38 protein-coding genes, 1 tRNA gene and 1 pseudogene (1 of these 40 only partly in view) are annotated in these 41,006 nt (G+C 42.6%); 4 read left to right on the top strand and 36 right to left on the bottom strand.

Annotation, left to right across the window (positions count from 1 at the left end; all coding sequences use genetic code 11):
* Nucleotides 1–51: 51 nt before the first annotated feature.
* From B808_RS04165 to cdaA, 12 genes are all read right to left on the bottom strand, one after another.
* On the bottom strand, nt 52–1,401 hold the full coding sequence (locus B808_RS04165; protein ID WP_035422110.1) for an FAD-dependent oxidoreductase: 1,350 nt from the start codon (nt 1,399–1,401) through the stop codon (nt 52–54).
* Nucleotides 1,402–1,526: 125 nt separating this feature from the next.
* Complete coding sequence (locus B808_RS04160) at nt 1,527–2,624, bottom strand: M24 family metallopeptidase (protein ID WP_035422109.1); 1,098 nt, start codon at nt 2,622–2,624, stop codon at nt 1,527–1,529.
* 61 nt (nt 2,625–2,685) lie between these two features.
* Nucleotides 2,686–3,342: a class A sortase gene (locus B808_RS04155; protein WP_081716739.1), complete on the bottom strand. Its 657-nt coding sequence runs from the start codon at nt 3,340–3,342 to the stop codon at nt 2,686–2,688.
* A gap of 76 nt (nt 3,343–3,418) precedes the next feature.
* Nucleotides 3,419–4,822 carry an MFS transporter gene (locus tag B808_RS04150; protein WP_035422108.1) on the bottom strand — a complete coding sequence of 468 codons (1,404 nt, stop codon included), beginning with the start codon at nt 4,820–4,822 and terminating at the stop codon, nt 3,419–3,421.
* Between the two features lie 201 nt (nt 4,823–5,023).
* Nucleotides 5,024–6,418, bottom strand: a complete 1,395-nt coding sequence (gene asnS, locus B808_RS04145; RefSeq protein ID WP_035422106.1) for an asparagine--tRNA ligase — start codon at nt 6,416–6,418, stop codon at nt 5,024–5,026.
* 277 nt (nt 6,419–6,695) lie between these two features.
* Complete coding sequence (locus tag B808_RS04140; RefSeq protein WP_035422104.1) at nt 6,696–7,742, bottom strand: lactonase family protein; 1,047 nt, start codon at nt 7,740–7,742, stop codon at nt 6,696–6,698.
* A gap of 68 nt (nt 7,743–7,810) precedes the next feature.
* Nucleotides 7,811–8,125: a hypothetical protein gene (locus B808_RS04135; protein ID WP_009166913.1), complete on the bottom strand. Its 315-nt coding sequence runs from the start codon at nt 8,123–8,125 to the stop codon at nt 7,811–7,813.
* Complete coding sequence (locus B808_RS06615; RefSeq protein WP_191975715.1) at nt 8,106–8,267, bottom strand: hypothetical protein; 162 nt, start codon at nt 8,265–8,267, stop codon at nt 8,106–8,108. The genes B808_RS04135 and B808_RS06615 overlap by 20 nt, the downstream gene beginning before the upstream one ends.
* 52 nt (nt 8,268–8,319) lie before the next feature.
* Nucleotides 8,320–10,137, bottom strand: coding sequence for a glutamine--fructose-6-phosphate transaminase (isomerizing) (gene glmS / locus B808_RS04130; RefSeq protein ID WP_009166914.1), 1,818 nt, complete (start codon nt 10,135–10,137; stop codon nt 8,320–8,322).
* Nucleotides 10,138–10,294: 157 nt separating this feature from the next.
* Nucleotides 10,295–11,638, bottom strand: a complete 1,344-nt coding sequence (gene glmM, locus B808_RS04125) for a phosphoglucosamine mutase (protein WP_035422102.1) — start codon at nt 11,636–11,638, stop codon at nt 10,295–10,297.
* A gap of 18 nt (nt 11,639–11,656) precedes the next feature.
* Entirely contained in the window at nt 11,657–12,403 is a 747-nt protein-coding gene (locus B808_RS04120) for a CdaR family protein (protein ID WP_051393809.1), read from the bottom strand.
* On the bottom strand, nt 12,400–13,248 hold the full coding sequence (gene cdaA / locus B808_RS04115) for a diadenylate cyclase CdaA (protein ID WP_009166917.1): 849 nt from the start codon (nt 13,246–13,248) through the stop codon (nt 12,400–12,402). Before cdaA ends, B808_RS04120 begins: the two co-directional genes overlap by 4 nt.
* 162 nt (nt 13,249–13,410) lie before the next feature.
* On the opposite strand from cdaA, the gene B808_RS04110 reads away from it, so the two are divergent.
* On the top strand, nt 13,411–14,067 hold the full coding sequence (locus B808_RS04110) for a DUF1361 domain-containing protein (RefSeq protein ID WP_009166918.1): 657 nt from the start codon (nt 13,411–13,413) through the stop codon (nt 14,065–14,067).
* Nucleotides 14,068–14,166: 99 nt separating this feature from the next.
* Here B808_RS04110 and murB read toward each other — a convergent pair whose 3' ends face one another.
* Nucleotides 14,167–15,069, bottom strand: a complete 903-nt coding sequence (gene murB / locus B808_RS04105; protein ID WP_009166919.1) for a UDP-N-acetylmuramate dehydrogenase — start codon at nt 15,067–15,069, stop codon at nt 14,167–14,169.
* 136 nt (nt 15,070–15,205) lie between these two features.
* On the opposite strand from murB, the gene B808_RS04100 reads away from it, so the two are divergent.
* A complete protein-coding gene (locus tag B808_RS04100; protein ID WP_009166920.1) occupies nt 15,206–15,739 on the top strand; it encodes a 3'-5' exonuclease in 534 nt (177 codons plus the stop codon).
* Nucleotides 15,740–15,773: 34 nt separating this feature from the next.
* Here B808_RS04100 and B808_RS04095 read toward each other — a convergent pair whose 3' ends face one another.
* From B808_RS04095 to gap, 11 genes and pseudogenes are all read right to left on the bottom strand, one after another.
* Nucleotides 15,774–16,268 carry a GNAT family N-acetyltransferase gene (locus B808_RS04095; protein ID WP_054689887.1) on the bottom strand — a complete coding sequence of 165 codons (495 nt, stop codon included), beginning with the start codon at nt 16,266–16,268 and terminating at the stop codon, nt 15,774–15,776.
* On the bottom strand, nt 16,261–16,743 hold the full coding sequence (gene tsaE / locus B808_RS04090) for a tRNA (adenosine(37)-N6)-threonylcarbamoyltransferase complex ATPase subunit type 1 TsaE (protein ID WP_035422098.1): 483 nt from the start codon (nt 16,741–16,743) through the stop codon (nt 16,261–16,263). Before tsaE ends, B808_RS04095 begins: the two co-directional genes overlap by 8 nt.
* A 4-nt stretch (nt 16,744–16,747) precedes the next feature.
* Nucleotides 16,748–17,722, bottom strand: coding sequence for a phosphate acetyltransferase (gene pta / locus B808_RS04085; RefSeq protein ID WP_009166923.1), 975 nt, complete (start codon nt 17,720–17,722; stop codon nt 16,748–16,750).
* 10 nt (nt 17,723–17,732) lie between these two features.
* The gene (locus B808_RS04080; RefSeq protein ID WP_009166924.1) at nt 17,733–18,425 is read right to left on the bottom strand and encodes a uracil-DNA glycosylase; all 693 of its coding nucleotides are present in this window, start codon (nt 18,423–18,425) and stop codon (nt 17,733–17,735) included.
* 63 nt (nt 18,426–18,488) lie between these two features.
* Nucleotides 18,489–18,962, bottom strand: coding sequence for an SsrA-binding protein SmpB (smpB, locus tag B808_RS04075; RefSeq protein ID WP_009166925.1), 474 nt, complete (start codon nt 18,960–18,962; stop codon nt 18,489–18,491).
* Nucleotides 18,963–18,976: 14 nt separating this feature from the next.
* Nucleotides 18,977–21,280, bottom strand: a pseudogene (gene rnr / locus B808_RS04070) (ribonuclease R).
* A gap of 88 nt (nt 21,281–21,368) precedes the next feature.
* Nucleotides 21,369–21,605 carry a preprotein translocase subunit SecG gene (gene secG, locus B808_RS04065; protein ID WP_009166927.1) on the bottom strand — a complete coding sequence of 79 codons (237 nt, stop codon included), beginning with the start codon at nt 21,603–21,605 and terminating at the stop codon, nt 21,369–21,371.
* Nucleotides 21,606–21,757: 152 nt separating this feature from the next.
* The gene (gene eno / locus B808_RS04060) at nt 21,758–23,077 is read right to left on the bottom strand and encodes a phosphopyruvate hydratase (RefSeq protein ID WP_035422094.1); all 1,320 of its coding nucleotides are present in this window, start codon (nt 23,075–23,077) and stop codon (nt 21,758–21,760) included.
* A gap of 89 nt (nt 23,078–23,166) precedes the next feature.
* Nucleotides 23,167–23,931 (bottom strand): triose-phosphate isomerase, encoded by a 765-nt coding sequence (gene tpiA, locus B808_RS04055; protein WP_009166929.1) that lies wholly within the window; start codon nt 23,929–23,931, stop codon nt 23,167–23,169.
* A gap of 109 nt (nt 23,932–24,040) precedes the next feature.
* Nucleotides 24,041–25,255 (bottom strand): phosphoglycerate kinase, encoded by a 1,215-nt coding sequence (locus B808_RS04050; RefSeq protein ID WP_009166930.1) that lies wholly within the window; start codon nt 25,253–25,255, stop codon nt 24,041–24,043.
* Between the two features lie 84 nt (nt 25,256–25,339).
* Nucleotides 25,340–26,344: a type I glyceraldehyde-3-phosphate dehydrogenase gene (gene gap, locus B808_RS04045; protein ID WP_009166931.1), complete on the bottom strand. Its 1,005-nt coding sequence runs from the start codon at nt 26,342–26,344 to the stop codon at nt 25,340–25,342.
* A 188-nt stretch (nt 26,345–26,532) separates the two neighbouring features.
* On the opposite strand from gap, the gene B808_RS04040 reads away from it, so the two are divergent.
* Nucleotides 26,533–26,604: transfer RNA gene (locus tag B808_RS04040), tRNA-Arg, on the top strand.
* A gap of 77 nt (nt 26,605–26,681) precedes the next feature.
* Here the strand turns inward: B808_RS04040 and B808_RS04035 are convergent.
* Nucleotides 26,682–27,446: a hypothetical protein gene (locus B808_RS04035; RefSeq protein WP_035422092.1), complete on the bottom strand. Its 765-nt coding sequence runs from the start codon at nt 27,444–27,446 to the stop codon at nt 26,682–26,684.
* Between the two features lie 277 nt (nt 27,447–27,723).
* Here B808_RS04035 and clpP point away from each other — a divergent pair, with 277 nt between their 5' ends.
* Nucleotides 27,724–28,317 (top strand): ATP-dependent Clp endopeptidase proteolytic subunit ClpP, encoded by a 594-nt coding sequence (clpP, locus tag B808_RS04030; protein WP_035422089.1) that lies wholly within the window; start codon nt 27,724–27,726, stop codon nt 28,315–28,317.
* A gap of 68 nt (nt 28,318–28,385) precedes the next feature.
* On the opposite strand, the gene whiA is transcribed toward clpP, so the two are convergent.
* The 11 genes from whiA to hprK form a co-directional block, all read right to left on the bottom strand.
* The gene (gene whiA, locus B808_RS04025) at nt 28,386–29,336 is read right to left on the bottom strand and encodes a DNA-binding protein WhiA (protein WP_009166934.1); all 951 of its coding nucleotides are present in this window, start codon (nt 29,334–29,336) and stop codon (nt 28,386–28,388) included.
* Between the two features lie 8 nt (nt 29,337–29,344).
* Nucleotides 29,345–30,358, bottom strand: a complete 1,014-nt coding sequence (locus B808_RS04020) for a gluconeogenesis factor YvcK family protein (RefSeq protein WP_035422087.1) — start codon at nt 30,356–30,358, stop codon at nt 29,345–29,347.
* Nucleotides 30,355–31,236 carry an RNase adapter RapZ gene (rapZ, locus tag B808_RS04015; protein WP_009166936.1) on the bottom strand — a complete coding sequence of 294 codons (882 nt, stop codon included), beginning with the start codon at nt 31,234–31,236 and terminating at the stop codon, nt 30,355–30,357. The genes B808_RS04020 and rapZ overlap by 4 nt, the downstream gene beginning before the upstream one ends.
* Nucleotides 31,237–31,326: 90 nt before the next feature.
* Nucleotides 31,327–34,191, bottom strand: coding sequence for an excinuclease ABC subunit UvrA (gene uvrA / locus B808_RS04010; RefSeq protein ID WP_035422085.1), 2,865 nt, complete (start codon nt 34,189–34,191; stop codon nt 31,327–31,329).
* Between the two features lie 10 nt (nt 34,192–34,201).
* The gene (gene uvrB / locus B808_RS04005) at nt 34,202–36,211 is read right to left on the bottom strand and encodes an excinuclease ABC subunit UvrB (protein WP_081716738.1); all 2,010 of its coding nucleotides are present in this window, start codon (nt 36,209–36,211) and stop codon (nt 34,202–34,204) included.
* A 206-nt stretch (nt 36,212–36,417) separates the two neighbouring features.
* Nucleotides 36,418–37,350 (bottom strand): thioredoxin-disulfide reductase, encoded by a 933-nt coding sequence (gene trxB, locus B808_RS04000; RefSeq protein WP_035422081.1) that lies wholly within the window; start codon nt 37,348–37,350, stop codon nt 36,418–36,420.
* 13 nt (nt 37,351–37,363) lie between these two features.
* Entirely contained in the window at nt 37,364–37,876 is a 513-nt protein-coding gene (locus B808_RS03995; protein WP_009166940.1) for a thiol peroxidase, read from the bottom strand.
* 190 nt (nt 37,877–38,066) lie between these two features.
* Nucleotides 38,067–38,951: a UTP--glucose-1-phosphate uridylyltransferase GalU gene (galU, locus tag B808_RS03990; protein WP_035422078.1), complete on the bottom strand. Its 885-nt coding sequence runs from the start codon at nt 38,949–38,951 to the stop codon at nt 38,067–38,069.
* Nucleotides 38,952–38,974: 23 nt separating this feature from the next.
* Complete coding sequence (locus B808_RS03985; protein ID WP_035422076.1) at nt 38,975–39,991, bottom strand: NAD(P)H-dependent glycerol-3-phosphate dehydrogenase; 1,017 nt, start codon at nt 39,989–39,991, stop codon at nt 38,975–38,977.
* A gap of 3 nt (nt 39,992–39,994) precedes the next feature.
* The gene (lgt, locus tag B808_RS03980; protein ID WP_009166943.1) at nt 39,995–40,819 is read right to left on the bottom strand and encodes a prolipoprotein diacylglyceryl transferase; all 825 of its coding nucleotides are present in this window, start codon (nt 40,817–40,819) and stop codon (nt 39,995–39,997) included.
* Between the two features lie 7 nt (nt 40,820–40,826).
* Nucleotides 40,827–41,006, bottom strand: partial view of an HPr(Ser) kinase/phosphatase gene (hprK, locus tag B808_RS03975; RefSeq protein WP_009166944.1) — the 3' portion only. It continues 786 nt past the right edge of the window; the window shows 180 of its 966 coding nt (coding positions 787–966); its start codon lies off the right edge, out of view — the gene reads right to left on this strand; it ends in the stop codon at nt 40,827–40,829.

The following is a 41,006-nucleotide window of genomic DNA, read 5'->3' as shown; positions in this document are numbered from 1 at the left end:
AAAGACACTCAATTAATTGAGTGTCTTTTTTGCTAAGCGCTTAAATTATGGTTACTTAGCTTCTTTCGCCTGAGCTGCTTGGGCTAAGATGTTCAAATAGTTCAATGGTCGGTCAAACTGTGGCTGGAACAACATATCAACCATTGCTAAATCATCGATAGTATTGTGATTTTGAATGCAGACCGATAGTACATTACCAGATTGCGAAACATCGTATTTACTAGTCAGAGCGCCCCCCAAAATGCGACGGGTATCTGGATCGTAAACCAAGGACATCAAAACTGGTTCCGTGGTCAACATGAACTCGGGACGATAGTTGTCCTCAACGATTACCTGGTGTGCCTTGATTCCTTGCGCTTTTGCAGCAGCCATGTTCAAACCAGTTGAAACGTATGTCCGTCCGTACAACATCAAGCCTGATGAAGATTGCGTACCGAGGTATTTTACCTTATCTTCTGTCAAGTTTTCTCCGATTAGCATTCCCTGTCGTACAGCATTCGTAGCTAACGGAATGTAAGCATTCTTTCCAGTTGGATTGTAGTGTACGGCAGCGCTATCACCAGCGGCAAAGATATCAGGGTTGGAAGAATGCATGTAGTCATCGGTGATAATGGCTCCGTTAGGCATCATTTCCACTTTACCCTTGAGTAACTCGGTGTTGGGTTTAAAACCAATACACAAGATGGCAATATCCGACTTAACGGAACGCTGGTCTTCGGTTTTAACAATGATCCCATCATCAACTTCTTCAAAAGCAGAAACTTTAGTTCCAAGTTCTAATTTAACGCCATTTTGCTGATAATCATCAGCCAAAATGTCAGTAAATTTCTCGTCAAAGTATTTGTAAAGCACCCGATTAGCTCCGTCAATCAAATTAACTTCGTAATCTTGCTTTGAATAAGCCTCTGCTAATTCAGCACCAATGTAACCAGAACCGATCACAGTAATTGATTTTGCTTTAGGTGCCTCTTGGAATAATTTTTGTGCATCATGCCAGTTTTTACACAAGTAAACCCGTTTGCTCTCGATTCCGGGAATCGGTGGAACAATTGGTAAAGAACCAGAAGTCATAATCAATTTATCATACGTATCTTCTGTTTCAGTTCCCGTTTCTAAATTCTTAACCGTCACCTTTTTCTGGTCCGGATCAATCTTTGTAACTAAGTGCTCCATTTGCACATTTGCACCCAAGGATTTTAGTTCTTCGGGGCTAGAATAAAAAAGACCCTTAGGATCGTTATTTTTAATTTCTTTTCCGAGATATAAAGCAATCCCACAAGATAAAAATGAAATATTATCATTTTTTTCATAAATCGTTACTTCGGCATCTGGATGGTTAGCTAACGTTTGTTTCACGGCAAAGGTTCCGGCGTGCGTACAACCCACAGCAATAACTTTCATGATTTCTACCCCTCTCAAATTGAGTGTAATCGTTTACATTTATATCATAGCACGTTGTGAAAAAGCGTACAATAGAATTGCTAGAAATTTAATTATTTTTTTAATCAATATGACCTTATTATTACTTAGCCAAATGTTTGTAGCTGTTTGGCTGTATGCGTAAATGGTTCACAGCCGGCGCTCGTCACCCGCACACAATCTTCGATACGCACTCCTGCCACGCCTGGAATATAAATCCCCGGTTCCAGCGAAAAACACATGTTTTCTTGTAATACTAAATCATTGCCTTCCATGATAGATGGAAATTCATGTTCACTCATCCCAACACCATGCCCTAACCGGTGAATGAAGTATTCACCGTAGCCAGCTTTGATAATTACATCACGAGCAATTTGATCTAATTGAGCTGCCGTAATTCCTGGTCGCACTGCTGCCTGAGCTGCCAATTGGGCTTCTAAACAAACTTCATGAATCGCTTGCTGTTGTTTCGTTGGTTTTCCCACAGCCACAGTTCGACTAGCATCACTAATATATCCTTCATGTACTGTCCCTAAATCAAACAGCACTAGTTCGTTTTCCTGAATCTTGCGAGCACTCGTATCACCATGTGGCTGGGAAGCATGGGATCCAGCCTGGATTAACGTTGGAAAACTCATTTCCATCACGCCCCGTTTTTTCAAACGATATTCAATTTCAGCAGCAACGTCTGCTTCAGAAATCCCTGGCCGCACGGTTTCAAAACCGACTTGAAATGCAAAGTCGGCTTCCTGTCCCGCAGCTCGCAACTTTTCAAGTTCATCAGAGGTTTTAACCAAGCGTAGTTGTTCTACTAACGGGGTCAAATCAAATTCAAAAGTTGCTGCCGGAAATTCTGCTTGCAGCGCTTGCAGCCGCCCCACTGTTAGATTATCCTTCTCAATTGCAAAGTGGTGCAATGCTCGGTGCCGACTACGCAAGTGATCAGCAATCTTTTGAAATGGATGCTCATGATCGAGATAACCTTCCACGGCATAAGGCCACCCTGACTTCTGAATGTCCTCGACCTCAAGCGCTGGCGCAAAAAGGAAGGGATCATCATCGGGAAACACAAATAATGCTAGAACCCGTTCAATCGGATCGCTACCAAATCCAGTAAAATACTGAATGTCCTCAAAGTTACTGATATAAGCTGCATCAACTTCGTGTTGCTGTAGTGATTGCTGTAACTCTTGTAACTTATTCATCTAATCATCCTCCTTTTAAATCTGGTCAAAAGCATAGCACACTACCAAAATTGCTGCTAGGTTACTCAATCAACTTTGCAGTTACAATTAACCGCCGAGTTTCTCCCGGATTACCTGATGCACATGTCACTAAAGTTAAGAGTTTTTGATTTGGATGGTCATCTAAGACCGAAACATCAGTTTCAGGAACAACTTTAATTTGACTAATTTGATAACGGTAATCATGCTTAAGATTCGTAATTGTGACCATCTGCCCTTTTTTAGCTCGAGAAAGCGGTGAAAACAACACGTTTGGATCCTTCATGTGATGGCCTGCCAAGGTATAGTTTCCCTGGCCCATTTTCTGTGACGCTTTCATGGTGCCCGCTCCGATAGTGAGGTTTTGCGTATTTAAGCCTTTAAAGATGGGCAGTTCGATGTTAAGCTCCGGGATTGAAATTTTGCCAATCGCCGCAGTTTGTTTTGCTTTTTGACTTTCTAAAAATGAATCATCAGAGACGGCCTTAACATTCTCATATTTATATTCAGCGCGTTGTTGCTGCCCCCGTTTCACCTCTGCATGAGAGATTTTTTCGACCTTCTGTTGTGATTGATGACTAATCCACCAGCTTTGTAGCTGGGAATTAAACACTAAGCCCAGACCAATCAGCAATAATATCGTGATCAAGAGATCTTTTAATATTCTTCGTACCCAATGATGTTGCTGTTTTCGTTTCATAAGCGCCCTCCAAGCAAAAAAGCCATTGATATTCAATGACTTTGCATTTACTCGTTATCTTAGCATATAACTAGGTTTATTTACTATGATCTTGCGTATTCCGAAGTAATCCGGCAATCAGTAATCCAACCAGCGCAACTCCAAAGAACGTCCAGTACACCGCATGGAAACCAGCCTGATTAGCCGCTGTCAGTGACTTACCAGCTGCCGTTCCCATTTTTGTAAAGTTAACTAGGATCAGGGTCGCAACCGCAACTCCAGTGGAACCAAGTACTTGTCGCACGGTAGTGATGACCGCCGTTCCGTGTGAAATTAACTGAGTTGGGAGCGAATTAGCACCTAACGTAACCGCTGGCATCATGACAAAGGCATTCCCACCCTCAATTAACATAGCAAGCGCAATCATGATCCAAATCTGGTGAATCGTTAATAGGGCTAATAAGCCCCAACCAATTACAATCATCAACATTCCAATCAACATCGTTGGTTTGAAACCGATTTTATCGGCTAGTGTCCCAGTAATTGGATTTAAAATACTCAATAGCGCCGCACCAGGAACTAACGCCATACCAGAAATGAAGGGAGTAACGCCCAGTACATCTTGATAGTAAAGTGGGAAAATGATGGTCACTACAATCAGCGAAATATATGAAAATCCAGTTAGTAAGACTGCTAAATCATAATTAAAAACCTTCATCACCCGTAAATCTAGTAATGGATTACTAATCGATAACTGGCGACGCACAAAGAGCGTTAGCAAAATTAGCGAACCAAGCATAATTATTAGTAGTACCGCCCCGTTAGCTTCTAATTTGCCAATCTCCGTAATGCAATACAGTACTCCAATCAAACCAAGCGAGTAGCAAATCGATAACCAATCTAACTTAGTGGCAATTCGAGGCATCACGTCGCGCATGACCAAGAATGAAACACCTAAAATCAAGGTGATCACCACCATAAAAAAGACAAATAATCCCCGCCACGTCGTGTAATTCAACACAATCCCAGAAATAATTGGGCCACATGCTAGGGCCGATCCCATCACTAAACCAGCAATCCCCATGATGGTCCCACGCTTTTCTTCTGGCGTAATCTCTAATAAAACGGTCTGATAGGAAGGAAATAAGACACCAACGGCCATTGCTTCCATCACTCTTCCCACCAGCATTACCCAAAAAGTGGGAGCTGCCAAAATAATCAAAGTTCCGACATCAAAGAGTACTAAAACACTAATAAACAAGGTTTTAAAGCTCAAGTTGTTCAAGAGCCAGGGACTAATCGGCATCGTAATACACATTACAATCATAAAACCAGTGGTTAACCACTGAACCGTATCTGCAGAAATCCCAAAATAATTAATAAGCGTCGGATAAGCCGTTGATAATGACGACTGACTAATCGACATCGTAAACGTTCCAATCAGCATTGTAACGATAAACCAAAATCGCCAACCGGAACTCATTGCCTGTTTCGTTTCCATTTACAAGTTCCTTCCTTTTTTGAATTTTTCCAAAGTTAATTATACTCCATGTTGATCTTTAAAAAAAGGAGACTTTATCAATCGCACAATCATTTAGCTTGCAACTAATCATTAAATAATCGTAATCCTGGTAGCCAATTAACCATCAAAAAAGCCCCCTAAAAATGATTTTGGGGGGCTTGTGGTCATCAGTTAACACCTTTAAAATTGAATATTTCCCTGGATTCGTGGAAAGGGAATCACGTCACGAATATTATCCATTCCCGTTACGTACATCAATAACCGCTCAAAGCCAATCCCAAAACCACCATGTTTGGCTGCTCCATAGCGACGAAGGTCAAGATACCACTCATATTCAGATTGAGGTAACCCAAACTCTTTCATTTTGGCTGCTAAAACATCCGTCCGTTCTTCGCGTTCACTACCACCGATCAACTCTCCAATCCGCGGAACTAACAAATCGGCGGCGGCCACCGTCCGTTGATCATCGTTATCGCGCATATAAAATGCCTTGATTCCACGTGGATAATCAGTCACAAAGACGGGACGCTTAAAGATTTCTTCAGCTAAATATTGTTCATGTTCTGCTTTTAAATCAATTCCCCATGCCACTGGGAACTTAAAGTCAACGGGAGCCGCTTGTAACCGTTCAATTGCTTCTGTATAAGTAATCCTAGCAAATGAGTTTTGAAGGGTTGCTTGTAGTCGGGCTAACAATTGGTCATCCACATTATCATTCAAAAATTGGAGATCTGCACTGGCATGTTGTAATAAATATTCAATGACGTATTTCAATAAGGATTCTGATACATCGAGAATATCAACTAGATTAACAAAAGACATCTCTGGTTCAATCATCCAAAACTCAGCAGCATGTCGCTTAGTATGAGAATCTTCAGCCCGAAAAGTTGGACCAAAGGTATACACATTACGAAAGGCCATCGCAAATGCTTCTACCGGTAACTGTCCACTAACCGTTAAATTAGTTTCCTGACCGAAGAAATCCTGGTTAAAATCAAGTTTTTTATCGGCCGTCTTGGGGGGATCATTCGGATCAAGGGTCGTTACCCGAAACATCTCCCCGGCTCCCTCTGTATCACTACTAGTAATGATCGGGGTATTGACATACACAAAATCATGATGTTGTAAATATTCATGAATTGCAAACGCCGCCTGCGAGCGAATCTTAAAAACCGCATAGAAAGTATTCGTGCGAGGGCGCAGATGCGCAATTGTGCGTAAATATTCCCATGAATGTTGTTTTTTTTGTAGCGGATAATCATTGGCAGCAACCCCGGCAGTCGTGATCGTTTGAGCCTGTAGCTCAAACGGTTGCGGAGCTTCTGGGGTTGGCACCAGCTCCCCTGAAATCGTCACTGCCGAAGCAATCGAAAGTTTCGTAATTTCTGTAAAATTTTCAAGCTGACTGGCTTTGGCAATCACTTGTATATTGCGAATGTAAGAACCATCGTTAACTTCTAAAAAAGCAATTTTTTTAGAGGAACGAATAGTTCGAATCCAACCAGAAATTTGAATTTGATGCTGTTTTTGCCCCTCGTTCGTTGTATATAAATCTTTAACTAAAACATTAGCCATTTGCTACTCTCCTTTTTGGATACAAAAAGACCTCATCACTAGGGACGAGGTCTTCGCGGTACCACCCAAAATTGCCTATCAACTGATAAGCCAGCTCAGTTTTTGATAACGGTCAAAAGCCGGCGGTCTAGTTAACCACAACTTCAGGGTGTTTTTCACTCGAAAACTCAGTTCCGCTCGCACTATCCGAAACTCGCTATCATTTGTTAATCGAACTACTATTCCTGATTAGTCATTTTCAAAAGCAAGTGTACTTGATTTATTTATAAAAAGCAACTTAATTTTTCCGTAAAGCGACACAAGTACCCTCTGGGACCTTGAAATTATCCTGTAACATTGTTAACTTACCTGTGTCGCGATTTCTGGCAAATAACGATAAATTATCACTCTCTTGATTGGCCACTACCACGTAACGCTGATCGCAATTAAAGTTAAAATCACGCGGAAATTCACCACCAGTCGAAATTAGTTGCACCTGCTTAACACTACCATCAGGCTGAATCGCAAACACTGCCAACGTATCATTTCCTCGATTGCTAACGTAAACAAAGCGATGGTCTGCAGAGATGTGAATGGCTGCAGCACCATTATGCGTCGTCCAGTCGGTAGGAATCGTCGAAACAACTTGTTGAACCGTTAGCTGCGCCGTTTCCTCATCATAATCCAACACGGCTAATTCGCTACTCAATTCCCCAACTAGGTAAACTTTTCCGAGTTCTTCCACGTAATCGGCATGACGAGGACCAAAACCGGGACTAGTCTGCATTTGGTTAACCAAGTGTAACTTGCCAGTATTATCTAGATCATAGCAATATAAGCGATCGAGTCCTAAATCACAGACTAGCACCCGTTGGTCAAACAATCTATCCGCATAGTGAGGGTGCGGACCATCTGCCTGTTCTGGTTGTGGTCCGACCATTCCCTGATCCTGAACTCGATCAGTCTCTGTCAGGGTCTGATCTGAATTAATTCGATACACCGTAACCACTCCAGAATGATAGTTTGCACTCAGTACTAACTGACGCGTCTCATCCACCGTTACGTATGCCGGACTGCTACCAGGTTCCATCACCTGTTGCAAGCTAGATGCTGGTAGCGTATTACCATCTAACCCCACCAGACCACCATACGGTTCCGCTTGTGAATCATCCCGATTGATAGCATAAATGACATGCTGGTTAGATTCTGCCAGATAAGTCGGTGAACCCGCTTTTCCGACCAGGGTCAGATTTTGCAGTCGTTCTGTTTGCGTATCTAATTCTACTTGATAAATTCCTTCGCTACTTTTTCTCGTATAAGTCCCAATTAAAAATTTTTCCGTCATCAGTTGCCTCCCGCGATCTTTTTTTGATTATTACATAAAGCCAGCGTGTGGTAAAGTTAGCAATTTTACTAACCAATGTGGTTTTCTTTTAAAATCTGGGCAACCTCAGTCTCCATCTCAGGAGTCCGTTTCCATTCCTCAAACTGGGGAGTTTGCTCCGTTGGCATTGTAAAGTTAGCGTTCAGATAGTGCTCATATTTTTGGACGTGAATTGAGTGCGGGATGTTTAACTGTAGAATTCGAACCTGTTGCAACTGTTTGCGCTCCACCGCTAACTCAGCTCGCCCATTTTGAACCATATTACTGATTTCTAAATACTTAGACCCATCCAACCGGGTGATTTCTTCAATCAAGGTCAAGGTTTCATGACTTTTTAGTGACATACTGATTTCTCCCGTTGCTGTTTTTTCCTACAGATGCTCCCCGACGTTTAGCACTCAGGCGATTCTGCTGATCTTTGAATTTTTCCCACGTGCTCTCCTTGCGATCATGCTTCATAAACTTCGTTTTTTTGGTGTATTTCATGGTTACTACTTCCTAAACGAAAAAAGAATTGCACTAACAATTCTTTTCATAATTATTCTACCGTCACACTTTTTGCAAGATTTCTTGGCAAATCAACATTAAGTCCCTTATTAAGACTGGTATAGTATGCCAATAATTGAGCGGGCAAAACACTTAAAAGTGGTGTTAATAATTCGTCAACATCAGGGATCACAAATGTATCCCCTGCTTCTGAGAGACCTGCTCGCGCAATTACAAACGTCTTCGCTCCCCGCGCCTCCGTCTCAGCCAGATTACTTCGAGTTAAGCTGGCAGTCCGACTAGCAGTAATAATCCCAATCACTGGCGTGCCGGCTTCAATCAAAGCAATCGTTCCGTGCTTCAGTTCTCCGGATGCAAAACCTTCTGCGTGTACATACGAAATTTCCTTTAATTTGAGCGCCGCTTCGATAGAGACCGTATAATCAATGCCTCGTCCGATATAGAAGGCCTGCTGAGCGTTAACAAAAGCGTCTTGGGCTACTTTTTCAATCTGAGCCTTTTCATCAACAATCATTTGCATCCCCTGTGCTACCAATGCAAGTTGTTGTTTCAGATTAAATTGACGTGCAACTGCACGATTAAGGTGTTCTCCGACTGCCTTAGCTAAAATGGCTTCTAAGGCAATTTGGGCAGTGTAAGCCTTGGTTGAGGCAACTGAAATTTCAGGCCCAGCATCTAATAGTAGCGTGAAAGTTGCCTCCCTGGAAAGCGTTGAATTGGCAACGTTTGTAATCGTTAAGCTTGGATAGTGCTGTTGGTTAACATTTACCAATACTTGGCGACTATCTGCAGTTTCTCCACTTTGGGATAGGAAGATAAAGAAGGGATGCTCAGAAAGTAAGGGTTCATCATACGCAAACTCAGAAGCCACCCGAACCTCCGTTGGAATCCCGGTCAACCGTTCTAACTGCATTTTCCCGACTAAACCAGCATGGTAGCTTGTCCCTGCTCCCACTAAGTAGATTCGATCGGCATTTGCCATTGCTTTCAGTAGGTTTGGGTCAAGGACTGTTTGTCCATCTTGACTAAGGTATTTAGCGGAAAGACGTCGCATCACGTTGGGCTGCTCATCGATCTCTTTCAACATGTAATAAGGATATGTTCCTTTATCAGAAGCACTTGGATCAACATTGACCGTAAATTCCCGGCGAGTAACCAGTTGCCGCTTTGAATCATAGATTTGCAGCTGGTCAGCTTTAACCACACAAACATCTCCGTCTTCAATTTCCACAAATTGATGCGTTACATCCAGCATCGCAATCGAATCAGAACAAATCACATTACAATCGGTTCCCCGTCCAATTAACAGTGGGCTCTTGTTTTTCGCCACATAAAGAGCCGTTGGGTCTTTTCGATCCATCATTACCATTGCATACGATGAATCTTTCAACAAACTAATTACCTTAAAAAAAGCATCTGTAGTTGATAGGTGATCGATCGTCACAAACTTGTCAACCAACTGTACAACCACTTCGGTATCAGTCTGACTTTTAAAACTCACTCCTTGTAGGTACTGATCTTTGAGCTCCTGAAAATTTTCAATCACTCCATTATGTACCAGATAAAATCGTTCATCGTCAGAATACTGCGGATGCGCATTTTCAACCGTAACGCCACCATGCGTTGCCCAGCGCGTATGACCAATCCCAGTAGAACCTTGATCAGCAGCAGTGAGTTTTTTTTGTAAATCATTAATACTACCAGTAGTTTTAACTAGATGAGTCTGTTGATCAGCCGTTTCAACAAAGATTCCCGCAGAATCATAGCCCCGGTACTGTAATTTTTCCAGTCCCTGCACTAAAATATCAGTCGCCTTTGGATTGCCGACAACGCCTACTACTCCACACATAATTGTATCCTCATTTCAAATTGGTATAGATGTATATTCTAATTTTTAAGTTTAACAACCACTATAATGGTAGTATTTTGTGAGATTGTTGTCAAACATTTTGCCAAATTGGTCTACTGGTTAAAAAAGAACAGTTAAAAAACTGTTCTCCAAAAAGCTAATTTAATTGTTTAACCACCTGTGCGATTTTTTCAGCGTACTGTTGACTTTCCTCTTGAGTTGGCGCCTCAACCATAACCCGCAGTAATGGTTCCGTCCCACTCGGGCGAACCAAAACCCGACCATTACCATTCATTTCAGTTTCAACCTGATCAATTGCTTGTTGGACCTCTGGATGGTGCAGGGCTTGTTCTTTATCAGTAACCGTCACGTTTACTAAACTTTGAGGATATTTTTGTACTTCGGCTGCCAGTTCAGATAGGGATTTACCCGTTTCTTTCATGATGGACATTAATTGCAAGCTGGTCAGCATTCCGTCGCCTGTAGTATTAAAGTCAAGGAAAACAATGTGTCCTGACTGCTCCCCACCTAAGTTATATCCATCAGCTTTCATCGCCTCGACTACGTAACGATCACCAACTTTAGTTTTGACACTTTGCAAACCATGGGCTTCCATGGCTTTATACATACCGAGATTGCTCATTACCGTAGTCACAATGGTATCTTGTTTTAGTCGACCATGATCATCAAAATATTTCCCGCAAATGTACATAATCTGGTCGCCATCAACAATGTTTCCCTGCTCATCAACGGCAATGCATCGATCACCATCACCATCAAAAGCAATGCCCAGCTGTGCTCCTTCGGCAACTACCTGCTTTTGTAATTGTTCTGGATGCGTGGATCCAACCTGCTGGTTAATGTTGATCCCATCGGGAGTCGTGGCATTGGTCGTAAAATCAAGATCAACATCAGCGTACAAACGAGGAACAAGCGCACTGGCAGCCCCGTTAGCTGCATCAACACACACTTTGAGACCCTTAAGATTATCTGGAATTGTCTGGGCTAGAAAATGTAAATATTTTTGTCCAGCTTCCGTATAATTATCGGCAACTCCCAATCCGGTCGCAGCCGGACGCGGTAAATCATCCGTGGGACTCTCTAACATCGCTTCAATGTCTGCTTCAATCTCATCTGATAGCTTATAACCATCTCCACCAAAAAACTTAATACCGTTGTATTTTGCCGGATTATGTGATGCGGTAATCATTACTCCTGCATCAGCATTTTGATCCCGAACGAGATAAGCAACTCCTGGAGTCGTGATGATTCCTAACCGAATAACCTCGATTCCAACCGATAGTAATCCAGCGACTAAAGCATCTTCAAGCATCTGTCCGGAAATTCGGGTATCTCGAGAGACCAACACTCGGGGCTGGTGGTCAGTGGCACTCCGCTTAGTCAGTGCATATCCTCCCGTTCGTCCGGCTCGAAAAGCCAGTTCGGGCGTTAAATCCTGATTGGCAATTCCACGAATTCCATCTGTTCCAAAATACTTCATAGTTGCTCTCCATTCGAATTATTGTTCATTTTTTTCAGCTTGTTTGGGGACTTCTGTGGTTTGATCATCCTTAGCGATTTCAAGTTTCACCTTGGTCGTCGAGGGCGAGATCACAACGTTCACCGTTTTTCCATGAAGATCTTGGGCATCAATTACCGCCGTCGTCCGCGTTGTTTTATTAATTGGTTTTTGAAGGTTAACCTGTGCTACCACTTGCTTAATCCGTTCGATTTCATCGATCGGTCCCGTGATATGAACTTGCTGGACCTGCTGGCTGGTTTTTACAACGTGATGTCCCGTGGCAATTTGATTTTTATCATAGGCAGGTTTAACCGCATAGGTTTTGGTTGCTCGTTTTTGCAAGTTAATTTTAATTTTATCTGGATTAATTTTAGCATTAATCTCTGAATTAAGCCCAGCTGGTTGCAGTTTAACAACATGCTTTCCTGGTGTCAAACCAACTAAATTGGCATTAACTTTAAAGTTTTGGGTGTTGGCAGTCGTTGTCACCAAAGCTGCTGGCCCTTGAAGAGTTACCTTGACTTTGTCTGGATAGCCAATCACAAAGTAGTGGTCGGAATTTACGTTTAATTGCAATGGTACCTCCACCGTTTTCCGAGTCACTGCAGAAATCTTTCTGCTCGTTTGGCTCGGGGTATGATAGGTATTTCCTAACTTATCATCATGTACCATAAAAAACAGACCCATTACAATTAAGAAAGATACAATCAATGCAAAGGTCTTGCTATCATAAAAATGCTTCATTGCTTATCACCCCGAAAATGAGTGTGGACAAAATCAACGGCCTCTGCCAGCAGCGAACGATGGGGTTTTTGCGCTTTTCGAATCAGTTGACTACGCAAATATTTTAGATAATCAGCTTGCGTCATGCCACGCAATAATTCGTTGTTTCGCGTAATTGAAACCTCTCCCGTCTCTTCTGAAATTACAATGGTAATCGCATCCGTCACCTCAGAAATACCAACTGCTGCTCGATGTCGCGTTCCAAGTTCCTTTGGAATTAAATTGCTTTGAGAAAGTGGCAAATAGGCTGCGGCCGCCGCCACCCGACCGTCTTGAATAATCACTGCGCCATCGTGTAGTGGGGTATTCGGGATAAAAACGTTGATCAAAAGCTGACTTGAAATATCAGCATCCAATGGAATCCCGGTTTCGATATACTCTTCTAACCCGGTTTTCATCTGGATCGCTATCAAGGCCCCAATCCGTCGTTTTGACATATATTGAATCGCACTATCCAAAGCTTGAATCATTTTTTCCGTCTGAACCTGTTCTTGTTGCAACTGATTAAACACGGAGCGTTGTCCTAATTTCTCTAAGCCTCGTCTGATTTCAGGCTGAAAAATCACGATACAGCCAATAACTCCCCAATTAATCACTTGATCCAAGATCCATGAGGTCATAGTGAGTCCTAGATACCAGCTTGCTACCCGCGCCAGAATTAAAATAATAATTCCGCGCAACAGCTGAATTGAACGGGTTCCGCGCAGCAACATAATTAGTTCATAAATTAAAATCCAGACTACTAAAATATCAATCAAATTGCTTAAGTTATGTAGTGTCAGGAGTCGATCCCATGCAATTCCCATTCCAAAGTTTCCTTTCAACTAGTTTCTCAGTTCATTATAGCACGCCCGACCCATCGATTTATAGGTGAGTGAGCGAGCTCAATCAGAATAAATTAGATAAAATGATAGTTTTTTATTAACTTTTGCGGTTTAATTTAAGTAAAACATCATGAGGTGCTGAAAATGACAATTAGCAAAAAGTGGCAGATCCGAATTTTCTTTCTTATCTGGCTCATTTTTATCAAACTGTTTATTAGAGAGTCATTGTTTGGATTTCTGTTGCTAAATACGTTTCTAGGTTACATTCCAATCGAACTGAGTTTTCACATTAAAACCAATTCCAAACAACAATCAGCGCTGGTCTTTTGGCCCCTAACCATTGTTTGGCTGTTATTCTATCCTAATGCTCCATACATCCTAACTGATCTCCTACACCTATCCTGGTTGAATCCAAATGATTTAAACGGGATGTTAAAACTTGATGGTCACATCTGGTTCTTATATACTTGCTTGCTAATTAGTGCTCTCACCTGTGCCTTTATCGGTTTCTGGGGATTACTCCATGTTGCTCGCTCACTGGACAATCGCTTGCACTTAAGCTCAGAGCTATTTGGCTTTCTTACCACCTGTGGTTTGATCTTTCTAACTTCAATTGGACTTTATATTGGTCGTTTTCTGAGAGTTCATACGGTTTATTTAATTATCAAGCCAAAATTTTACGTCGACCTCTTTCTTAACATGTGGAACCGGCAAATGATTATTTTCGTCATCATGATGACCATTATTCAACTAGTAATTTACTGGATCTATACTCTCATTACCGCTGCCCAACAAGATTAATTTGCTTAAAGAAGAGCCGTCTGACTGGAGATTAATCCCAGTGAGACGGCTCTATTAGTTTTTTAAATTTAACTATCGGAGCAGCTCAAATCACGAGTGCTACTCTGGTTCTACACCAATCACGCGGACTTCTGTTTCTAACTTCACCCCAGTCTGGTTATAGACGGTCTGTTGGACATGCGCAATCACGTTCAGATAATCTGTGGCAGTTGCTTGGTTAACATTCACAATAAAACCTGCGTGCTTTCGTGATACCGCAGCTCCTCCCGACTGATATCCTTGTAATCCAGCTTCGTGAATAAGTTTTCCCGCAAAATACCCCTTCGGACGCTTAAAAACACTGCCACATGAAGGATACTCGAGTGGTTGTTTTGATTTTCGCAAATAATTTAGGTGATCCATTTCTTGCTGAATCAAGTTCCGAATTCCTGACCACAAGCGAAAGGTTGCTTGCAAAACCACCATTTGCGAGGCTTGCACTGCACTGTGGCGATATGAAAAATCTAATTCGGCATTGTCTAATCGCTTAAGTTCGCCCTGTTCAGTCAACACCAGAGCACTTTCTAACACTTGTGCGGTTTCACCACCATAAGCTCCCGCATTCATGTAGACCCCTCCACCAACACTTCCGGGAATCCCTGCGGCAAATTCTAATCCAGTCAATCCTGCTCGTTGCGCCGCCTTAGTAGCTGCAATGTAAGCAGCCCCTGCATCAGCTATCACCCGTTCATCAGTAGTTTTAATCTGATCCATCTTGGTTAAGATCATGGTTAACCCCCGAATGCCACCATCTCTAACAATCAAATTGCTGGCGTTTCCCAGGACGGTCACTGGCAGTTCCAAGTTTCGTGCAGTTTCTATGAGTTGCTGAGTTTCCGCAACCGAACGCGGAAACGCTAAAAAATCAGCTGGACCACCAGTTTTGGTCCACGAGTAATGTGATAACGGCTCATCTTTTAAAATCTTAATTGTGGGTAGTAAGGTCGCGATATCTGTTGTCATTGTCATTAGTTCCTTTCACGCATTACCCCTATTTTAGCACGCGGACCCCATGAAAACCACGAAATCATGATATACTAAAAGCAACTTGACCAACTTAATTGTCTATTAAACTATCTGCCTAAGGGGGCCTTTAATCGTGAACTTCGTTGCTATTGACTTTGAAACAGCAGCTGGGCAACGGGCCAGTGCTTGTTCGATCGCCCTAACCGTTGTCCGTCAAGATCAGATTGTCGATGAATTTTATTCATTGATTAATCCAGAGCAAGAGTTTTTCTGGCGCAACGTTCAGATTCATGGCATTCACGCAACTGACGTAGCTACAGCACCAACATTCCCCGCCGTCTGGGAGATTATTCGCCCGCTTTTTCGACCGGATCGGCTAATCGTTGCCCATAACAATCGCTTTGATAACAGTGTCTTGACTAGCAGTCTAAAACGCTATCACTTGCCAGCCGTTCACTATCAAACCATTGACACCGTGCAGACCTCTCAGAAATTTTATCCTGAACTTCCAAATCATAAACTAGACACCGTCAGCAAGCACTTAGGAATCGAGTTACACCACCATCATAACGCCCTTGATGATAGTCGAGCTTGTGCCAAAATCTTATTAGAAGAAGAACACCAGTTTAGCAGCCCGACGCTGGCCACTTTCATCACCAATATCTAAATCACGATCCTGGTTTCCAATTGCAAAGTCCTAATTAGCGAACTTTCTTTGCTTGGTTCCCACTGGATCGTTTTTTTATTTGCATCACGACCGTGGTAGGCGTGCTTTGCGTAATTTGAAATCCAAATTTTTCGTAAAGATGCCGAGCAGTCTGATTACTTCGATAAACCTCTAGCCAAACAGAAGTAAGCATGCTTTGGGAAAAAAACCAATCGAGCGCGGTCGCCATCAACGCCGTTCCAATGCCAAGTTGCTGATCAACCGCCCGGACTGCAATGCCCAGCTCACCGCTGGTAGGAGTAGTCGCCACAATTGAAACTAGCCCAACAAACTGATCTGAGCACTTGGCCACGATCAATACCGCCCTGCTAGAATATTTAATGGTTTGTAAATCAGCCGCTAGTTGCGCTACTGACTGGTTCAGATTAGCCACTCGAAATTGGGAAGTTTCTGCTGTAAGTTGTTTAAGTAAACTCAATACTGCTACTGCATCGTTGGCATCGGCGGCGCGCAACGTAACTTCACTCATCAGCTGGTCGTTTTAAAGTCGCAACTAGCTGGACAAACAAGGTTCCATGCGCAGTCAAGGTTACAGTACGGGTCGCTTCGTCTTCCTGATCAGCTCGTTTTAAACTTACCCGCAAGTAATCAGCTGGTAACAAGTCAGCAATCCATTGCGACCACTCGATGACTAATACTCCGTCGCTGTCAAAGTATTCTTCAAGACCCAAATCAGCCCCGCCTCCGTTTTCCAACCGATAAGCATCCATATGATAAAGTGGCAGGCGTCCATCATGGTATTCTCGCATGATTGTAAAGGTCGGGCTCCGAACCAGTTGCTTAATTCCTAAGCCCGTTGCTAATCCTTTCGTAAACGTGGTCTTCCCGGCACCTAAATCCCCATCAAGTAAAATAACGGTTCCCTTGGGGAGTCGCTGAGCTAACTGTTCCCCCACTTGTTGAGTTTCCGCAGCACTATGCGTGATAATTTCTTTACTTTCCATCGGATCAGAGTGCCTGAGCGGCCGTAATCAAAGCCACTTTATAGACATCTTCACTATTACAGCCCCGTGATAAGTCAGAAACTGGTTTATTTAGACCCTGCAAAATTGGACCAATTGCTTCAAATCCGCCTAAACGTTGCGCAATTTTATACCCAATGTTCCCTGATTGTAGTTCCGGAAACACAAACACATTAGCCTGCCCCGCAACGGGTGAATCAGGTGCTTTTTGTGCTGCAACCGTTGGTACAAAGGCTGCATCAAATTGTAATTCACCATCAACTGGAAAATCTGGGTGTGCTGCTTGAGCTGCCCGCGTTGCTTGTTGCACTTTTTCAACGGCTGCTCCTGCTGCCGAACCAGCGGTAGAAAAACTCAAAAGGGCTACCTTGGGATCAATGCCAAAGAGTCGAGCTGTTTCTCCACTTTGTAAAGCAATTTCTGCTAACTGTTCTGCAGTTGGATCAATATTAATTGCTGCATCTGCAAATAAGTAGCGTTGGTTATTGCGTTGCATGACAAATGAACCACTAATCAATTGCACCCCTGGCTTCGTTTTAATAATCTGAAGCGCTGGTCGCACCGTCTCACCAGTTGCATGGACTGCCCCAGAAACCATCCCATCGACATCGCCTCGATAAACCATCGTCGTTCCATAATAATTAGCATCTTTTAACCACTCTAAGGCTTGCATGGCATCCGTCTTTCCGGAACGCCGATCAACAATTGACTGTACCATTGCTTGTAATTGCTCTGCGTCAGTAGTTTCTGGATCGATTAACTTGATTCCGGTTAAGTCAAAATTGCCATTTGCAGCAGCTTGCTGAATCTCAGCTGTTTTTCCCAATAATACTGGCAGCGCTAGCTGTTCCTGCTGTAGGCGACTGGCTGCTTCAATGATGCGAGGATCGTTCCCCTCTGGAAACACCAACTTAATTTCACGACCATGTAATTTGTTTTGTAGTCCTGCAAATAAATCCATACTATTTCTCCTATGATTGCTTAGTAATCGTTGCTGGCAGTTGCCAATTAATCGGGGTTTCCCCCATTGCAGTCAGCGCGGCGTTTGTTTTTGAAAAGGGGCGGGAGCCAAAGAAACCACGATTAGCTGATAGCGGACTAGGGTGCGCCGATTGAATGACGACATTGGTTTTTGTATCAATTAGTTTGATCTTAGCACGTGCCGCTCGTCCCCATAAAATGAAGACTACCGGTTCAGCTCGTTGTGACAATTTGGCAATCGCATAGTCAGTCAGTGCTTCCCAGCCATGATTGCGATGAGAATAGGCTTGTCCCTGACGAACGGTGAGTACCGAATTTAAGAGGAGCACTCCTTGTTCCGCCCAACTTTTTAGATAACCATGCTGAACGGGCTTAATCCCCAAATCATGTTCAAGTTCGAGATAAATATTGCGCAACGATGGCGGGATTGAAACTCCCGGTGCCACAGCAAAGCTAAGCCCAATTGCTTGTTGTGGTTCATGATAGGGGTCCTGCCCCAAGATAACTACCTTTGTTTTACTAAAGGGTGTCCACTCAAACGCTTGAAAGATATGTTGCATAGCTGGATAAACCTGGTGCTGATTATACTCAGTAACCAAAAAACGCCGGAGTTCTTGATAATATGGCTTTTCAAATTCCGGCTCGAGCACCGGCCACCAGTCGTTAGCAATAAATTGTTTCATGATTTCACCTCGTGCATATTTTATCATATCAAAAGAAAAAGCAGTGCGAGTTTCCGCATCTGCTCAATAATGTTTCATAACACGCTCAATTTGTCTTTCTTGATCACGCTTTTTAAGCGTTTCTCGTTTGTCATAGACATGTTTTCCTTTGGCAACTCCAATTAAAACCTTTGCAAAATTGTGCTTGAGGTATACTTTTAACGGAACCACTGTTACACCCTTAGTTTGAACCGCTGTTGCCAACCGCTTCAACTCCTGCTTGTGTAAGAGTAGCTTTCTTCGCCGGAGCGGGTCATGGTTAAACTGATTTCCTTCGGTGTACTCATTAATGTGAACATTCATTAAATAAGCTTCCCCAGCCCGCACTGCGACAAACCCATCTTTAAGATTTAAACGTCGATTACGAACTGATTTGATCTCAGTTCCAGTCAGCGCAATTCCGGCTTCATAGGTCTGTTCGATAAAATAATCATGTCGCGCTTTGCGATTGGTTGCCATCACATTGGTGTCTGCCTGATTGTGACGTTTTTTCGCCATTCCAATTCACCCTTTTATTTTCTTTTTTGAACAGTAAAACGGTGTCTAGTTCCAAGTTGTTTGCCATGTTTCTGCTTAACTGGCGATTGATGGCGCCGTTCGCCTTGACTTCCATGATGAGAAGCATGCGAGCGCGTTGGTAATAAATCTGTTTTCGGGGTGTTTTCGGGGTGTAAGATTTCAAAATCAACTGTACTTTGATCAACATCCACCGCCACACACTTCACTTGGATATCCTGACCAATTTTATAAGTTCGTTTAGTATTACTACCAACCAGTGCCATATATTTATCAACATACTGATAGTAATCATCTTTCATTCGGCTGATATGCACCAGACCTTCAACCGTATTTGGCAATTCAATAAAAGCTCCAAACTTCATCACAGAACTAACTACTCCGTCGAATTCTTCTCCAATCCGATCGCTCATGTACTGGGCTTTCATCATGGCATCAACGTCGCGCTCTGTGGTAACCGCACGCCGTTCATTATCAGAACAGCTGGCGGCAATCTCATTTACCACCTCTGCATAGGTCTGCTTCGTAGTATCGTTGATTCCATGATCCAAATAATAGTGAATCAGACGATGAATAAACATATCCGGATACCGCCGAATTGGTGAGGTAAAGTGCGTATAGTACTGAGCCCCTAGCCCAAAATGACCCACACATTTGTCGGCATATTTAGCCTGTTGCATGCTCCGTAATAACATCACGGATACCATGCTTTCTTCCGGTGTCCCGGCAACCTTAGTCAACACATTTTGTAACGTCTTCGGTTGCAGATGATCAGGATCAGCCTTAACGTTAATCCCAAATGCAGTTAAAAATTCAAAAAATGACTTGACGCGAGTTGCATCTGGATTTTCATGTATTCGATAAATAAACGGAACCTTTGCCTTATGATAAGTCTCGGCCACGGTTTCATGTTAGCTGCTAATGAATGATTCCACTAAGCGCTCAGCTACCCCACGATTCCGTAACTGAATGTCAATGGGATGACCATTTTGATCAACAATAATTTTGGCTTCATCATCATTAAAATCAATGGCGCCCCGACGTCGGCGTGAACGATATAAGATGCGATGAAGCTCACCCATCGCATCAAACATTGGCACCAAATCTTCATATTGCTTCCGAACAGCGGCATCTTTAGTTTCCAAGATGGCATTAACAGCGTTATAAGTCATTCGTTTAGTCGAACGCATCACACTGGGATGAATTCGTGATCGAATCACTTTCCCCTGAGGATTGATCTCCATCTCACAACTCATACAGAGACGTAATTCACCCTCATTCAACGAACAAATTCCATTTGAGAGGCGCCGCGGGAGCATTGGAATCACTCGATCGGTTAAATAAACCGACGTGCCTCGCTTATAGGCTTCGCGATCCAACAGACTCCCTTGTTTAACATAATGACTCACATCGGCAATGTGAACTCCTAAATGATAATTCCCGTTCGATAATTTCCACGCAGTGACCGCATCATCCAAATCTTTGGATTCTTCAGCATCAATCGTCACCAATTGCTGGTCAGTAATGTCTTCGCGGTTTTTCATTTCTTCAGGTAAGACATGGTCAGGAATGGCATCGGCTTCCTCCATGACATCCTCAGGAAATTGGGATGGAACATCATTAGCATAAACAATCTGTAAAATATCAATTCCCGGATCATCGACACTTCCGATAACTTGTTTAGCCACCCCGACTAGGTATTCTGGATGCTCATTGCTTGGATACTCAGTGATGTCACAAGTAACTACCTCACCAGGAGTTGGATGCAAACCAGCATCGGCAACGTAAAAGCGATAACCAGCTAGTTTTTTATCTTTTAATTTAATTTGACCCACAAAACCTAGGTCGTTATTGGTTTTAAAAAATTCGCCCACCACGTGATCGTAGTGATGTTCCAGAATTTTAACTACCTGTCCCTGAGGCCCGCGATCCGTTTTTTGATCAGCTGGTTTCAGCACTTGCATTGCAACCCGATCCAAGTTCATTGCCCGTAACGTCAAATCAGGGGCAACAAAAGCATCCGGCTGTTCTTCGTCATATGCCACAAACCCAAAGCCTTTAGGGTTTGAATGAAAGACTCCTTCAAATTTCAGCTCAGCCGGATTTAGTTTAAAACTTCCATCACCTGTAACTAGCACAAGTGCTTGACGCTCTAAATCAGCCAGTTCTTGAATAATCAGTTTGAAGGCCGCTGATCCATGATATCCAAGGGCGTCCGCCAATTTTTCCACTGTATAACTTCGTTCAGGATGAGCCCGCAGCTCCGTTTCTAGTTCATACTTTAATTCATTATCATGCACAATTATTTCCTCTTATTATTCTTAATTTTCCAATTATCATGTTTTACTTTTAATAAAAAAAACTCCTGTAGTTACAGGAGTTTCATAATTAGCGTTGTGCCATCATCATTAACAGTAATGCGATTGCAAAAAACAAAATACCCAGTACCACCGTAACTTTTTGAATGAAGGACTCAAAGCCTCGTGATTTTGACTCCGAAAACAAATCACTTGCTCCACCCGAAAAAGATGACATTGCATCGTTATTTTTAGAAGGCTGCATTAGCACTGCCATAATAATCAAAACACTGACAATCCAAAGTGCCACCATTAAGAAGTTAGCCACAATATTCCTCCTAACTACTTAGTCAAAGACCATACAACTCCTGTCTATGATTGTAACACAACCCATTATTTTCTTCTACGGTTTCTCTCATTTGCCCAAATGTTAATAATTATTCAAAATAAAAAAGCCTTCAGTTCTGAAGGCTTTTTGAATTATTTCTTGATGATGTTTTCTCGCTGTTGCCGATCAAGATTGTAGAAAGAATGAATTCCTTTGTATTCAGAAACTGAACCCAACTGATCTTCAATCCGCATTAACTGGTTGTATTTCGCAATTCGTTCGCCACGACTCATAGAGCCTGTCTTGATTTGACCAGCGTTCATGGCCACTACCAAGTCGGAAATCGTCGTATCTTCGGTTTCTCCAGAACGATGGGAAATAATTGCAGTGTAGCCAGCTTCCTTCGCCATGTTAACCGCATTGACAGTCTCGGTTAAAGTTCCAATTTGGTTAAGTTTAATCAAAATGGAGTTGGCAACGTGCATATCAATTCCCTTTTCAAGATATGAAGTGTTGGTAACAAATAAATCATCACCAACTAACTGAACCTTTTTACCCAGCTTCTCGGTTGCTAGTTGCCAATCAGCCCATTCGTTTTCATCTAGCGGGTCTTCGATTGAAATGATTGGGTATTTGTCAACGAGCGAATCTAACAAATCGATGAATTCGGTAGCACTATATGATTTACCATCACCAACTAAGTTATATTTTTTAGTTTCAGCATCATAAAACTCAGAAGCAGCACAATCAAAGGCAATGCAGATATCCTTACCAGGAACATAACCAGCTCGTTTAATAGCTTCAACTAAGATTTCAAATGGTTCCTCGTTATTTTTTAGATTAGGAGCAAAACCACCTTCATCACCAACTGCCGTTGAGTAACCTTGTTCGTTCAAAATGTTTTTAAGGTTGTGGAAAGTTTCTGAACCCATCCGAACAGCTTCGCGCATCGAGTCAGCACCAACCGGCATAATCATAAATTCTTGAAAATCAACTTTATTATTTGCGTGTTTCCCACCATTAATAACGTTCATCATTGGGGTTGGTAAAACATGACCATCAAAACCGCCAAGATAATTGTACAAAGGAGTGCCTAGTTCGTCAGCAGCAGCTCGTGCAGCTGCAATGGAAACTGCCAAAATTGCATTAGCGCCTAACTTAGCTTTGTTAGGAGTCCCATCCAATTTGATCATTGCCTGGTCAATTCCCAATTGATCAGTAACATCGTAGCCAATGATTTCTTTAGCAATCTTGTCATTTACATTGGCAACGGCCTTGGTAACGCCCTTTCCCATGAAACGACTTTTATCGCCATCACGTAGTTCAACGGCTTCATGCTCACCAGTCGAAGCTCCAGATGGCACAATGCCACGACCCATCGCTCCGTCTTCAGTATAAACCTCAGCTTCAACCGTCGGGTTACCACGAGAATCTAAAACTTCGCGGGCATAAATATCAGAAATAATTGACATAAGTACGTCTCCTTAGTAGTTTTTTAAAACTTTTCCTAAATCCACTCTAATTTTACATTTTTTAAAACGGCTTTGCAATCTAAAACCGCCTATTTCAGCGTTTCAAAGTTGGCTAATTTTAAGAACTCAGCCGGATTCACACTAGCCTTTCCTGCTAGTACTCCATCGATGTTGGGTTCAGCCATCAAATCTTTAATATTTTCATCAGTAACGCTACCGCCATACAGAATTCGAGTTTGATCAGCAACTTCATCCGAATAAAGATCCGCTACCGTCTGCCGAATTAAGTAGCAACCATCCTCCGCTTCTTGACTAGGGGCACTGTGACCAGTACCAATTGCCCAGCTCGGTTCATAGGCAATTATTAGCTTGCTAGCATCCGTCGCTGACACTCCTCGAAGGGCTGCTGTAACTTGCCCAACTGCCCATGAAACCCGATCACCGTTTTCAAAGCGGCCCATCGTTTCATCGCAACACAAGATTGGCGTCATTTGATTTTTAAACACCGCTTGGACTTTCTTATTAATGATATCATCGGTTTCATTAAAATACTTACGCCGCTCCGAATGACCAACAATCACATAGGGAATTGCAAGTTCTCGTAAAGCTTTGGGACTTACTTCTCCAGTATAGGCCCCTTCGTCACGATAAAAACAATTTTCCGCAGCAATTTGTACCGGACCGTCTCCTTGAACTGCCTGCATGGAAGTCAAAAAAAGCGGAGATGCCGCAATTACGGTTTCAACCGCCGAACGTGGCGGTAATTTTGGTTGAATTTTTTGCACAAAGGCAACAGCAGCTGTCGGAGTTAAATTCATTTTCCAATTGCCACCAATAAACGGAATTCTTGTCATTGCAAGCTCACCTCTTGACCACATCTAGTAACTTAATTCTAATTGATTGCTTCCAAAAGTACCAGTCTTAACAAAAAAACTGCCAACTTTTTGACAGTTTATTTTGTTACTATTTATTTGAAATGCAAGCAATTCCTGGAAGCGTCTTTCCTTCAAGATATTCTAAAGAAGCTCCCCCACCAGTCGAGATATGGGTTAACTTGTCAGCCACCCCTAACTGTTTAACTGCTGCTGTCGAATCGCCTCCACCTACAATCGTCGTGGCATCATCGAGCGTTCCTAAGAAACGACCGATTGATAAGGTTCCTTCAGCAAATTTTGGCATTTCAAAGACGCCCATCGGTCCATTCCAAACGACCGTCTTAGCATCTGCCAACACTCGTTCAAAAAGTTGAATCGATTTTGGTCCGATGTCAAGCGCCATCATTCCATTTGGAATTGAACCATCGACTACTTCAGGGTTGGCATCATTATCAAATTTATCAGCGATGACGGAGTCAACTGGTAGAACGATCTTATCGCCACCTTTTTGCAAAATTTCTTTTGCAACTGCGATCTTATCATTTTCAACCAATGAATTTCCGATCCCAATCCCCTTGGCAGCGTAGAAAGTGTAGGTCATTCCCCCACCGATAATAATTTTGTCAGCTTTTTCAAGTAAGTTGTCGATTACGCCAATCTTGTCAGAAACTTTGGCACCACCTAAAATTGCCACAAAGGGATGTTTGGGATGATCAACAGCATTCCCTAAGAACTTGATTTCCTTCTCCATTAAAAAGCCCGCAGCAACTGGTTTGTGTTCCTGTTCCATGGCAGTTGCAATTCCGACATTGGAAGCATGACTTCGATGCGCAGTCCCAAAAGCATCATTAACAAACATATCACCAAGTGAAGCCCAATAAGCCCCAAGCTTAGGATCGTTGCCAGACTCGCGCTTAACCTGTTCACCATCAACCACATCTTGATACCGCGTGTTTTCAGCTAGCAAGATTTGTCCATCTTGAAGCTGAGCAATGGCCTCTTCGAGCTGAGGACCCTCGTTCACCGGCACAAAGGTAACTGGTTTATTAATTAGTTTGGCTAATTTTTCAGCAACGGGACGCAAGGATAGCCCCGGCTTGTCGGCCTCAGATTTGATTCTTCCTAAGTGTGAAAACAGGATCGCTTTCCCACCATTATCAGTGACCCACTTAATCGTCGGAATCGCAGCAACAATTCGATTATCGTCACCAACTACCCCATCTTTAATGGGAACATTAAAATCAACCCGCATGAGGACTTTTTTATCCTTAACATCTAAATCATTAACAATTAATTTATCCATCGTGGTTCCTCCAACTTCTCTGCTAAATAAGAAAGGCGGGGGAGGTTTTCCCTCCTCCGCCTTCTCAAATCAAGATTCAAAAACTTAGATTGTAGCAAATTTTTGTAACGTACGAACCATGTTACAAGTGAAGCCCCATTCGTTGTCATACCAAGCAACTGTCTTAACTAATTGCAAATCACCATTTTCAGTGATTTCAGTTTGGCTAGGGTCAAAGACAGAACCGTGATCGTCGCCGATAATGTCGCTTGAAACAATCTCATCATCAGTGTAACCAAATGAATCGCTTTCGTGTTTCTTCATCGCTTCATTGATTTCATCAGCAGTTACGTTTTTGTCTAATACGGAAACTAATTCCGTCAAAGAACCATCAACAACTTGAGAACGTTGTGCGTGTCCCTGTAAAACACCGTCAAGTTCTGGAATAACCAAACCAATAGCTTTGGCAGCACCTGATGAATGTGGAATCGTGTTCACAGCAGCAGCCCGATTGTTACGGAACTTGCCACTGCGAGGACCATCTTGTAATGACTGAGAAGCAGTATAGGCATGAATCGTAGTCATCGTACCCAGCTTAACCCCAAATTCTTTGTTCAACCAGTATGCCATTGGAGCTAAACAACTCGTAGTACAAGAACCAGCAGAAACGATCTTGTCATCATGTTCCAAAGTGTCTAAGTTAACGCCAGGAACAACCGTCCGCATTGCACCAGCTGGAGCAGAAACTAGTACCCGTTTAGCACCAGCATCTAAATGTGCTTGTGCCTTGTCTTTAGAAGTGTAGAAACCAGTACATTCAAGAACAAAGTCGACACCATCGTTCTTAACCCATGGAATGTTTTTGGCATCACGTTCAGCATAAACTGGAATTCGTTTGCCATCAACGATGATTGCATCTTCAGTGGACTCTACTTTGCCAGGAAAACGACCATGAACAGAGTCATACTTCAATAGGTAAGCTAACATTGAAGGGGTCGTTAAGTCGTTAATTGCGGCAACTTCAATCCCCTCGGAGTTTAATTGACTAATGCGTCTAAATGCTAGACGACCAATTCTTCCGAAACCATTAATACCAATCTTTGTAGTCATAAAAGGTTTCCTCCCTCAAATACTTTAATATAATACAGTAGTTATTTTAGCACTTCGCAACCGATTTGTCAGTGATTTCAATCGACTTAGTTGCCCACCCGTTTCGAACCACTAGCATTGTTTCAATCTAGCAAAAACTGCTTGCCAGATAATCAAGTTTCCTGTATAGTATTAACCGTAGTTTGTTTGCACTCCTAGTGTAATGGATAGCACGTAAGATTCCGGTTCTTGAGATCCCGGTTCGACTCCGGGGGAGTGCATCAATAAAAAAGAGGCGTTGATAATCACCAACGCCTCTTTTTTATTGTAACCATTTATCTCAACTGGATTTATTTTATCAAAAAAATAGTCTCTTAAAATAATTAAAAATTGGACTATAAATTACATAATAAAAATCCATTGAATATAATATGGACGATGATAACCAAAACCCAACCGTTACGTAAAACTTGTCGAGGCGACCATAATTTTTATTTGTAAACAACATGCTAACCGCACCTAAAAAGTTAACCCCCAAACCGATCATCAGTAATAGGGTGCTTATAGATAAAACATTTATTCCGATCGGTCCCATCAGAAAAATCAGCGATACAACAAACAACAAGGAAGAAAGATTCAAAAATGTTGCGAGTTGATTAAGCATAGCCAAAAGTGATAACTGATTTTTCATCACTAAGCGAAGGATCACAAATAAAAGTAGTGGGGCACCCACCACCATAATGATTACAAACTCACCAAGCATTTTAGTCAGTTGATCATCTAATCCTCGCAGAAGCGATTTATTAACAGTAACTTGCATAATTAACATAAGTATTGAAAAAATCAGTATTCCGTTAATGATTAATGCAATAATTCCAAAATTAGACTTTGAATTCGGCTGATAGCTTAGCGGGTGCTTAATAGATGCAAACCAACGATTCCACCATTTTGTTACCTTAGTTTTGCTTGGCTCCATGGATTCGTTCAAGGTTGCCGAGCTTACCATGCTACCACTGGTTTCAGAACTACTAATCGAACTGACTGATTGGCTAGCAGCAAGACTTGCTTGCGAATTAACTGCCGTACTTGTTTTGACACTATCTGATTGTTGACTTAAATCCAAAGATGCTCCACAATTCTTACAAAATTTTGCTTGCGGATTGTTGAGAGTATGGCACTTGGAACATGTAATCATATTTATTCTCCGTTCTTACAATAGATTTGATTATACTATTTATAGCTTAAGTACTATTTATATTTTAATATATTAACTACTATAAAACTAGTCCCATTGGAAATTATCTAAAACAAGCCAATAAATTGACCTTATTTGACCAAGGTTGTATGATAAGAATACGAATTTAATAATTCAATCTAATTATGAAAGAAGCGAAGTTATTATGCCTTTAGTTCCTACAGTTGTTGAAAACTCGCCCCAAGGTGAACGTGCCTACGATATTTATTCTCGATTACTAAAAGATCGGATTATCATGCTGTCTGGTCAAATCGAAGACAATATGGCTAACGCCATCATTGCCCAACTACTATTCTTGGATGCTCAAGACTCAGATAAAGATATTTATTTATACATTAATTCTCCCGGCGGGGTAATTACTTCCGGAATGGCTATCTATGATACTATGAACTTCATTAAATCTGACGTTCAAACAATTGTGATGGGAATGGCTGCTTCAATGGCCAGTGTCTTGGCAACTGCCGGGACCAAGGGAAAGCGGTTTGCTTTACCTCACTCTCAGATCATGATTCACCAACCTTCCGGTGGAGCACAGGGTCAACAAACGGAGATTGAGATCGCTGCAAAAGAGATTCTCAAAGCTCGCAAGATGATTAACGAGTTACTCGCTGAACATTCTGGACAACCACTTGAAAAAATTGATCGCGATACGGAACGAGACAATTACCTAACAGCGCAAGACGCCGTTGACTATGGTTTAATTGATGGAATTATGAAAAACAGTTCTGATCGAAAATAATTAGTGCCTGATTAAAAAAGACGGATTCTAAATTCTTTAGAATCCGTCTTTTTTATTTCTTCAATTAACTAACGCTCGAGGGAAGTCTGATTTTCAATGCGAAGTTGCTGGGCAAAATCGTTAATTTTATGCAACCGGTGATTAATCCCTGATTTTGAAATCGGTCCATCTGCGACTAACTCACCTAATTCTTTCAAACTAACTTCCTGGTGTTTGAGTCTCGTTTCCGCAACATTTCGCAATTTAATTGGGAGGGCTGCTAACCCAACGGTCGCTGCAATAAATTTAATGTTTTCTAATTGTTTGGTTGACGCATTAGCGACCTTATTCAGATTAGCATTCTCACAATTAACTAAGCGATTAACTGAATTCCGCATATCACGCATAATTCGAATATCTTCAAATTTTAGCATCGCGTTTGTTGCTCCAATTAGTTGCAAAAAATCAGCGATTTTTTCCGCTTCTTTCAGATAGACGATGTACCCGCTCCGCCGTTGCGTTTGTTTAGCCCCTAGTTGGTAACGATTAATCATCTCCAACAACATTTGATTGTGCTCCTGATACAAAGAGTAAATCTCTAAATGATAGCGCGATGTTTCTGGATTATTAACAGAACCCCCTGCCAAAAAAGCTCCCCGTAAGTAAGACCGCACCTGCAGATCATTTTTAAGCAGTTCAACTGGAACCCGCTCCTTAATCTGATTGTCAGCAAAAATCCCTAAATCTTGCAACAATTCTGATACATGGGAACGCAAACGGACAACATAAAAATTATTTTTGTGTAGCTTCATTTTTCGTCGCACTAACACTCGGGTTTCAATATGATAAAAATGAAGCAGAAGCTGGTAGATACGACGCGCAATTACAGAGTTTTCCGACTGGACTTCCAAGGTCAAATTACCATTAGCTAGTTTTAGACTACCATTCATCCGAATCAAGGCCATTAACTCCGCCTGTGCGTTTAGTCGATGAACCTCCAACTGGGTCAGCTCTTTTTTTACCTCGCTGGCATATGACATGTGAAAAATCACTCCTCATTAGGATTGTTAGCTCGTTTTAATAATCGCATCAATTCATCCGTCACTAATTTACCATTATGAAACGCACCATGATCACGTAATTCAAGAAAATCGGAAGGAATCACTCGACACCCAAGCTCTTGTAAGCCCTGATAATCAGCTGCCACTGGCTGAGCTTCGTCCCCCCACCGCTGATGGTCAATATAAGTCGCTGGTACCGGTCGATCATTAACTAATACGGTATCAACAAAAGAACTACCCAGTTGGCGATCGAGGACGCGGACGTGATCAGCATCTGTAAAGTGATCTGTTTCCCCTTTTTGGGTCATAATATTACAAATGTAAATCACTTCTGCTTTGGTCGTGCGAACCGCTTGCCCAACATTGCCGACCATTAAATTCGGTAGAATACTGGTATACAGGCTTCCTGGTCCCAGGACAATCTGATCTGCATTCATGATTGCCTCAACGACTGCAGGAACTGCTGCTGGTTGGTGCGGCTTTTCGGCTGATTCAACCCACACGCGCTTAATCATTTTATCAGCAGCCGTAATCTCGGCTTCTCCGGCAAGTTGAGTACCGTCCTGAAATTCGGCATGCAGCTCAAGAATTTCATCACAAACTGGAAAGACATGTCCCTGAACCCGCATCATCTTGGCAAGCTCCTGAACCGCTACAAAAAATCCTCCCTCCATTTCAGAAAGCGCCGTAATAATCAAGTTACCAATGGCATGACCGGATAAGAACCGATCTGTAGACTTAAATCGATATTGGAAAATATCCAGATCAATTTGGGGTAAGTTCGACAGAGCTACTAAAACATTACGAATATCCCCGGGGGGCAGAACATTAATATAATTTCGTAGGATCCCAGATGAGCCCCCGTCATCAGCAACCGTCACAATCGCAGTAATGTCAACGGCACGTTTTTTTAAGTTACGTAAAATAACCGGGAGACCTGTTCCTCCACCAATTACTACCATTCGAGGTCGCCGAGATTGGTGCTGCTTTCGTGCTATCATTTACCAATTCCCTCATGTCTATCAATATCTCGATGCGTAACATTCACAGTATAGCCCGCTTGTTGCAAGTTCTGAGCTAAACGTTCCGTCATTGCCACCGACCGGTGCTGTCCACCCGTGCATCCAATCGCAATCGTCTCACTCGCTTTAGAACTATTTTTAATTTGTGGAAGCTGAAAATCCAGCAGTGCTGCTAATCTAGTGAAGAAACCTTCTGCCGTCGGCTGATTCATTACATACTGATAGACTGGCGCATCCCGACCGGTTTGGTTGCGTAGTTCAGGCAAATAGTACGGATTACTAAGAAATCGCACATCAAACAGCATGTCAGCATCAAGTGGTAACCCATATTTAAACCCAAACGACATTAATTCAACATGAAATGGATCAAACCCATGTTGTTCAAAACTCGCAATAATTTTTTCTCGTAATTGATTCGAAGTTAGATCCGTCGTGTCAATCACTAAATTGGCGTCCGCCTTAACTGCCGCCATCTCAGAACGTTCTTTTTCTATTCCATCAACAATGCGACCGTTTCTAGCCAATGGATGATTTCTGCGGCTTTCCTCATAGCGGGAAACCAAAACGTTGGTTGCCGCATCTAAAAAAATCACATTTTCTTGTTCGTGTTGATTGCGTGCCAGTGAACGCAAAGAATTTACAAATTCTTGGTTAGTTCCTGGTGATCGTAAATCAATAACCACTGCAACTTTATTAATTTCAGTTGAAGTCTGCAATAAATCAATAAATTTATGGAGGAGCGCGGTTGGCAAATTATCGACACAAAAATAACCTAAATCTTCAAAAGTCTGAATTGCTTTTGTTTTTCCGGCACCACTCATTCCGGTAATTACTACAAACCGGTCATCTTTTTTCATAAGCACTCCCTCCAAACGTTATTTTAGTATAGCACACCCGGCTAATTCGATAAATCAAACGACTAAAAAACGCCTAGTAGCATCTCACTACTAAACGTGATCGTGGTTCGCCATTGCTTTAGTTTTAGCCGTATCAGCAACTAAAATTGGCTCTAAATACTGTCCAGTATAACTAGCAGCTACCTTAACCAGCTGCTCGGGCGTCCCCGTTGCCACGATTTGACCACCGCCAGCTCCGCCTTCTGGACCTAGATCAATTAAATAATCTGCTTGTTTAATCACATCCATATTATGTTCAATGATTAAAACGGTATTCCCCGCATCCGTGAGCTGTTGCAGCACTGCTAATAAATGCTTAATATCTTCACTATGCAGCCCCGTAGTTGGCTCATCCAAAATATAAAAATTATTTCCACTAGAACGTTTATGCAGTTCTGACGCTAGTTTCATCCGCTGAGCTTCACCACCAGATAAGGTAGTCGCTGGTTGCCCCAACTTTACATAGCCAAGTCCGACATCAACAATTGTCTGCAATTTTCGTGTAATTTTGGGAAGGGCTGCAAAGAATTCTAGCGCTTCGGCAACCGTCAGATCCAAAACATCTGCAATGCTTTTACCCTTATATTCAACCTCTAAAGTTTCGGCATTATATCGCTTACCATGACAAACTTCGCAAGGAACAAATACATCCGGCAAAAAGTCCATTTCGATTTTTAAAATGCCATCACCATGGCAAGTTTCACAACGACCACCCTTCGTATTAAAACTAAACCGCCCCTTCTGATAGCCCCGCAGCTGGGCTTCATTAGTCTGAGAAAACAACGTTCGAACGTCGTCAAAAACACCCGTATACGTTGCTGGATTACTCCGTGGAGTTCTGCCAATGGGACTTTGATCGATGCTCACTAATTTTTCGATGTTTTGGTAGCCCGTTAGGGAGCGATATTTGCCCGGTTTTTCAGAATTATGGTTCAATTTTTGCGCCAACACCCGCTTTAAAATATCATTCACTAACGTTGACTTGCCAGACCCGGAAACTCCTGTGACCACATTTAATTCTCCCAGCGGAAAGCTAACCGTTAAATTTTTTAAATTATTAGCAGCGGCTCCTTTGAGGGTTAATTTTTTTCGACTATGGCGCCGGTGGAGGGGTACCGGAATAAATTTTTTCCCAGCAAGGTACTGTCCCGTAAGCGAAGCTGGATTTTTAGCTACCTGTGCGGGAGTTCCCGTCGCCATAATCCGCCCTCCATTTTGACCAGCGCCGGGACCAACATCAATCAAATAGTCAGCAGCAAGCATTGTATCCCGATCGTGTTCTACAACTACAAGCGTATTTCCAAGGTCACGCATCTGTTTCAAAGATTTGATCAAACGCGCATTATCATGTTGATGCAGACCAATCGACGGCTCATCTAAAACGTATAAAATTCCAGAAAGATTAGACCCAATCTGGGTAGCTAATCGAATCCGTTGGGCTTCCCCACCAGAGAGGGTCCGAGCTGCTCGAGCTAGAGTCAGGTAACTTAGACCAACATTAACCAAGAAATCTAACCGATCTGTAATTTCTTTTAAAATTGGTCGGGCAATCAACTCATTTTGTTCACTAAAAGTTAGTTGCTGGAAAAATTGCTTGGTCGCTGCGATATTTTGGGCACAAACGATGCCAATGTGCTGGTCACCAATCCGAACTGCCAACGCCTTTTCGTTTAGACGATATCCGTGACAAACTTGACAAGTTAATTCGCGCATATATTTCCGCATCTGATCACGAGTAAAGTCACTATTGGTCTCTCGAAAACGACGTTCCACATTCTTAACAACGCCCTCAAAAACTGCATCCACGTCCCGAACCCCACCAAAATCATTTTCATAATGAAAATGAAACGTTCGCTCTCCAGAACCGTACAACAATAGCTCCCGTTGCGATTGAGAAAGTTTTTGATAAGGCGTATCTAGATTAATTTTAAAAGCCTGAGCTGCCTGCGCTAACATCTCGGGATAATACTTGGAACTAATGGGATTCCATGGTTCTAACGCCCCATCACGCAAGGATTTAGTGGGATCTGGTACAACAAGGTCTTCATCAACTTCAAGTTTCACTCCCAGCCCATCACAAGCCGGACAAGCACCTTGCGGAGAGTTAAACGAAAATAGGCGCGGTTCTAACTGACCCACAGTAAAACCACAACGCGGACAAGCATAGTGCTCAGAAAATAGCAACGGCGCTCTTTCCCCCAGAAAATCAATTGTGGCATAGCCTTCGCTCAGCCGTAACGCCGTTTCCAAAGAATCTGATAGGCGCGCATTAATTCCTTCTTTCACAACAATCCGATCAATCACAATACTGATGCTGTGGCGCTTGTTTTTATCGAGATCAAACTCTTCCCCAATGTCCGCCATGTTACCATCGACCACCACCCGTACAAAGCCTTCGCGTTTAATCTGGGCAAATATTTTCTTATGTTGTCCTCGTTTGTCACGAACGATCGGCGCCAATATTTGCATTTTGGTCCGATCTGGCAACTCATTAATCCGAGCAATCATCTGGTCAACGGACTGGCTCTTGATAACGGTCCCATCATTAGGACAGATTGGCGTTCCCACCCGAGCCCACAGTAGCCGCAAATAGTCATTTATTTCTGTGACCGTGCCGACGGTCGATCGGGGATTTTTAGAGGTCGTCTTTTGATCGATCGAAATCGCCGGACTAAGTCCTGTAATCGAATCAACATCTGGTTTATTCATCTGACCCAAAAACTGCCGAGCATACGAAGATAAGCTTTCCACATATCGGCGTTGCCCTTCAGCGTATAAAGTGTCAAAAGCCAATGAACTTTTTCCGGATCCAGATAACCCGGACATCACTACTAATTTGTTTTTGGGGACCTCCACATTTACATCCTTAAGATTGTGCTCTCGAGCCCCACTAATTTTAATTACATCATTTTGCACTGGGTATGCCTCACTTCATTTGTTTTCGTAACTTTTTGATCGTATCCCGAAGCGCCGCTGCCTGTTCAAAATCAAGTTGCCGAGCTGCTGTTTGCATCTCATCACTAAGATTCTGAAGCATCTCGTGCTGTTCATGATCAGACATCTGTTCAAAATCTGATTCTGCAAAGGGATGCTCTGAATCAGCAGGCTGCTCAATTGTATCCGCTTTATAGGCAGAGATTGCCGTTGGAATCGCTTTAATAATCGTCTTCGGCGTCACATGATGTTCTTGATTATAGTCTAACTGCAACTGTCGTCTACGATTAGTTTCGTCCATTGCCGCCTGCATTGAATCGGTCACGTGATCCGCATACATAATCACGTGTCCATCAGCATTTCGAGCAGCACGACCAATGGTTTGAATTAAAGAGCGCACGTTTCGTAAGAAACCTTCTTTATCGGCATCTAAAATTGCAATCAAAGAAACCTCGGGAACGTCAATGCCTTCTCGCAATAAATTAATCCCCACTAACACGTCAAATTTACCTAACCGCAGATCACGAATAATTCTCGTTCTTTCTAACGTTTTAATATCACTATGCAAGTATCGGACCTTAATGCCTAAATCTTTAAGATAATCGGTTAAATCCTCTGCCATCTTCTTTGTTAGCGTCGTCACAAAAGTTCGCTGTTGGTTTTTAATTCGTTGATTGATTTCACCAACTAAATCGTCCATCTGATCTTTAGTTGGTCGGACTTCCACGGTAGGATCTAACAAACCGGTTGGTCGAATAATTTGTTCAACCACTTGGCTACTATGGTCTAATTCATAGTCCCCCGGCGTTGCAGACATGTAGATAACTTGATGAATGTGCCCTTCAAACTCTGAAAAGTTTAATGGGCGGTTGTCATAAGCACTTGGTAACCGAAATCCGTAATCGATGAGCTGGGTCTTACGGGCTCGATCACCTTTTAACATCCCACGAACCTGCGGAATGGTTTGGTGCGATTCGTCGACAAACATCAAAAAATCTTTTGGAAAGAAATCTAGCAAGGTGTAGGGAGCTTCACCGGGCTGCCGCCGATCCATGTAACGCGAGTAATTTTCAATTCCGTTGGTATATCCCATCTCACGCATCATCTCGATGTCATAAGTGGTTCGCTGCTTGAGGCGCTGGGCTTCTAGCAACTTCCCGTGCTGCTCTAGTTGCTTAACTTGAGTGTCCATGTCTGCTTTAATCTCTGGCAAAGCCACCTTCATAATCTCATCGTTCGTCAAAAAATGGGTAGCGGGAAATAGCGTCACAACTTCGGGCTGTCCAAGCACTTCCCCAGTCAGGGTATTTATTTCCGTAATTTTATCAATCTCATCCCCAAAAAATTCGATGCGGTAAGCATTCTGCGTTCCGGTAGCGGGAAAAACTTCGACCGTGTCGCCATGGACTCGGAAACGACCGCGATCAAAATCAATGTCATTACGTTCAAATTGAATGTTTACTAGTTGCCGCAGTAAAACATCTCGTTCTAATTCCTGCCCAACGTGTAAAGAAATCGTATGATTTTGATACTCAACCGGGCTTCCTAGTCCAAAAATTGAAGAAACTGAGGCAACTACAATTACATCATTTCGAGCTAGAAGCGCCGCGGTCGCTGCATGTCGCAATTGATCGATTTCATCGTTAATCGAAGCATCTTTTTCGATATAAGTATCGCTGGAAGGAACATAGGCTTCGGGTTGATAAAAATCATAGTAACTGACAAAATATTCCACCGCATTTTGCGGGAAAAATTTTTTTAGCTCGTTATAGAGTTGTCCGGCCAAGGTTTTATTGTGAGCTAGCACTAGCGTGGGACGATTTTGATCACGAATAATGTTAGCCATCGTAAATGTTTTTCCTGTCCCGGTTGCTCCAAGCAATGTCTGCTCTTTATCACCAGCATTCAACCCCGCATCCAGCGCCTTAATTGCTTCCGGTTGATCTCCGGTCGGTTGATAATCAGACACCAAGTTAAATTTTTTCTCTAATTTAGTTACCATGATAACTCCTGTCCCCAGTTCTTGATGTAATTCCTCGTAATAACATTAATCTTAGCATACGAACATACTTTCGAAAAGGCTCGCTGATCCCTCGGTTTTTAGACCCATTTTGTTGATATAACTTGTTAACTACAGTCAATAAAAAAATACCACTAAAGTTAACTTGAACCAGTAACTTTAAAGGTATTTTAATTAATCAGCGTCCATTATTTTTCTAATTTCTGAGCTTCAACATAATCAAAGACGGCCTGACCGGCAATGCCACCGTCACCAACTGCCGTGGTAATTTGTCGGAGCGGTTTGTGGCGCACATCACCCACCGCAAAAATTCCAGGAACTTTGGTTGCCATTTGTTCGTTGGTTTCAATCCAACCCTGGTCATCAGTGATTCCTAACTGCTGAAAGGCCGTAGTCAGCGGGAGAATTCCTACATAAATGAATACCCCACTAGCTGCCAGCTGCTGCTCTTCATTGGTTTGTTGGTTTTTAATCGTTACGCCTGTGACTTTTTTGTCATCACCATCAATGTGTTGTACCGTACTATTCCAGACAAAATTAATGTTGTCTTTTGAAAATGCTTGTTGTTGCAGAATTGGCTGGGCACGTAATTGATCCCGACGATGAACTACGGTCACTTGGTTAGCGATGTTTGATAGGTAAGTTGCCTCTTGAACTGCTGAGTCACCCCCACCAACAACAATCACATCTTCTTGTTTGAAGAAGGCCCCATCACAAACAGCACAGTAGGAAACTCCTCGTCCTCCGAACTCTTCTTCGCCAGGAACTCCAAGTTTGCGATACTCCGCCCCTGCTGCCAAAATAACTGCGACCGCTTCATATTGCTGATCAGCTGTATTCACTAATTTAGTCGCGCCATCGGTCGTGATCCCCGTTACTTCACCGTATGCATACTCCACTCCAAACTGGGTGCTGCTATCATACATTGCTTGTGATAAATCGGGACCCAAAATCGATTTAAAGCCAGGATAATTTTCGATTTCAGCTGTGTTGTTCATTTGCCCACCAAAAACACCCCGATCCAACATCAGAACCGAAAGTTCTGCTCGAGAGGCATATAAGGCTGCTGTCATCCCAGCTGGACCCGCGCCGATTACAATCACATCATATTTTTTTGTCATCAGGATTACCTCATTATTTTGGATTAGTTAAAAGCTGTTGTAGCGCTTTGATAACCGGTTGATAGTCTGGTTGATGGGAAATTTCTGACACCATTTGGCAAAATGTAATCTTACCAGTAGCATCAACTAAGTAAACCGCCCGTGCTAGATGACGAAAAATTGGAATATACAAGTGAGTCGCTTTTCCAAACGACCCCTCGGCATCTGACATAATTTCCATCTGCGTAACGTCGTGCGCTGCACACCAGTTCTTTTGATACTTAACTGGATTGTTAGAAACCGTCACGAATCGGACGTCACGAAACTGACTGGCCGTTTGATTAAATTGGGCGGTTTCTAAACTACAAACTTTCGTCCGCAAATCAGGGACAACGCTCAATAATAATGGTTTCCCAATTAGATCTGTCGTTGTAAGCTGCTTCCCCGCCTGATCACGCAAAGTGAAATTAGGTAGTGCTTCTCCCACTTGTGGTTGCTGGTTTCCCATTAGCCATTGAATTGGAATTCCACCTAGCTTAATTGTCATCTAAGTCACCTCTCATGTATAAATTAGTATTTTCATCCTAACATCTTACTTACTATAAGTCAGTAATTTTGCTTATTGGCTCTCTAGAAGACGAAGACCGCCGTAAAAAAAAGCCCATGATGGACCAGCAATTACTAGCCTTCATGAAGCTCGATTCAATCATCATGCACAGCAGGCGCCCGATAATCGATTAGTTTTCTTTTTTCAGCTGCTCCGCCAGTTCTAGCAGGTATGCCCGCAAATCAGCTTTGATTTCCGGATGGTTAATCCCATATTCAATATTGGTTTCAAGCCAGCTTAACTTGTTTCCAGTATCAAATCGTTGTCCTTTAAACTCATGCGCATAAACGTCTTCACTTTTATTGAGCGTGTCAATCGCATCAGTCAATTGTACTTCATTTCCCTTACCGGGCTTCGTATGCTCTAGCACGGAAAAGATCTCGGGAGTGAAAAGATATCGTCCAATAATTGCTAAGTCGCTAGGAGCAACCTCTGGATCTGGTTTTTCGACAAAGCTCTTTACATCATACAAGCCCGTTTCAATCTCACTAACTGGGTCAATGACTCCATACTTTGAAGTTTCTTGATGGGGTACCCGGGTGACTGCTAATGTCGATTTTCCTGATTTTTCGTAGCTATTAATTAGTTGCTTCGTCAAAGGCACCTGATCACGCATCAGATCGTCACCTAACATCACCACGAACGGATCATTGCCAATAAAACTCTGTGCAGTTAAAACAGCATCACCAAGCCCATTGGGATAAGGTTGCCTAATGAAATAAATATTCATTTCATTCGATTTTTGAACCATTTCTAACATTTCTGTTTTATTTTTTGATTTTAGATTGGCCTCTAGCATATAGTTCGGCGAAAAATGATCTTCAATCGCCCGCTTGCCTTTTCCAATCACGATCACTAAATCAGTAATGCCTGATTCTTTGGCCTCTTCAACGATATACTGAATCGTAGGTGTATCAACAATTGGCAACATTTCTTTTGGCATCGCCTTTGTTTCTGGCAAAAAGCGAGTTCCTAATCCGGCAGCCGGAATAATTGCTTTGGTAACTTTTTTCATCGTAATTTGAATCTCCTGTATTATTAGCCGATTTCAGCGCGGCCTTCGCGAGTCATTAATTTTTGAATAGCAACTGCTACTGTTTCTTCACCGTTCAGAACAGCATGAATTGCTTCTGTAATCGGCATTTCAACTCCAGTCAACTGTGCCATTTCATAAGCAGCCTGACTGGTTGCAATGCCTTCAATTACCATTCCCATGTTATTAATGACTGTTTCTAATGCTTTTCCCTGACCAAGCTGGTAGCCCGCTCGCCAGTTACGAGAGTCTTGACTGGTCGCTGTTACAATCACGTCACCAACCCCAGACAATCCTAAAAATGTGAGCGGATTAGCACCATATGACACCGCTAAGCGAGAAATCTCTGCAAGCCCACGCGTCATTAACGCAGCCTTGGCATTATCGCCATAGCCGAGCCCAGCTAGCGTCCCGGCAGCAAGTGCAATAATATTTTTTAACGCCCCACCAAGCTCAACCCCGATTATATCATGGTTTGTATAAACGCGAAAATAATTATTCATAAATAATTGCTGGAAATGGCGGGCTGCCTGTAAATCTTCACTGGCGACAGTAACCAACGTGGGGTCTTTTCGAGCAACTCCCTCGGCCTGGCTGGGCCCTGAAATTACTGAAATAGAAGCACGGTACTGACTAGCAATCGTCTCTTCAATTACCTCTGACATGCGTTTGAAAGTGTGCTGTTCTAAGCCCTTACTTCCATGAATTAAAGCCGGCTTGCTGTTTAACTCTGTCAGAACTTGGTTTAAATCAGTCGCTACCGCCCGAGTCACTTGAGAGGGAACAATGAGCAAAACATCATCTGCTCCTTGTACCACTGCTTTCATATCAGTGTCAGCCCGCAGCCGCTCTGAGAACCGAAAACCTTTTAAATATTTTTCATTAGTGTGCTGTTCGTTTAACTCCTGAACTTGGTCCGGATTATATGACCAGATTCGAACCTCGTGTCCATTTTCAGTCAAAATATTAGCCAGCATACTCCCCCATGAACCGGCACCAAGAACTGCAATTTTCTCTGTCATTTTCTACTCCTTAAGCTTGCTGGGCCAATACCAATTCAATGTGGGTTGTTGCCTTCTTCGCCAACATATCAAGGCAAGTGCCCCGATAAACAGTAAAACTGAGAGCCCTTGGGAAACTCGTAAACTACCCCACATGAGACTATCAGTCCTCATTCCTTCCACAAAAAACCGACCAAACGAATACCACATTACGTATGCTAAGAAAACTTCTCCCCGTTTAAACAATTGGTTGGAATGTCGCATTACCATCAATAATACAAATCCTGTCAAATCCCACATGGATTCATATAAAAAGGTGGGTTGGCGATAAAAACCGCTAATCTCCATTTGCTGAATTAACCAACTAGGTAACTGTAATCGCTGAAGAAAGTTTCGTGATGTTATGGCCCCATAAGCCTCTTGATTCATAAAATTGCCCCAGCGACCGATTCCCTGAGCCATGATAACCGTTGGAGCGGCAATATCAAAAATTTGCCAAATCGATAGCTGATGCCGCCGACAAAAATAGAAAATAAAGATGCCACCGCCAAGCAAGGCGCCATAAATGGCGATTCCTCCATCCCAGATGGCAACAATTTCACCTAAATGATGTTGATAGTATGACCATTGAAAAACCACGTAATAGATTCTCGCCGAAATAATGGCCAGCGGAATCGACCACAGAATCAAGTCATAGAGCAGGTCTTCGTTTAATTTTTGCCGACGTGCTTCTCGCAATGATAACCATACCGCCAACAAAACAGCAGTAGCAATAAAAATTCCATACCAGCGAATTTGCAACGCCCCGATTTTAATTGCAATCGGATTAAGGATGCTATTAATTACCATAAGTACCTCATTGTTTCTTAGTTTGATCTGGATGTTCTTGATCATGCTCAGAATTGGTTTTAATCAAACCATTTAATTGCCGATCAAAATCGTCCGTCGCATTATAGCCCATGCTATTGGCTCGAAAGTTCATTGCCGCAGTTTCAATGATAACGGCCATGTTTCGACCGGGCTTAACCGGAATATT

Origin of the sequence: Fructilactobacillus florum 8D, assembly GCF_000512295.1 — a bacterium.
Classification (GTDB): Bacteria; Bacillota; Bacilli; order Lactobacillales; family Lactobacillaceae; genus Fructilactobacillus; species Fructilactobacillus florum.
Note: the sequence above shows the minus strand (reverse complement) of the source record. Positions and strands in the feature narration are given on the sequence as shown.

Bases quoted from the DNA above. Each gene is read 5' to 3' on its own strand.
- clpP (WP_035422089.1), top strand. From the start codon at position 27,724: ATGCCTTTAGTTCCTACAGTTGTTGAAAACTCGCCCCAAGGTGAACGT.
- galU (WP_035422078.1), bottom strand. From the start codon at position 38,951: ATGAAAAAAGTTACCAAAGCAATTATTCCGGCTGCCGGATTAGGAACT.
- gap (WP_009166931.1), bottom strand. From the start codon at position 26,344: ATGACTACAAAGATTGGTATTAATGGTTTCGGAAGAATTGGTCGTCTA.
- smpB (WP_009166925.1), bottom strand. From the start codon at position 18,962: ATGGCGAAAAAACGTCACAATCAGGCAGACACCAATGTGATGGCAACC.
- tpiA (WP_009166929.1), bottom strand. From the start codon at position 23,931: ATGACAAGAATTCCGTTTATTGGTGGCAATTGGAAAATGAATTTAACT.
- B808_RS06615 (WP_191975715.1), bottom strand. From the start codon at position 8,267: ATGAAATACACCAAAAAAACGAAGTTTATGAAGCATGATCGCAAGGAG.
- glmM (WP_035422102.1), bottom strand. From the start codon at position 11,638: ATGAAGTATTTTGGAACAGATGGAATTCGTGGAATTGCCAATCAGGAT.
- glmS (WP_009166914.1), bottom strand. From the start codon at position 10,137: ATGTGTGGAGTAGTAGGCGTTGTCGGCAATCCAAAGGCGACTGATATT.
- B808_RS04095 (WP_054689887.1), bottom strand. From the start codon at position 16,268: ATGAGTGAAGTTACGTTGCGCGCCGCCGATGCCAACGATGCAGTAGCA.
- B808_RS03985 (WP_035422076.1), bottom strand. From the start codon at position 39,991: ATGACAGAGAAAATTGCAGTTCTTGGTGCCGGTTCATGGGGGAGTATG.
- B808_RS04155 (WP_081716739.1), bottom strand. From the start codon at position 3,342: ATGAAACGAAAACAGCAACATCATTGGGTACGAAGAATATTAAAAGAT.
- cdaA (WP_009166917.1), bottom strand. From the start codon at position 13,248: ATGGGAATTGCATGGGATCGACTCCTGACACTACATAACTTAAGCAAT.
- uvrB (WP_081716738.1), bottom strand. From the start codon at position 36,211: ATGGTAACTAAATTAGAGAAAAAATTTAACTTGGTGTCTGATTATCAA.
- whiA (WP_009166934.1), bottom strand. From the start codon at position 29,336: ATGTCATATGCCAGCGAGGTAAAAAAAGAGCTGACCCAGTTGGAGGTT.
- B808_RS03995 (WP_009166940.1), bottom strand. From the start codon at position 37,876: ATGACAATTAAGCTAGGTGGAATTCCAATTCAATGGCTAATGGGAAAC.
- B808_RS04140 (WP_035422104.1), bottom strand. From the start codon at position 7,742: ATGACGGAAAAATTTTTAATTGGGACTTATACGAGAAAAAGTAGCGAA.
- B808_RS04160 (WP_035422109.1), bottom strand. From the start codon at position 2,624: ATGAATAAGTTACAAGAGTTACAGCAATCACTACAGCAACACGAAGTT.
- B808_RS04165 (WP_035422110.1), bottom strand. From the start codon at position 1,401: ATGAAAGTTATTGCTGTGGGTTGTACGCACGCCGGAACCTTTGCCGTG.
- pta (WP_009166923.1), bottom strand. From the start codon at position 17,722: ATGGATTTATTTGCAGGACTACAAAACAAATTACATGGTCGTGAAATT.
- B808_RS04120 (WP_051393809.1), bottom strand. From the start codon at position 12,403: ATGAAGCATTTTTATGATAGCAAGACCTTTGCATTGATTGTATCTTTC.
- rapZ (WP_009166936.1), bottom strand. From the start codon at position 31,236: ATGAAAAAAGATGACCGGTTTGTAGTAATTACCGGAATGAGTGGTGCC.
- asnS (WP_035422106.1), bottom strand. From the start codon at position 6,418: ATGGCTAATGTTTTAGTTAAAGATTTATATACAACGAACGAGGGGCAA.
- murB (WP_009166919.1), bottom strand. From the start codon at position 15,069: ATGACAACAGATATCGCGACCTTACTACCCACAATTAAGATTTTAAAA.
- B808_RS04050 (WP_009166930.1), bottom strand. From the start codon at position 25,255: ATGGATAAATTAATTGTTAATGATTTAGATGTTAAGGATAAAAAAGTC.
- B808_RS04110 (WP_009166918.1), top strand. From the start codon at position 13,411: ATGACAATTAGCAAAAAGTGGCAGATCCGAATTTTCTTTCTTATCTGG.
- B808_RS04135 (WP_009166913.1), bottom strand. From the start codon at position 8,125: ATGTCACTAAAAAGTCATGAAACCTTGACCTTGATTGAAGAAATCACC.
- tsaE (WP_035422098.1), bottom strand. From the start codon at position 16,743: ATGGAAAGTAAAGAAATTATCACGCATAGTGCTGCGGAAACTCAACAA.
- trxB (WP_035422081.1), bottom strand. From the start codon at position 37,350: ATGACAAAAAAATATGATGTGATTGTAATCGGCGCGGGTCCAGCTGGG.
- eno (WP_035422094.1), bottom strand. From the start codon at position 23,077: ATGTCAATTATTTCTGATATTTATGCCCGCGAAGTTTTAGATTCTCGT.
- B808_RS04150 (WP_035422108.1), bottom strand. From the start codon at position 4,822: ATGGAAACGAAACAGGCAATGAGTTCCGGTTGGCGATTTTGGTTTATC.
- B808_RS04020 (WP_035422087.1), bottom strand. From the start codon at position 30,358: ATGATAGCACGAAAGCAGCACCAATCTCGGCGACCTCGAATGGTAGTA.
- lgt (WP_009166943.1), bottom strand. From the start codon at position 40,819: ATGGTAATTAATAGCATCCTTAATCCGATTGCAATTAAAATCGGGGCG.
- B808_RS04080 (WP_009166924.1), bottom strand. From the start codon at position 18,425: ATGAAACAATTTATTGCTAACGACTGGTGGCCGGTGCTCGAGCCGGAA.